Source organism: Pontibacter diazotrophicus, from assembly GCF_003367245.1.
GTDB classification, from domain to species: Bacteria; Bacteroidota; Bacteroidia; order Cytophagales; family Hymenobacteraceae; genus Pontibacter; species Pontibacter diazotrophicus.
This window is the reverse complement of sequence record NZ_QRGR01000001.1, coordinates 230,685-288,355: the sequence shown is the minus strand read 5'-3', so window position 1 is coordinate 288,355 and position 57,671 is coordinate 230,685. Positions and strand designations below refer to the sequence as shown.

Sequence of the window (57,671 nt, the reverse complement as noted above, 5' to 3'; positions counted from 1 at the left end):
CAGTGCCATCGGGACGCCCTGCAGGGAAATCCCAGAAGAGCTTGCCCAGCAGCCGTTGAAACGTGTGTAGCCTAGGGTGTCGAGCGTCTCTCCAGTCCGGCCTCGCCAGTGCAGGGGGAAAAGCATTGCGTTTCCTTTTTTGGAGACGCCAGGCTGGGCCGTAATGAATCCCCCCTGAAACAGCACCACATACAGGTCTGCCCAACATGTTTGGTGAGCAGCTAAAACCTGGAATTGCAATGTTTTACTGGAGACTTTTTTCAGGCAGCCACAGCTTGGCTGTACAACTGGTTTTCATATTGGCAAGGAGTCAGGTAACCCAGGGCTGAATGCCTTCTTTTCAGGTTGTAGAAACTCTCGATGTATTCAAAGACAGCCAGCCGGGCCTGCTGTCTGGTGGCAAACTTGTGGTGGTAGACCATTTCGGTCTTCATTGTCTTAAAGAAGCTCTCCGCCACCGCGTTGTCCCAACAGTTGCCCTTGCGGCTCATACTCTGCTGCACCGGCATCCCCTCCAATTGCTCCTGGAAGGCACTGCAGGCGTACTGCACGCCTCGGTCAGAGTGAAACAAAAGGGAGTGGAACAGGGGCCTGTTTTTGATGGCCATCTGCCAAGCCGCCACGGTGGTCGCTTCCGCCTCCATAGTCTCGCTCAGCGCCCAGCCCACTACTTTCCTGTCGGCCAGGTCCAGCACCACCGTCAGGTACAGCCACCCTTCACCGGTTCTGATATAGGTTAAATCGGACACCCATTTCTCTGCCGGTCCCGCCGCATGGAAGTCCCTGTTCAGGTAGTTCTCAGCCACTGTATAGGCATGGCTGGAGTCAGTGGTCTGCACCCGGTGCTTCTTCCGTACAATGCTCTGAATATGATGTTTCTGCATCACTCTGGCTACACGAGGACGGGACACGTTAATACCCCGTTCTTTGATTTCCATGGCAATCCTGGGGGAGCCATAGCGGCACTTGCTCTGCTCATAGACTTGTTGAATCTGCACCACGAGCTCCTGCTCTTTCCTCTCCCGCAGGCTTATAGGGTGTTTGAGCCAAAAGTAGTACCCGCTGACGCTCACCTTGAGCACACTGCACATCTTCTCGACGGGGAATTGGTTCCTGTGCTCCTTTATGAATCCGTATACCGCCCGTCTCCCCTGGAGAAGATGCTCACCGCCTTTTTTAGTATATCGCGCTCTAGCTGCGCCTCCTTCAGCTCCTTCTGCAGCCGCTTTATCTCCCTTTGCTCGTCTGTCAGCCCTTCCGTGGGCCGGACTGGTGAGCTGTCCTTCTGCCGCCATTTGCTCAACCGGCTGGGATCTATGCCCAGCTCATCGGCCACCTCTTTTACTGATCCCCTCGCGTAGGAGAGGTCAACGGCCATCCGTTTGAAGGAGGCGTCAAATACTCGTCTTTCCATAATAGTCAAATTTAATACTTTTATAAATCTGCCTATCGAAAGCCTCCAGTCAAATGTAGCAAGTTCATTACAGCAAAGGTAGAGCACTCCGACAGGCGGGGTGTAGTCTACCTTAACGCTGGAGGCAGGGACTTGTGGCCGCATGAACAGATAAAGAAAGCCAGAGAAGAGGAAGGCAAACCCGTAGAAGACGCTGAGTATCTCGACAAGGGTCTTAAACACCAGGATTCCGGTACCCATCGGGCCCATCTTATCAATGGGGTAAGCTCCTAATACGAACAATACATAGCTTGCTATAAACAGCATTGAACAGGAGAGGATAGCCAGCACGGGCAGCTGTTTATTTCTGTTGCTGGTCGAAATGGGGTGATAAAGTTTGGCTTTTGCAGTCGTGCTCATATATTGATTGAAGTTTTCTATATAACAACGGCTGAATATATGTATAGACATAAAACAAAAAAAGCAAACAGCTTTATTTTAGGTGATTAAAAATAAATTTATTAGATTATTTATATATACAAAGAGTTAAAGCATCATTCCACATGTTTAAAAAACATGTTCGGGCTTTGCTTCGGTTTTAGAGTATAAAAAAACAGAAGGGGCTTCCTGTTATGAGGCGCTCCTTCTGCTAAGGCAGGAGAAACTTTCACCTGTTCATCTTCCACTCCTACAGAACATAGGATGAGCAGTTTGCATGTTAACAGTAACAAAGGTGTCACTCCTGTTAAATTTAGCTTACCAGCTGATAATAAGCGTTATGCAAAGCAGCATGTAATTCAAGCAATCGGTCTTCCAAATATTCTGTTGAACATAAAAGCATTATAGAACAGAGAAGGCTCCCCGTGATGAGGAGCCTTCTCTGTTTGCGGCCGATAAGCCGCTTTATGAACTGTGTCAAAAAACAAGTGTTTTCGTCTGTTTTTTAGCAGTTACATTCAACTATTTGCACAGTAAACCTCCCCTGAATTTACGATACCAAACACCTGCTTAAGTAGTTTATTTATCACCGCTACCAAAGCCACTTTTTTTGCTTTCCCTGCCGCGACCATCCGCTCATATAGCTCTCGGCAACCTCTATTGTAAACCTTTGCTGCCATGGAACACATGTAGAGCGTGGCTCTTATATTTTTGTCACCTATCCGGCTAATCCCCCTGTAACCTCGGATTGATGTTCCTGACTCATTGATGCAGGGGCAGATCCCGATAAAAGCGCTGAACTGTTTGGCGGAGGTAAAGTTTTTGAACCCGCCGGAGACAATGATAAGCTCCATGGCTGATTTGCTGCTGATGCCGGGTATAGTTTGCAGCAGGGAAAACAGGTCCCGACAGTGTTCCTCAGCCGTTTGCTGCATCTGCTCCTCTAGTCTCTCAAGTTGCTTTTCTATGCTTGCCAAGACCGCTTTACAGGCCTTCACAGCGGCTTTATCAGCGCCAGGGCGTGTAATTGGTTCAGGAAGGAGCGCTTGCTCTTGACCAGCAGCTTTAGGGACATGCGCTGCTGCTGCAGCTTCCGCATGAAGGGGGCCGGTGGTTCGTAGAGCTTGGGTTGCATGCGTTCCCCGTACTCAGCGATCAGCGCTGCATCCACCTTATCTGTTTTCGTCCTCTTGAGCTTGGTCTGGGCAAAGCGCTTGATCTGCAAGGGATTTACCACGGATACCTTGATTCCCTTCTCATACAGAGCGATGGCCAGCTGCAAGCTGTAAACTCCTGTTGCTTCCATGATGCACCAGCTATGGCTGGATAGGCTCTTGAGGAAGCTGTTGATGCCTTTCCTGTCGTTGCTGTGCAAGGAAGTGGTGACCTTGCCTGCTAGCTTGGTAGCGGCCACAAAGCTGTCTTTGGCCACATCGATACCGGTGTAAGTTTGCTCCATCATACAATGTTTAGAGGTTATTCATGTGACAGAAAGGTAGCTTCTCTTGCGCTCAACATCCTGATGCAGGCTCCGGGCCTAATGAACTGTTCAAGGTAAAGAAGCCGGGTAGGGGGATTGTCATAAAGCGCGGGCTTATAGAACCCATGTTAAGCAGGAATCTTATTCCCTACCCAGTCTTTTTGTCTAAAGCTTATATACTCATTTCTTATGTTTCAGATAACGTCTACAAAAGGGGAAAAAGAATAGCTAAGTCACTGAGAACAAACATAGGATGTAAAGCAGTCAAGTGTCGGTTGGGCATCTTTAGGAGCAGGCATCTTCCAATCCTTTATTTCCAGTGCTAATGCTGCCAGTCCACCCATTTATCACATTCTGCCCCCTGTTTATGTCTTCTCAGTAAAAGAAATACCTTCCACACTTAAAGGTGCAGTGCTGTATCTTTGCAGAACCTAAGCCGGGAAAGCCGGAAAGGAGAACCATACAACTTGCTACAGATATGCTCTCACACAAGCACTTGATATTCATGGAAGTGGCCAGGGTGCTAAGCTTCACGAAGGCCAGTGAGACGCTTTTCATTAGCCAGTCGGCCATCAGCAAGCAGGTAAAGGGCCTGGAGGAGTTCTACAAGATCGGCCTTTTTGAGCGGAGCGGCAACAGCATCAGCCTGACAGCGGCCGGGAAGCTGCTGTACCAAAAGCTGCTGGAGGCAAAACAGCTGCAGCAAGAGCTCCATCAGGCACTCAGCGAGCTCAATGAGCAATTCTCGCCACAGGTGAGTATGGTAATCGGTGCGAGCACTACCATCTCCCTTTACATCCTGCCCCCTGTTTTGTCTGCTTTCCTTCAGCAGAACCCCAACACGCAGCTTACCCTGAAAAACCGAAACAGCGAGAACATCCTCAGAGCCCTTCTTGACCATGAAATAGACCTGGGCATTGTAGAAGGCGTAAACAAGCTGAGCAACGTGACCTACACGCCCTTCCTCACAGACGATGTGATAGCAGTCTGCTCCTCCAGAAACCCACTCAAAAAGCAACAACTGGAACTGAAGGATCTTTACAATATTCCGCTTGCCCTGCGCGAACCCGGCTCGGGCACGCTGGCCGTGCTCACGGAGGCACTCGAGAATAAAAAGATAAAACTGCTTGACCTGCCCGTCAAAATCAGGCTGGGCGGCACCGAGGCGCTGAAGAACTTTGTGCGGGTAGACACCTGCCTTGCCTTTCTACCGCGGCAGGCTGTTATAAAGGAGCTGCAGTCAGGTGAGCTGGTAGAGATGCCAATAGAGGGCCTCTCCGTAAGGAGGAACTTTAACTTTATTCAGCGCAAGGGCACCGAGAACAATGCTCCCTATAGGGACTTTATACAGTTCATGAAGCGCAGGTATTCCAAAGAAGAATAGCCTATTCCTTTTTACCCTGCTGTTGCATCATAGCAAATGCACTACTTGCCAAGGCAAAAGCGTATCTGCTAAACATGAATACCACACTCAATAGTACTACTACTAAGAGCCTAATCAGCTTTTTAGAATGCTCTTCCTGCGGCAAACACTACACTGCCTTTGAGTTTCAGAGGCTATCTGCATGCTGTCAGATGCCACTGCTGGCCGGCTATGACCTTGGAGAGTCACTCAACAAAGAAATACTGCATAATCGCCCTGGCACGATGTGGCGCTACCGGGAACTGCTGCCTGTGCTGCAGAAAGAAAACATCGTGAGCTTGGGCGAGGGGTTCACCCCTATTCTCTCACTCCATGCACTCGCCGGCAGGTACAATTTTAAGGAGGTGCTCTTAAAGGACGAAGGCCAGAACCCCACAGGCTCCTTCAAGGCGCGTGGTCTGAGCATGGCTATTTCCAAGGCTAGGGAATTTGGGGTGGAGGGTTGCATCATTCCCACTGCCGGTAACGCGGGCGTGGCACTGGCAGCCTACTGCGCGCGGGCAGGAATGAGGGCAGTGGTCGTGATGCCACGGCACACGCCGGAGGCCTTCCGGGAGGAGTGTTACTGGTACGGTGCCGAAGTACACTTAGTAGACGGGTTGATAAACGATTGTGCCGCCAAAGCAGGAGAGCTTAACGCTGACGGCTCTTTGCTGGACGTGTCCACGCTAAAGGAGCCTTACAGGCTGGAGGGCAAGAAAACCATGGGCTACGAAATTGCGGAGCAGCTTGACTGGCAGCTGCCCGATGTTATCCTTTACCCTGCAGGCGGCGGCACGGGCCTTATCGGTATATGGAAAGCCTTCCATGAATTGAAGGCCATTGGCTGGCTCCCACCGGAGGTCAGGCTCCCGAGGATGGTTGCGGTGCAGGCGGAGAACTGCATGCCCTTAGTTGAGACTTTCTTTGGGAGGCAGCAAAACGCACGGCACTACGTGGGCAAGCCCACCATCGCCAACGGGCTTGCCGTACCCCGGCCACTGGGTGAGAAGCTCATGCTGAAGACACTCTCCGAGTCAGGGGGAACAGCCACTAGTGTGACGGAGGAGGAAATGGTGCTCGGCATGCAGGAGTTGGGCAGGTCAGAGGGACTGTTTGTTGCCCCGGAGGGAGCGGCTCTTTGGATGGCCGCACGTAAGTTGCTGGCCTCTGGCTACATTCTCCCGGAAGAGCAGGTGCTGCTGCTCAACACGGGATCGGGGCAGAAGTACATGGAGAATGTTAAAGGCAAATACAAGGTCAAAAATGAGTAGCTATTAAATTATGCTGGAATACAGTAATACAAAATGAAGCGACACCTCTTTTCCTAATCTAAATTCAAGCCTATAGAAGCTGTTTCTCCCATAACAGTTGTTATAATAACCAAGCAACAAATACTACTGATGAAAAGTGGTTTACCACTCCTCTCCCACCTAAAGTACTTACTAACGGCCACTAAATCAATGTTGATAGAGTTCCATAATTCACTTCTTTGGTCTAAAGTCAGGGCCAATGGGTTCAACCTATACCCCATAAGCAAGAAAAGGGAATTAAAACAATATCCACTATATTGACAGCGAGAATGCTCAGGTAGCCACCTTGCTGATAAGCAGACAGAATATAAGTGGCTCGCAATTAAAGAAGAGTAGAATGCCCGATAGTACAAAGCAGAAAAACAGAACATCATTTTTTTATAGATCCGTTTATAGCCAGGAAAATGAAAGGTAGACGAGAATTTCTAAAAAGCTCAGGACTGGCAACCATTCCTTTGCTACTACCAGTTGGCTTAACGCCCCCTGCTGCTTTTGCCAATTATACAGGTAAAGAAGAAAACATTAACTTCTATACGGATGGTGCTTTGACCTCCCCATTAGAGTATGTAAAAGAGCTTCAGGAAATCATTGAGAAGAACAATGACACGCAGGACACTTATGCCAAGGGTGGCGCAGTTACAAAGCTGGAGCAAAAGTTCGCAGAAATAACGGGAAAGGAAAAGGCCATATATATGCCTTCAGGCACTATGGCAAATAACCTTGCATTAAAAGTATTGAGCGAAGGGAACACAAAGATTTTTGTGCAGGAAGTGAGTCACCTGTATCGGGATGAAGGAGATGCGGCACAATCTGTACACAGCAAAAGACTAATCCCCCTCGCACCAGGCAGGGCATCGTTTAGTTTTGAGGAGCTGAAAGAGGCGGTTTCGTACCTTGATAAAGGGGAAGTGTTTAAGAGTGGCATAGGCGCCGTGTCTATTGAGAACCCCGTTCGAAGAGCCGACGGGCAGGTTTTTCCGATAGAGGAAATCAGGAGAATTTCTTCTTATTGCAGAGAGCATAACATTAAACTGCACCTTGATGGCGCAAGGCTGCACCTTGCTTCCGCTTATACTGGTATACCCATCCAAGAGTATGCTTCTTACTTCGACACGGTATACATCTCCCTCTACAAATACCTTGGAAGTAAAGGAGGCGCTGTGTTATCAGGTGATGCGAAAGTAATTGACCAGATGCCGCACCTGATAAAGATTTATGGCGGGAATATGTACCAGAACTGGCCTTATGCCGCCATGGCCTTAGATAAAATCACGCATATCGAAGATACCCTCCATAAAGCGAAAACAAAAGGAGAGCAGCTCATCAGCCTGATAAACCAGTCCCCGAACATGGAAATCAGCAGGGTACCGAACGGAAGCAACGTCTTTAACCTCAAAGTTTCCGCTCCTGTAAACTATGAGAAGCTGATTGCTCACCTGAAAGACAAAGAGCGCATGCAGATAAGGACGCCCGATAGTCAGGGCATAATTAAGTTCTTCATCAACGAGACAGTTCTCAAAAGAAGCAACGACTCTATTGTTAATGCTTTGAATAAAGCTATTAGTTCTTCACTTGCCTGAGTGGCAGCTTTAAAGGAACACTCTTGATTCAACCGTACCTTATAAACACACCTCATGAACAAATCGCCTCAGCATGAAGAAAAGAGCAGTTCGCGCCGCGGATTTCTGAAAAAAACAGCCAAAGGTGGGCTTGCTGCACTTTCGTTAACCAGCGTAGCCGCCGGTGCCACCAACCTCGCTGGTATAGCAGCTAAGGAAGAATCGCAAACTGTTGGCGCTCCACGCATAAAACCGGACCATGTCATCAGGTCGGTGCCTGTGAATATGGTATGGGGATATTTTGGAGCTGATGTTCCCCCTGTCTCCCGTGTAAAGGACGGAGACGTAGTCGAGATTCACACCGTGAGCACGGCGGGTATCAGTAGCAAAGAACCTGAAGCTTTCTTTAAAGAAAATAACCTGCCTGTCGATCAGCATGCACAGGAGATTATTGACATCCTGAAAAATGTAAAGCCAGAACCGTCCGGCATCAGGGGGCATATGCTCACAGGGCCACTTTATATAGAAGGCGCTGAACCAGGAGATAGCCTTGAAATCCGCATCCTGGACCTGCCCCTGCGCAGCAGCTATGGCGTGAATAGCGTATGGCCTGGAGGAGGAGGTATACCAGATGCTGTTAAAACACGGGAGACATTCGTATACCGCTACGATAAGAAGAAAAAAACTGCCTCTTTCATAGAAGGAGTAGAAATACCACTAAGACCCTTTATGGGAGTAATGGCCTTGTCCCCTCCCCCTGAAGTAGGCCGTGTCTCTTCTATTCCGCCCGACTTCTTCGGGGGCAATTTAGACATAAAGCATTTGGTAAAAGGCACCACGCTTTATTTGCCTGTTTCGGTGCCCGGAGGCCTTTTCACTACCGGAGACTGCCACTCAGCACAGGGTAATGGCGAAGTAAGCGGTGTTGCCATAGAGGCTTCTCTTGCCTTGGTTGCAAAGTTCATTGTGCACAAAGGCAAAACCATTAAGCAGCCACGCGCCGAAACGCCTACGCACTTTATTGCCGTTGGCCTGGATCCTGACCTGGACAAAGCAATGCAAAATGCACTGACAGAAACAGTAAACTTCATCAAAGAAGAGATGGGTTTTACCTTTAACCAGGCGCTGTCAATAGCAAGTACAGGAGTTGATTTTGAAGTCAGCCAGGTAGTGGATAGAACGCTAGGCGTACATGCCATGATACCGAAGTCTATCTTCACCAAGAAGAAGTTTCCCTACTGGACTTAAAGTGGAAAACAAACGACATCGCGTATTGGCATACACTTTCTCAAAATCTAACCATCACAATAATTGTAGTTCTATGAGATTCTTTTTTACGTTGTTCATCTTCACAATATCCGTCCTGTCGGCCACTGCACAACAGACGCAAAAGCCTGTGCTGCATGGCAAGAACTGGATGGCCATTACCGGGAAACCATTGGCTGCTACAGCCGGTGCCATGACATTTCAGAGAGGCGGGAATGCCGTGGATGCGGCCTGTGCTATGCTGGCAGCTACCTGCACCATGTGGGACGTGCTGAGTTGGGGAGGGGAAACACAGGCGCTCATCTACAATCCAAAAACTAAAAAAGTAATCGCCATCAATGCCCTGGGCGTGGCTCCAACCGGTGCCACCGTAGATTTCTTTAAAAGCAAAGGATACGACTTTCCGCCAGAAAACGGCCCTTTGGCCGCCACCACCCCCGGTACACCTGGCGGCCTGCTTTACATGCTGGCCAACTATGGCACACTGAGCCTGGAGCAGGTGCTGGCACCCGCTATGGAGATGGCTGCCGGATACCCCATGGAGGCTCAAACAGCCAACAGCATAGAACGGAACAAAGAACTCATAAAGCAGTGGCCATACAGCAAAAAAGTATTTCTCACCCATCCCGGTCAGGAAAGAGAAGCACCCGAAGCAGGAGAGATCTTTGTGCAGAAAGACCTACTGCAAACACTCACGAAAATGGTAGAAGCAGAAAAGGCTGCTTTGAAAAAAGGCAAAAGTCGCAAAGATGCCATTATGGCTGCTTATGACCGCTTTTACAAAGGTGATATTGCAAAGGAGTTTGTGCGCGGCAGCCAGGAGCAAGGAGGACTCATCACAATGCAGGACCTGGCAAAATGGAAGCCTCTTGAGGAAGAGCCGCTAATGATGAACTACAAAGGGATTGATGTCTATAAATTGCAGCAGTGGACACAGGGTCCTGTTTTGCTGCAGGCGCTGAACATACTGGAAAACTTTGATCTGAAGAGCATGGGCTATAACAGCACAAAGTATATTCATACCCTTTACCAGACAATGAACCTCACTTTTGCAGATCGTGATTTCTACTATGGCGATCCCTACTTTCCTCCGCATGAACCCATTAAAGGTTTGTTGAGCAAGGAGTATGCGAAACAAAGGGCTGGCCTTATTCAGTACCAAAAGAACAACCCCACAATTGGTCCTGGCAATCCTTATCCGTTCGAAGGAAGGAAAAACCCTTACTTAAACCTCCTGAAAGAAAGAGGGTATGAACTGGATACAACCAAACGAAACTTCGCTCCTACCCATGACATCCGCAATGGTTCTTCCATGGCAGAGTATCAGGACAGGTTATGGAGGGGCACTACTACTGTTGAAGCAGCCGATAAAGAGGGTTGGGTGGTGTCCATCACGCCGAGTGGTGGCTGGATACCTGCCTGCATTGCCGGCAACACTGGTGTGGGAATGAGCCAGCGCATGCAGAGTTTTGTTCTGGACTCTGCACTGAATCCTTATAATGTGGTAGAACCGGGCAAAAGACCACGGGTAACACTTACGCCCTCTATGGCTTTAAAGGACGGCAAACCGTTTGTATCCTTTGCCGTGCAGGGCGGCGACACACAGGACCAAAACCTTTTGCAGTTCTTTCTGAACGTAGTAGAATTTGGCATGACGGTGCAGCAGGCTTCTGAAGCTGCTAACTTTAACACAAATCAACTCTGGCTATCGTTGGGCGGCACCAAAACAGATGACCGCAAGCCCAAACCAGGACACATCCTGTTGCATGAAAGCACACCGGAAGAAGTACGCAACGAACTGAAAAAGATGGGCTACACGTTGAGCTTCGACGACCGTACCAGCGGTCCCATCAACGCTATCTATTTTGACTGGAAACACGGAAGCTTCTGGGGTGGCTCGAGTAACCATGGGGAGGATTATGGGATAGGCTGGTGATGTTCCTGAAACACCGGGGGCATATTAAACTTCTCTTTATCAGGTCGTTGAAAGCTTGAACTGACTGATGAGTTTAGAAGCAAGAAGGCGCTTCCCGTGCGGAGAAGCACCTTCTTAGTTGACTGAGTTCTGAGAAATGTTACTCAGGCAGTTCTACTGTGCCTACATCCTTGATCTGGTTCTGCGTTACGCTCACGTTTTCTAAAGTCCTGTTGTGTGCGTCACCCTCTGTGTAGAACTTAACAGTGTAGATGCCTGCTGGTACGCCTTTTACCAGGAAATCGCCGTTCTCATTGGCAAAACCGCCAATAGTGTCGTTCGCAGCAGAAATCACATAGATACCCGGCATATACTCAGCTGGTGCAACACTTCCCCTGATGCCTCCGGCCACAGCATTCGTAATGGTGCGAACCACTGGTTTCAGGTTGTACTGTCCATTTCCTCTTGGCACGATGGACTTGGCTGCGTCAAAATCCAGCAGCAGGACATAGGTCACATCACTTTCCAAATCAGCATTAATCTGCAGCTTCACCCCAGACTGCTGTCCGCTCGGTGTTACAAGTGGCGTAACAGTACCGTCCTTCAGCTTTAAGGAGTTGTTCTGACCAAGGATAAGCCTGATCTGGGAAATTCTGCTAGCAGGCAGCGTGGAGCTGGCCAGAAGTGTGTCTTTGCCGTTAGCAAAGTCTAAAAGATTGTAAATACCCGGGTTTATTTCGTCCAGTGTAATCCATCCGGATTCGTCTCCGTCAGCCTCCTTGTGCACCTGCACCGACTGCACATCTACGTTAACTTCCTCGTAGTCACCTGGCGAGTCTGTCATGCGCACTTCCATTGTAGCCTCACCAGTGTTTTCACTGTCGCAGGCGCTAAACCATACAAGGCAACCCAGCATAAGGGGAATAAGATGTTTTCTTTTCATAATATTCAATTGTTTAAGTTATAAGACAAATATCTGCCGGGAAGATGGAGAATAGATGAATAAACGCTATATTTAAATATTTCAATAAAACTTCTGTACTGCCCCTGCCGTGTGAAGACCAGCAAGCGATTTTTCGCCATTGGAATACAATAATTCAACAGCTATTACTGCTCCTCTTTTTCAAGCTTCTGTACACTGGACTTACTACCTTTGACTGGAGGCTTTTACAAGATACTGGCCAATCATTCCAACGCCGTGCAGGACTTCGAACTGGTAAAAGAGCTGGTAAAGAAGATTCTGGCAGAGGTAAAGAAAAGCGCCTCCCAATCCGACTGGTACAAAAAAGACGACACCAAAGCTCAGCTGCAACTGGCCGTAAAAAAGGTGCTGCGCTTCAAAGTAAATGCTGAACTGCAGGAAATCCTGGATGAGGTAATGGAGCAGGCAGAGGCTAGGTATAAAGACTATAATATGAGTGTGGCGTAAACAGCTAAGAGCACCATCGCCACTTTATTTCAACGGTATCCAGCATGTCGCCCTTTCCAAATGACTTGCTGTTGGTGCTACTACCTCACAACAACAAATTTATCTCTTAAGCTTCTCCTTTCTCGTAAGCCCTGTTAAGAACAGCTCAAAAGACGAACTTATGAAATTCTCTATCGCCACCTTCAATGTCGAAAACCTCATTACCGCAGAGAAACCAATTTATAAGGATACCAGGCCTCGTTATACGCAGGAACAGTATACCTTAAAAGTTGCCTGGGTCAGGGAACAGTTATTAAAAATGGATGCTGAAGTTATTGGTTTTCAGGAAGTATTTGAAGAGCAGGCTTTATTAGATTGTATTGCAGGGACCCGCTATGAAAACGCGCATATTTTTGTAGCGAAGCCCAACGGCATTAGACCTGTAAATGCTATCCTAAGTACCTTCCCGATTGTGAATGCCCGGTTAGTGGAAGAAATCCCCTCTGAGTTTCTGTTTTTCGATGAAGAAAAAATAGAGCAGGTGCTGGAGAGCACGCGCATTCCTATTCCTATCAAACGATTTTCAAGGGGTGTACTAAGAGCGGAACTGCAAGTGAGTAATACGCTTTCGGTGCTGGTTTATGTCCTCCACCTAAAATCAAAGCGCCCCATCCTTCCGGAAGACCTCGACCGCGACGAGGCAACCTATACCGATATAGCCAAAGGGAGCATCCGCTCCCTGCTGCGCAGAGGGGTTGAAGCGTGCGGCGTCAGGCAGCTGCTCTCCGACGACATCAGCCTGAATGAGGACAGGCCCATTTTTGTGCTTGGTGATTTAAATGATAGCGATACTGCCGTTACCAACCAGGCTATTACCGGTGAGCCTCCATACCATAGGCTACCGGATGACGTCAGGTTTGATAAGTGGAAGTATGTATTTCATAATTGTAAATACATACAAGCAAGAAAAAGCATCGAAAATTATCATTACACCTACATTCATAACGGCCACTACGAAAGTCTCGATAACATCTTTGTAAGCAACCACTTTGCTGATTTAAACAAAAGTAAAACAGGCCGCATTATGGATGTACGCCTGTACAACGATCATATTATTGACAAAACCATTTCGATGGATAAAAAACCTTTTCATGTTTCGGACCATGGGCAGGTTGTCGCAAACATTCACCTGTTCGATAATAACATGACACCCTATTAATTTCAATATAGATTACAACCTGGTTCAGATGAACTGACTGAATTTATAGCACCAGCAGTACCCCGCTGGTGCGAGCTTGCAGCCTTCTCCTGTTTCATAATTTTTCTGTAAAGCGAGTTTATACCCTTAACAAAGCTTATCGAAAACAAACTATCCTTTCCAAATGGTCTTTTCACCGGGCAAAGGTTGTTTCTTAGAAGGAACATAACCTGCAAGGGAGGCTATAGCAATAAGCGCTTGCCTATGAGTGGGAACTCTTAGCCCCGCTTGTTTTTGCAAAACCTCCACCTGCAGTGGCTCCAAAACTTCTTCGGCAGCCGCTTACGGGTGCTGACAAGCCAGGTGCTTGCGGCAAAGTAACTGCCAAGCCACAACCGAAACCAGCGCAATGGCATTGGACAGGCGCAGGAAGCAGTGAAACTGCAACCATCGGCCTCACCGAAGAGGAAGAAGCCTTCTACGAAATACTGTCCAAGCACCCCAACGCCGTGCAGGACTTCGAACCCAAAAAAGGGCTGGTAAAAAAGTTATTGGCGGAAGTAAAGAAAAGTACCTCCAATGACTTGTACAAAAAAAGATAACACCAAAGCCCAGCTGCAACTGGCCGTAAAAAAGGTGCTTCGCTTTAAAGTAAAAGCCGAGCTGCAGGAAATTCTGGATGAGGTGATGGAGCAGGCCGAGGCGCAGTATAAGGAGTATGATTTGAGCGTGGCGTAATAGCCTGCACCCTTCCCCTACCAGCTTTCGTGACAGTAACGCAAAACAACATATGTAGTTGATGACTACATATGTTGTTTTGCAGCAGCCCAGCACAACCCCATGCCCTGCAGACCCTTTGCCTCTACCTCATTTTGCTTCTCTAAGGAGAAGTTTTTCTCCGGAACACACTTCCTATAGGCAAGCTTTGCTAACAACTTCCTTTAATTTGCTAATTCCGGCTACTCCAGTATGTTCGGTTCTCCCCCAGTTGTCAGCTCCAGAAAACGGTAGCACTGGCCTAGCCTATCGAGCATCGGCTGTATCTGCTGATTCTAGCTCCTGGGTGAAGCCATTGAGGCTTTCGCCCAAGAAGCCCTACAGTTGCAGCTGCAGCGACTTCTAGTGTAGGTGCGCTTGTCCACCAGTAAGACGTGAAAGGAGAAATCCAACTTCTGCAGCTCCGTTTGAATATCTTAATAGATCTACTTTTATAAATTTCTTGTTGCTCACCTTTGGCTATATCTTGAACTTGTCTTTAAGCAACTGCATGTCCTCGCTCACTTTCTGGTCCAGGATTTTGGCGTAGTGCTGGGTGGTCTTGATGTTGGTGTGGCCCAGCATCCGGCTCACTGACTCAATAGGCACACCATTTGAAAGTGTGACCGTAGTAGCAAAAGTATGCCTGGCAATGTGGAAGGTGAGCGGCTTGCTGATGCCGCACAAATCGGCTATCTCCTTGAGGTAAGCGTTCATCTTCTGGTTACTCAGCACCGGGAGCACCCTATCCTGGTTGAGGCACTGCGGGTGCTCGCTATACCTCTCCAGGATGGTCAGGGCCGTAGGCAGCAGGGGAATCCTGGAGACAGTGTCTGTTTTCTGGCGGCTGGTGTAAATCCACTTCCCCCCGTCCGGTCCGGTAACGATTTCAGAGCGTTTCAGCTTCTGTACATCGGCATAGGCAAGACCTGTGAAGCAGCTGAAAAGGAAGATGTCCCGCACCTGGTCCAGCCGCTCTATTTCAAATTCCCTTGCCGCCATTTTCTGCAGCTCTTCCTTCGTGAGGAAGCTCCGCACCACCTCCTTTTTGCTCATCTTGAAGCCCAGGAAAGGGTCGCGCTGCAGCCAGCCGTTCTTCAGGCAGATGTGGATTACCTTCTTGAAGTTTCCCAGGTACTTCATGGTGGTGTTGTGGGCACAGCCTCTGACGCTCTTGAGCCAGAACTCATAGTCAGAGATAAACCCGAAGTCGAGCTTCTTAACATCTATGTCCTCTGCCTTGTACTTCCACTTAATGAAATTGCAGGTATGCAAAAGGGATGTCCGGTAGCGCTCCAGCGTACCCGGCGCAAAGTCTTTCCCCACCAGCTGCTCAACCTGCTCATTGTGCTTCCGGAACACCTCCAGGAGCATGACAGGCTTCTCCTCCACGCCCAGCCACTTGTCTTTGATTGCCTCCATGGTTATCGGCTTCCCCTCCTGCAGAAGCTCCTGTTGGTAAGCATATACTTTAGACCTGAGCAGGTCCAGGTACGCGTTTACTCTCCTGGCCTCTTCAGTATTGCCCTTCACGCGGCCTGCCTCTACGGACCACTTGCCCGGGGCGATATAGCGGTGCGTGCTTGCTTCGAACCGCTTGCCGCTGACGGTGACGCGCAGGTAGATAGGCAGCAGGTTATCGGTGGTGGTCTTGGCTTTCTTGCCGTAGAACAGGATGCTGATTTTAGTGTCCATTTCGTTTCCTCCTTTTACTGTTTAAGTTAACATTCATTTGCTGGCTCCACAAGATGTACAAACCCTGTACATCTTATTGAAAAACAATTAGTTGCAGCAAATTCGGGTACCCGAGACATAGCTGGCTTTGGGTACCCGAATTGTACCCCTAAGGATGGAGAAAAACTGAATGATTTAGCTAGGGTGCGGAAACGAAAAAGCCCGTAAATCGTTGATTTACGGGCTTTTTGCTCTTTTTGGTATCGCTACCGGCAGAGAGTGAGGGATTCGAACCCCCGGACCTGTTACAGTCAACGGTTTTCAAGACCGCCGCGTTCGACCACTCCGCCAACTCTCTTTCTTAATTCGTGTACAAAAGTAGGGGCTTGCACTGAATTTTCAAAACTATACGATGAAATTTTTCAGCAGTTCCAGCACTTAAAATGTAAGCTCCTGACTGTAAAGCTGGAACACATGCCTCTTTGGGGCAAAATATCACATCTGCTGCAACAATAGAAGACTAAGATAGCTATGGCTAAATCAGGCTTTAGCTGTATGGCCCACGGAGGTAGTTCTTTTCCGGACGAGGCGCTTTGTAACAGTATCAATGCTCACGTTTATCTCAAAGCCAAGTATGAGAATCATAGACACGAAATCGAGCCAGATCATCAAACCGATAAGGGCCCCGATTGAGCCGTAGAATTTATTGTAGCTGTCGAAGGCGCTGATGTAAAAGGAGAAGATCATCGAGACCAGGAAAATTAGCCCTGTGGCCACTACCGCACCAGCAGAGAAGAAAGGCCACTTATCTTCAATAGCAGGCACAAAATAGTAAATAAGCGAGGTTGCCAGCAGGAAAAGCAGCACGATGGCAATGTACTTGAGTATCACCAGCAACGTATAGGTGTAGCTTTCTGTCACCACCTCATAGAAAACCAGCACATCCAGTATCCATTGTCCAAAGAAAATAGTAGCTACCGCCAGAAAAAGAATTAAAGCCAGCACCACTGTCAGCGCTGTAGCAATCAGCCGCTTCTTCATATACCTGCGCTTATAAAAAGTATGGTACTTCTTATCGAAGGCGTCCATCAAAGACATGATGCCATTGGTAGAGAGTATCAGCGCAAACAGGAAACCAAAAGAGAGCAGGCCACCGCGTGGCTTGTTAACAATATCCTCGATGGTGGTGTAGGCAACGGCATACATCTCCTCCGGCATTAAATCTCCAATAAAGTTGAGGATGCTCTCGCTCAGGTCTAGCGACAGCACGCTGGGGATATAAGGGATGAGCGTGAAAAGGAAGATAATGCTCGGGAAGATGGCCAGCGTAAAGTTGAACGCCATGTACGACGCCCGCTTCGTAATAGAATCCAGGCGAAGCTCTCCCAAGAGCACGTCTGCCACGTCATACACCGAAGAGCGGCCGTTGTTAAAACGCCAGCGCTTCAGGAAAACGATAAACTTGCGGTACGCCCTGCGGCGCTTCAGATATTGCTGGTTTAACCTCATTCACTAAAGTAAACGTCCATTTTCTGGTGTATTAGGTCAGGCACCGCTGTGGGCCTGCCAGTTTTCATGTCTACGAAAACCATAGTGGTTTCACCCACATTCAACATGGCTCCCTCCTCATTATACACTTCATACTCAAAAAGTATACGCGACCCGGAGGGCTTATTCTTCAACAGAAGCTTAATAGTGAGCATATCATCATACTTAGCCGGGCGAATGTACTTACACTTCAACTCCAGCACCGGCATCATCGTGCCGGTCGCTTCCATCTCCTTGTACTCAATGCCCAGCCTTCTGAAAACCTCCGTACGCGCCACCTCATAATAGGCGGCATAGTTACCATAGTAGACATAGCCCATTTGGTCGGTTTCGGCATATCGCACCCGTATCTGCACTTCTGATTCAAACATTCTTTTTAAATTGTTGAATGGTTAAATTGTTGGACTGCTGAATTACAATTCCTGAATAGTTGAGATAAATTATTTGATGTATACCTGCTTCATGTTGGCGTTTATCTTCCCGGTATAGTGCAACCAAACCAAAATCAAAAGAAGTACTACACGTATAGCAATTTAACTATTCAACAATTTAAACCATTAAGTCAAAAAATTACTTCAGGATATTGCGCTCGTTCAGGGCGCGGTGAAAACGGCGTGCATTGGCCTGATGCTCAGCCACTGTAGTGGCGAAGGCGTGGTATCCGGAGAAATCCTCCTTTGCACAGAAATAAAGGTAATCATGCTGTTCCGGGTTGAGTACTGCATCTATGCTGGAGATGTTCGGCACGTTGATAGGCCCCGGCGGCAAACCTTTGTATTTATAGGTGTTGTAGGGCGAGTCGTGGGCCAGGTGCACGTTCAACACGCGGCGGATGGTGAAGTCACGCACGGCAAACACCACGGTTGGGTCAGCTTGCAGCAGCATTCCCTTGTCCAGGCGGTTCAGGTAAACACCCGCCACTCGTGGCTTTTCATCGCTCTTCAGTGTTTCAGCCTGTACGATAGAGGCCAATGTAGACACCTCCTGCTGCGACAGCCCCAGCTTTTCTGCTTTTGCCTTGCGCTCCGGTGTCCAGAACTTTTCGTACTCTGTTTTCATGCGCTCCAGTAGTGCGGGCGCTGTGGTGGTCCAGTATACTTCGTAAGTGTTCGGAATAAACATACTGACGATGTTCGTGGTGTCGAAGCCAAGCGAGGCAAGATATGCCTCATCGTTCAGCAGGCTGTCTACCTCCTCCTCGCTTGCCTCCACGTTAGCGGCCAGCTTTTCAGCAAGCTGGTTACGCAGCCGGATGTTGGCAAAAGTCAGGTTGAGCGGTGTCTGCTGACCGAGGCGCAAAACGCCAATCAACTGGCGGTTGCTCCAGCCATGCTCGAGCTCGTAACGGCCTGGCTTCACCAGCTCATCATAATCCATGAGCTTCGACATGAAGCGCAGCGACAGCTTATCAATAATGACGCCGGTAGCCTCTATTGAGTCCATTGCCTCCTCGTAAGTGGCTCCGGTTGGGATGAGGACATAGGCCTCCCGGTTCTTCGTGTCTACGTTTGCGGTGTACACAATCTGGTAAGCGTAATATGAGAAGCTCACGAACAGGAACAGGATCAGCACAATCAGGCCGGGCACCAGCATGCTCTTCTGTTTTTTCTTTCTTCTTGCTATTGGTTTATTCACTTCTTGTCTCTTCTTGCTATTGTTTTATTCATTTACTGGCCTATAATTATGGTAAAAGGCCTAAAACAGAAGTTAAGGTTCCGCATCTGTTCATATTCAAAGGCAAAATTACTACTAATCTTGCTTAACCTGATAATTTTAGGCTAATGATTTAGTAAGTGATGTGCCATGCCGGCTGTTGCTCCTTACCACCCATCTGCAGGCGCCTCAGCAGCAAACCATGAAACGCTGACAGGAATAAATAAGTATGTTAAGTAGACCTGTTAAACTTCTCAACAGGAAATATCCATCTACAATTCACCAACCATACTATGAGCAACGCATCTTTCCTACAGATACACCCCGAAACGCCCCAGCAGCGCAAGGTTTTAGAAGCTGTTGAGATACTTCGGAACGGCGGGGTTATCATTTATCCTACGGATACCATCTATGGCCTGGGCTGCGACATACACAATGCCCGTGCTGTGGAGCGTGTCTGCCTGATAAAGGGCATAAAACCGGATAAAGCAAATCTTTCCTTCATTTGCTCCGACCTCACACATATTTCAGATTATGCCAAAATTGATACGCCTACCTACAAGGTAATGAAGAAAGCCTTACCGGGGCCGTTCACGTTTGTGTTAGATGCCAGCAGCCGTGTTCCAAAGTATGCAGGCACAAAGAAGACGGTTGGTATTCGGGTGCCCGACAATAAGATAGCGCTGCAGCTAGTAAGGGAACTAGGCAATCCCGTTCTCTCCACCTCTATCCGGGATGACGATGAAGTACTCGAGTACAGTACTGATCCGGAGCTTATTTATGAGAAATATAAGAATTTAGTAGATGCCGTAATAGATGGTGGCCCTGGCAAAAACATGGCCTCTACCGTAGTGGACGTTACTAATAACTTCGAAGTTCTGAGAGAAGGAGCAGGCGATATAGAACAGTTTTTATGAGTTTGGGAGGTAGAGAGTTTAGGAGTTAGAGAGTTATTGCTATCGGCAGAACATAGCATCCTGCCGATAGCAATAACGCATCGATTCAGCACCGTCACTTTCTAACTCTTTAACCTTTTAACTTTCTACCTCTCAAACTCTCTACCTCCCAAACTCTCTAACTCTCTACCTCGCGCCCTCCGGGCGCTTATGTTTCCAACGCTTGTGGGTCCAGAGGTAGTCGGCGGGGCTGCGGCGGATGGTGGCTTCCAGCTTTTTTGCGAATAGTTCAGTTATTGGGTATTGATCTTCCGCAGCTGGTTTTGCCTGCGTACCATCCGTTATGGTTTCAAAAGTAAGGGTATAGTGGCCGCGGCTGGTTCGTTGCACATCCAGGTAAAGCACGGGGTAACTGAACATGTTGGAGAGTTTTTCTGCGCCCACATAAAAAGGAGTGTCCTGGTGCAGGAAAGTCGTCCAATACTGGATCTCGTTTATCATAGGTGTCTGGTCCGACAGCATGGCAACGACACGGGGTACCTTCCTGTTCCTGACAAAATCGCGGCTGGTCTCTTTCATCTCTACCAGGCGAGCACCCATCTGGCTACGCGTATGCAACATATACGCTTCAAAAAAAGGGTTATTCAGCGACTTGTAGATGCCGTTGGTAGGGAAACTAAATTGCACCGCGCCTGCCGGAAGCACCCACTCCCAGTTAGCCGCGTGAGATCCCATTGTGATGACGGGTGTTCCCTGCTTTACAAAGTCATCCAGTAACTGCTGGTTTGTGAAGGTTATCCGCCGCCTCATCTCCTCCGCACGCATCGACCTTAGTTTCAGAATCTCCACCACCACATCCGCAAACTGCCTGTAAAAGTCCTTCGCAATCTGCTGTATCTCTTGCTCGCCTTTCTCCGGAAAGGCACTGCGCAGGTTTTGAAGTACCACCTTTTTACGGTAGCCGATAAGGTAGTATACCACGAAATACAAAAAATCAGCCAGCACGTACAGCACAGACAAGGGCAGCAAAGACAGGCCCTTCAGCAAAACCCAGAGCGGATAATACTGCGGGGGTATGTTAATTTTTTTATTCATAACCAGTAAGCCGCCATAAAGGTACAACCTGCTTCCTGATTATGAAATTACATTTTTAGTGCTACTTTAGCAGCAAAGCAAACACACTTTAGGTAGCACGGCTTACGTATCAGGTATCACGATTCATGTATCATGATATGAGCAAAAAGAACAACAGTTTATGTAGGTACCTCAGCAGCAAAAGCCTAACTCTTTAACTTTCTAACTCCCAAACTTTCTAACTCAAATTGGTCCTCCTTACTGAAGCACAATACAACCCACCGTTGTCCTATTTCTGGCACGCCATTCGCGCAGAAAGCCTGATGGTGGAGCGGCATGAAAATTATATAAAACAAAGTTACCGTAACCGCTGCCATGTGCTCACGGCGCAAGGGGTACAGCCGCTGAGCATACCTGTGCTACGGGGCAATAGCAAAGATAAAACCCTGATAACAGACATTGAGATAGACTACAGCCAGAAATGGTACAACGTGCATTGGCGTACCATACAGGCGGCGTATGGCCGGGCACCTTATTTTGAATTCTACAGCGATTATCTAAAAGAGGTATATGAGCGGCAGCCAAAATATTTATTTCAGCTTAATGTGGATTTGTTGCGCCTTTATCTTAAATTACTAAAACTGAACAAGTCACTAATTTTTACGGAGTCTTACCAAGCGGAACACGCTAATAACGTATTGGATTTAAGAAATAGGCTACATCCTAAAATCTATCCTGACAATTTGCACGTAAAACCCTATACACAAGTATTTGGCAAACAATTTGCATCAGAGCTTAGTATAATTGACTTGTTGTTTACACAGGGGCCCACGTCTCTTACTTACCTACAGTAAAAGGGGCCAACAAACTGAACATTTGCATTGCACGGCTTGTTTGAAATAGTAGGCTTTCCCTGTTAGCCTCAATCAGTTACAATTATTCAGATTTTAAAGATTACACGGAGTATAGTATACATGGAAGCAAAATTCTCAAACCGAGTAAAAGAGGTCATCTCGCTCAGCCGTGAGGAAGCGATTCGGCTCGGTCATGACTATATCGGGACTGAACACCTGGTATTGGGCATGATTCGGGAAGGAGAAGGCACTGCCATTGCCCTGCTTAAGAAGCTTGGCGTTTCGATAGATGAATTAAAGTACGCTTTAGAGCAGGCTACACGAAATACAGCAACCCAGAGCAGCAACATTACCGGCAGTATCCCGCTCACAAAGCAGACCGAGAAGGTGCTTAAAATTACTTACCTGGAGGCGAAGATCTTCAAGAGTGATATTATTGGCACAGAGCACCTCTTATTATCCATCCTTCGGGATGAAGACAATATATCTTCTCAAATTTTAGCGAAATTCAACGTGAACTACGAAGCGATAAGAGATTCCCTGGATTATCATAGCAATAATCCGCTTGCGTCGTCAGACACTGACGATTCTGATGATTCTGACAAGTTATTTGGCAGCTCGTCTTCACGCTCAGGCAGCACAAGCAAGAAAGCCGGCGAAAAATCGCGCACACCTGTGCTCGACAACTTTGGCCGTGACCTTACTAAGCTGGCAGAGGATGACAAGCTGGACCCGATAGTTGGTCGTGAAAAAGAAATTGAGCGCGTGGCACAGGTACTGAGCCGCCGCAAGAAAAATAACCCGATCCTGATTGGTGAGCCTGGTGTTGGTAAAACTGCTATTGCAGAAGGCCTGGCCCTGCGAATCATCCAGAAAAAGGTAAGCCGCGTGCTGTTTAACAAGCGTGTGGTTACTTTGGACCTTGCCTCACTTGTTGCCGGCACAAAATACCGTGGCCAGTTTGAGGAGCGTATGAAGGCGGTAATGAACGAGTTGGAGAAGTCTCCGGACGTTATCCTGTTCATTGATGAGCTGCATACAATTGTGGGTGCCGGTGGTGCGTCTGGTTCGCTGGATGCCTCCAACATGTTCAAGCCTGCACTTGCACGTGGCGAGATTCAATGCATCGGTGCTACTACCCTGGATGAGTACCGCCAGTACATCGAGAAAGATGGCGCTTTGGCCCGTCGTTTCCAGATTGTGATGGTAGACCCTACCACACCAGAGGAAACCATCGAGATCCTGAACAACATCAAGGACAAGTACCAGGATCACCACCACGTTAACTATACAGATAAGGCAATTGAGGCTTGTGTGAAGCTGAGTGACCGCTATATGAGCGACCGCTTCCTTCCGGACAAGGCCATCGATATTCTGGATGAGGCTGGTGCGCGCGTGCACATCAACAACATTATTGTGCCGGATGATATCCTGAAGCTTGAAGAGCAGATTGAGAACATCAAGGTAGAGAAAAACCGCGTGGTGAAGAGCCAGAAGTATGAAGAGGCTGCCCAACTACGTGATAAAGAGAAGAAGCTCATCGACCAGCTGGAGTCTGCAAAGAAAAGCTGGGAAGAAGAGACTAAGAAAAGACGCTACACAGTAAAAGAGGAAAATGTGGCAGAAGTTATTGCCATGATGACAGGCATTCCTGTGAAGCGTATCGCGCAGAAAGAAGGCATCAAGCTTCTGAACATGGGCGAAGAGCTGAAAGGCAAAGTGATTGGCCAGGACAAAGCGATTGGCCAGTTGGTGAAAGCCATCCAGCGTACGCGTGTGGGTCTGAAAGATCCGAAGAAGCCAATCGGTTCCTTTGTATTCTTAGGTCCGACAGGTGTTGGTAAAACAGAACTTGCCAAAGTGCTGGCTACTTACCTGTTCGATAAAGAAGATTCGCTGGTGCGTATCGACATGAGTGAGTACATGGAGAAATTCAGTGTATCTCGCTTAGTGGGAGCACCTCCGGGATATGTGGGCTACGAAGAAGGTGGTCAGCTGACGGAGAAAATCCGCCGCAAGCCATACTCTGTGGTATTGCTGGATGAGATTGAGAAAGCGCACCCGGATGTGTACAACCTGCTGTTACAGGTACTGGACGATGGTATTCTGACAGACGGACTGGGCCGTAAGGTTGACTTCCGTAACACGATCATCATCATGACATCGAACATCGGTGCCCGCGACTTACAGGACTTTGGTGCCGGTATCGGTTTCATGTCCAAGAGCAAGCAGGAGAACGTGGACGACATCATGCAAAGCACTATTGCCAGCGCATTGAAGAAAACGTTCTCTCCGGAGTTCCTGAACCGCCTGGACGATGTAATTGTGTTTAACTCGCTTAACCGCCAGGATATGCACAAAATCATTGAGCTGTCGCTTAGCAAATTGTTCACCCGTGTGGAAGCCTTAGGGTATACCATTGAACTGACTCAGGAGGCAAAAGACTTTGTGGCCGAGAAAGGGTATGATCCGAAGTATGGTGCCCGCCCATTGAACCGCGCTATTCAGAAGTACATCGAAGATCCGATTGCAGAAGAGATTCTGAAGGCTGAGGTAAACCAGGGCGATGTTATCATGGTAGACCACAAGGAAGGCGAAGAGAAGCTGACCTTCGTTTCAAAGAAGAGCACCGGCAAAAAAGCCAAAATGGCTAATGACGGGGAAGAGGAAACTGAGCCAACAGAGCCTAACAAGTCTTCTGACTCAGATAAAACAAAAGACAAAGAGTAATTCAACTTAAATATCTTTGATAAGGGCTGCCTGTATAGGCAGCCCTTATTTTTTTCATTAACACATTCTTAATATTCAAAATAGTATATATTTAAAAAATGATACAACTGTACAGGATTTAGCCGTAGAGTTTTTAAATTTGAATGATAATGATTTAGTAATACATCCGAGTTATAACACACATACATGGCAGGAGAAATCAGGCAAAGTCAAATAGAGACGCTGGAGCGCAAAAATGCCGAGGCACAGCTTGGCGGCGGACAAGACCGAATAGATGCACAGCATAAAAAAGGGAAACTGACAGCACGTGAGCGCATTCACCTGCTCCTTGACGAGAACTCGTTTGAAGAGATTGGCAAGTTTGTGATGCACCGCTCCAAAGATTTTGGACTGGATAAGCAGTACTACCTTGGCGATGGTGTGGTAACAGGATATGGCACCATCAATGGTCGCCCGGTTTATGTTTTCTCCCAGGATTTCACTGTGCTGGGCGGCTCCCTCTCGGAGACACACGCTGAGAAAATCGTCAAAATCATGGAGCTTGCCATGAACAACGGCGCCCCTGTTATCGGCCTGAACGACTCCGGCGGAGCCCGTATACAGGAAGGTGTGGTATCGCTGGGTGGTTATGCAGACATCTTCTACCGCAATACGCTGGCTTCCGGCGTAATTCCGCAAATATCTGCCATCATGGGGCCTTGTGCGGGTGGTGCTGTTTATTCTCCTGCCATCACCGACTTTATTATGATGGTGCAGGACACGTCGTATATGTTCGTGACCGGCCCGAATGTGGTGAAAACGGTAACGCATGAAGAAGTAACTTCTGAGGAGCTTGGCGGTGCCAGCACCCACAGCACGAAGAGTGGCGTCACGCATTTTTCCTGTGCCAACGAAGCAGAGTGTATTCAGTATATCAAGAAGTTGCTTAGCTATATTCCGCAAAACTGCGAGGACCTCCCGCCTTCCCTGCCTTACGAATCGCCTGGCGACGAGACAAGAGAAATACTCAATACCATTATCCCGGAGAACCCAAACCAGCCGTACGACATCCGTGAAGTAATAGAAGGCATTATTGATGCTGATACTTTCTTTGAAGTACACAAAAACTTTGGTGAGAACATAGTAGTTGGTTTTGCGCGTTTAGCTGGCCGCAGCATTGGTATTGTGGGCAATCAACCCGCCGTGTTGGCTGGCGTGCTGGACATAAACGCCAGCACCAAGGCAGCGCGCTTCGTGCGCTTCTGCGATAGCTTTAATGTACCCCTGCTGGTGCTGGAAGATGTACCAGGCTTTTTGCCGGGCACGGACCAGGAGTGGCGCGGAATCATCACCAACGGAGCAAAGCTGCTTTATGCCTTCTGCGAGGCTACTGTTCCGCGCATCACGGTTATCACGCGTAAAGCCTATGGCGGTGCTTATGATGTAATGAACTCGAAGCACATTGGCGCCGATATGAACTTTGCCTGGCCAACGGCTGAGATTGCCGTGATGGGTGCACAGGGTGCAGCCGAGATTATTTTTAAACGCGAGATTGCCGCAGCCGAAGACCCGAAGGCAAAGCTGGCTGAGAAAGTAGAGGAGTATAAAGAGAAGTTCGCAACGCCTTATCGTGCCGCCCACCGTGGCTTTATAGATGAAGTGATCATGCCTGCAGATACGCGCACTAAGTTAATTAAGGCTTTCAAAATGCTCGAGAACAAAGCAGTTACCCTGCCTAGAAAGAAGCACGGTAACATTCCGCTTTAAAATTCCTGATTTTACAGGAAAAATCAGAAAATGTACGTACATATATGTTTATTTTTCTGTTTACTGACAACCTAAACTGCTAACCGACACCTATGCGACAAGAATCATTCGACTTTTTAGAGAAGTACCTGAACAACTCCTCTCCTACCGGCTTTGAGGCGGAGGGGCAGAAACTGTGGCTGGAGTATGTAAAACCATACATCGACAGTTACTTTACAGACACCTACGGCACTGTGGTGGGCGTCATTAATCCGGAGGCGGAATACAAAGTTGTTATCGAGGCGCATGCCGATGAGATTTCCTGGTTCGTGAACTACATTACGGCAGAGGGCTATATTTACCTGAAGCGTAACGGTGGCTCTGATGCTCTGATAGCGCCATCGAAACGCGTGAACATCTATACCTCCAAAGGAATTGTAAAAGCAGTTTTTGGTTGGCCCGCTATTCATGTGCGCAAGGTGGAAAACGATAAAGCCCCAACCCTTGAAACGGTGTTCCTGGACTGTGGCGCTAAAAACCGTGAGGAAGTAGAAGAGATGGGCATTCATGTGGGCTGCGTTGCCACCTTCGAGGATGAGTTCATGGTAATGAATGACCGCTACTACGTGGGCCGCGCCCTGGATAACCGCATCGGTGGCTTTATGATTGCAGAGGTAGCGCGCATGCTGAAGGAAAATAACAACCAACTGCCGTTTGGTTTGTACGTTGTGAATGCGGTGCAGGAAGAAATCGGTTTACGTGGCGCTGAAATGATTGCACACCGCATTAAGCCGGATGTAGCCATCATCACTGACGTAACGCACGACACGCAATCGCCGATGTACGAAAAGAAAACCAGCGGCGACATTCATTGCGGTAAGGGCCCGGTGATTGCCTACGGGCCAGCCGTGCAGAACAACGTGCGTGACCTGATTATTAACACAGCCAAAGAGAAGGATATTCCGTTCCAGCGTTCAGCTGTTTCACGTGCCACCGGCACCGATACGGATGCCTTTGCCTACTCTAACGCAGGGGTGGCCTCGGCACTTATCTCACTTCCGCTGAAGTACATGCACACCACCGTAGAAACCGTGCATAAAGATGATGTGGACAACGTAATCAAAATGATTTATGAGACGGTACTAAAAATTCAGGATAAGCAGGATTTCCGCTACCTGAGTTAAGCCTTATAGATATATTCAAAACCTCCGGAGCCTTAAAAGTCCGGAGGTTTTTATATGTAGTAAAACTGACTTTTTGCAGCGAATGTAATTAGACTATATGCACCGATACATGTTTTGGACTTTGATGATTCTGCCGTGGATCGTGCTTGCCATCTACCTGAGCAGGCCAAAAGATGACCCTCGCGTTACAGCCTTTATACTTGTATCGCTGGTCATACACCTGGGCATCGTGATCAATATCCGTCGAAAGTCTGTTGGCATGTCGGTAAGCGAAACATTCAAGGCCTTTGTACCTCTATGGGGTACAAAGGAATACAAACGCCTGTACTTTCAGGAAGTGTAGCCTTATAGTATTCAAACGTTCATAGTTCCTCTGATATACTTCGGAATAGGTTCTCTATATAATTTCAGAATTCGCCTACATTCATAATCCATAATTCACATTTACCAGGTGATTTTTAATGACCAGATGGGCCACGTGATTTCGCTGCCGGACTTACCGCAGCGGATTATTTCGATGGTCCCTTCCCAGACAGAACTACTATTCGATTTAGGCTTAGAAGACCGCATCGTTGGCCTTACAAAGTTCTGTGCCCATCCAAAGCCACAGGTAAAGCAGAAAGCCATTATTGGCGGCACCAAAAACTTTCGGTTCGATGCTATTGATGAGCTGAAGCCAGACCTGATTATCGGCAACAAAGAAGAGAACTATAAAGAAGGCATCGAGCAACTACAGCAGAAGTATCCGGTTTGGATGAGCGACATTTATACCCTGGATGATGCTCTGCAGATGATGCAGCAGGTTGGGCAGTTAACAGGCACAGAGGCCAAAGCCAGGGAACTAACGCAAGGAATAAGCACAGGCTTCAAAAGCCTGCAGCCTGCTCAGCCCCCTATCACCACCGCCTACTTCATCTGGCGTAAACCCTATATGACCGTAGGCAGCCACAACATTATAGACCACATGCTGCAGCGCTGCGGCTTCCAAAATGCTTTCGCTGATTTGGCGCGTTACCCGGAAATTACACAAGAACAACTGCAACAGGCCAACCCGCAGTTGATACTGTTATCCTCAGAACCATACCCGTTCAAGAAAAAGCATGTAGCGGAGTTTCAGGAGATTTGCCCACAGGCAATGATAAAGATTGTAGACGGGGAAATGTTCAGCTGGTACGGCAGCAGGTTGTTGCATGCGTCTGCCTATCTGCGGCAGGTAATTGAAGAAGTAAAGCAGGAGCCATAAGAGCTCTTCCTTTCTCTTCCTGTCGCAAGTTTAGCGCAGCTTAAATGCAACTTGTACCGAATTACATCAAACCTAGTTTAGTACCTTCATTTTTTCTGATGTACCGGGTCAAACCACCCCTACCCCTCCTTGTCCAAGGATGGGAGTCTGCTTCTTCAGTTCGCTTTAGACCTTTTTTTATTGTAATTCTTGAAAGCAAATCCAGTCAGCACGAAGTAAATATGTTTCCAGTCTTTGGGTTGAGCGCCTTGTATTTGATGCGGTGCTGAGCGATAGCGAGGCAGCCCGCAGCGGAGCGAGGGCAGCTTCAAATGCACAGCGCGATGCCCGAAGACGAGGCCGCTCGGCCTAGAGAGCACAGGCAGTATCTATGAAAAGAGTTATCAATGAGTCGCTGGATAAGCTGTTGCTATGGTAGCTTGGACAAACTCCATGATAGGTATACGTTGCAGCAGGAGCTTCAAGAGAAATGTAATTGCGCTATGCCAAACCTGCGACAGCCTTTTACTCTAGCCTACTGCAACTGCGCTAACAGCCGCTGTGCTCTCTCTGCAATATCCTTAAAATAAGCTGCATCCTGCTGCACTTCGGCGGCACTTTTATGCAGCACTTCCCGCTTGTTATCCGGCTCATTTAAACCAGACAGTGTAATGACCCGCTCGATGCATTTCTGCTGCTCTAAGATAAGGTCTGGCAAAGGCAGCCGTTCCAAAGTTTCCACCAACTGCAGCCTGAAATCTTTCTTCTCAATCTTCTCCTCGTCCAGCAACCGGAACACAGCAGCTACAGCCTCATCTTCGTAGGGCGAATGCACAGCTAACTTTATAAGCTCGGCCGTGGTGGGCAAGGGTAGTTTTATCAAAATAAGGTAGCCCCCACCCTCTGCGGCGGCAGTAGCATAGCACTTCATCCAGAAGGCGCCGGAGTCTTTGTGCTTGTAAACGGCAGCCCAACCACCGGCAGCTTCTTCCATTAGCTGCATCTGGCTGAGCTGCTCTTCAATCAGCCTTGCATCTCCATATAAGCGCCTGCTATTCTTCATGCGCTATCGTAAAGCCTACCTTCTCCAGGTCTTCCCAGAAACGAGGGTACGACTTGCGGACCACGCTTGGCTCCTGTATCTGCACAGGCTCCAGAAGTGCCAGCGGTGCGAAGGCCATGGCCATGCGGTGGTCCTGGTAGGTGCGGAAACTGAGTTCGTCTTTGGTAATAATGCCTGGCTCCAGGCGGAAAACACCCGGCGATATTTCCTGCAGCGAAGAGTTCATACTTAGCACCTCAATCTGCAGCGCCTGAATACGGTCTGTTTCCTTTATCCGGAGACTCTCCAGCCCAGTCATCTCCACAGTCACACCCAGGCCTGCGCAAAGTGCCACAACTGTCTGCGCCAAATCCGGGCAGTCGGAGAAATCATAAGACACCTGGCGTTCAGGATTCTTTTTGGACAGCTTTACCCCTTCCTCCACGAAAGCAGTATAAACTCCCAGCCGATCCATAATATCCACAATGGCACGGTCGCCCTGAAAGGACTTTTCTCTCAGGCCGAGCAGCGTAATGTCTGCCTCCCTGGCCAATGCCACCAAGCTATACCAATAACTAGCCGCTGACCAGTCTGACTCTACATGAAAAGTAGCCGCTTTATACTGCTGGTGCGGCACTGTAATCGTGTTCTCTTCAAACGTAGCGGACACACCAAAATGCTGCATCAGCGAGAGCGTCATTTCAATGTAGGGCCGGGAACCAATCTTGCCCTCCAATTCCAGTTCCAACCCATCCGGCAGGAGTGGCCCCACCATCAGCAGCGCTGATATATACTGACTGCTGATATCGCTGCGCACCTTTAAATTGCGCTTGCCATTCCCGCTAAAGCCGTTCATTTTTAAAGGCGGATATCCTTCCTCCCCCATATACTCGATGCTGGCACCTAATTCTTTCAGCGCCTCTACCAGCACTTTGATGGGGCGCTGGCACATACGTTCGGTACCGGTTAATATCTTCTGCTGACCAGTAACAGCATAGTAAGCTGTCAGGAAGCGCATGACCGTGCCTGCATCTTCCGCATCAATTATTTCAGCGTCGCTTCTCAGCAGGCGCTGCAGCAATTGGGTGTCATTTGCTTCTGAGAGGTTGTGCAGTTCCGACTCCTGGCCTGACAGGGCCGCAATGATTAGGGCACGGTTTGCCTCGCTCTTTGACGCAGGCAGTTTTATACTTCCTTTAAGCGTGCCCGTTGGGTGAGACAGCATAACAGAAGTTAAGTTCTTTGATGATATCATAATGATTCGTAATAGCGTAATGATTCCTCGATGTCGTGCAGCGTAATAGGCTGGTTGTATACGGCATGGCCAATGCCCCGCAACAAGGTGCAATTGATGGAGAAGCCGGAATTCTTTTTATCCTGAAGCGCCAGTACCGCTATCTGCTCTATGTCTTCCCTTTTCAATACCACCTTCTCATACACCATCTCCAGGAATAGCTCTATCTTACCCAGGTCTTCTTCCGACAGCAGTTCCTTCTTCACCGACAGGAAAGCTTCGCATACCATGCCAACGGCAATGGCCTCTCCGTGCAATATTGCCCGGTTTGGCTGGCTCATCAGGTACGTTTCCACGGCATGGCCCACGGTGTGGCCAAAATTTAATATTTTCCTCAATCCGCCTTCTAGCGGGTCAGATTCTACTACTTTGGATTTGATGGCAACAGAATGGCGGATCAGCTCCTCCCAGTTATCCATCATCATACCGATAAGCCGCTGTTCCTCGAACTTTTCCTTATCCGCAATCAGCCAGTGCTTGATGATTTCGGCATAACCGGACTTCAACTGACGCTGCGGCAGGGTCTGCAGAAAAGCAGGATCAATGAAGACAGCCTGCGGCTCCTGGTACACGCCAATGTGGTTCTTCAAGCCATGAAAGTCGATGCCTGTTTTGCCGCCTACACTGGCATCTACCTGTGCCAGCAGTGTAGTAGGCACCTGCACAAAGTATATTCCGCGCTTGAACACAGCCGCACAGAAACCGCCCATATCCCCTATCACGCCACCGCCCAAGTTAACCAGCACCGACCAGCGGTCCAGGTGCAGCTCCGTCATGCGCTGCCAAATAATCTCGCAGGTTTGCAGGGTCTTGTGCTCTTCCCCACTCTGTATCTGGATAAGCTCATGCGCAGGCAGGTGCGGTTTCAGCTGCGGATAGCAGTGCGCTAAGGTATGCTCATCTACCAATACCACCACTTTGTTGAAAGCGCGGTTCTGAAGCAACTTTGTAAGCTCCTCCAGCGCATTATTCCCGATGTGAATCGTTTCTGTCACAGTATAATTGTGCTTTGTGTATACAACATTCAAAAGCAGCCTGCCTTTCTCAGTACATCTTTCCCCAATCAAACGGGCTGCAACCGCAATATAGTAGCTAAGCCCGAACTTTCAGTCCGAAACAACAGAATAAGTACCAGAAACAAGCCTGGCAGAGTGTTACTGATTCGCTTAGGCAGTGTGCTTCTCTCTTCTATACCATCACTTCTCATAACCTTTTCAGCAAATGGCAGAATGGTTTGAAACACTATGATCATAACGCAATGTCATAAGCCACCGTTTGGAGGCTGAAGGCAGACTGGCGGCATATTTTTTGATTGTCAACTACCGCTTGAAATGATTGTTTGTATAGCTGAACCGCTATCTTTGCAGCACTAATACTATGTACATGAACCCTAGTACCAAAGTGTCGTTTGACGACACAGCCGTTGCGTTTTCATCAAAATCAGACGCAGAGCTATACAAGTTATACCTGCTGTTTAAAATGATGAATAGCAATTTTCTTGTGAAGACAGGAGGCAGTCTATTAAACACAGCCTTAAACCTCCATCTTCCTGTAAAGTTTATTGTGAAAAAGACTGTCTTCAATCACTTCTGCGGCGGTGAAACCATTCAAGAGTCGGAGCGTGCTATCCAGGAGCTTAGCCAGTACAATATCGGCACCATTCTCGACTATTCTGTAGAGGGCGAAGGTGACGAGAAAAGCTTTAACGCGACACGCGATGAATTGCTGCGCACCGTGGAGAAAGCGCGGGGCCATAAACTCATTCCTTTTTCTGTTTTTAAAGTAACGGGGCTGGTAGACATTAGGCTGTTGGAAAAAGTGCAGGCCAGGCAGGAACTTACGGCAGAGGAACGTGCCGCCTTCGAACGTGGCCGCGACCGTATGAATGATATCTGCCAGCGCTGTTACGAAGCAAATGTACCAGTGTTTGTGGATGCTGAGGAAAGCTGGATCCAGGAAACCATTGATAACCTGACCTATGAGATGATGACCCTTTACAATAAAGAGCGGGCTATTGTGTACAATACCTATCAAATGTACCGCCACGACCGGCTGGGTGTAATACAGCGGGATTATGCCAATGCCGTGAAGGAGGGCTATTACCTAGGCGCGAAGCTTGTGCGTGGGGCATACATGGAGAAGGAGCGCAGGCGTGCACAGGCAGCAGGCTACCCGGACCCGATTAACCCGACAAAAGAAGCCTCTGACAAACTGTTTGATGATGCCCTGCACTTCTGCATAGAACATATTGACAGAATCTACTTCTGTGCCGGTACGCACAACGAACAGAGTTCTTACCTTTTGATGGAGTTGATGGCGGCACACGGCATCGCGCCGGATGATGAGCGTGTATACTTTTCACAGCTGTATGGTATGAGCGATAACCTCTCTTATAACCTGGCCAAAGCAGGCTACAATGTAGCAAAGTATGTTCCCTACGGACCTGTGGAAGCCGTGATGCCTTACCTGCTACGCCGGGCGAACGAAAACACCGCCATAGCCGGGCAGAGCAGCCGCGAGTTTAACCTCATCAGAAAAGAAATGGAACGCCGCAAACTAGCGAAGCAGCATTAAGATGATTAGCTATAGTTTCAGAAAGAGGTGGGTAATGTGTTACCATCCTTTTTGAAACTAAGGGTATAAAAGGCGCTTGCAGATATTCAGATAAAACAGAAGGGCCCCACGCTGTTGCATGGGGCCCTTCTGTGTGTTTTAGAACTATATGCTAATCGCGCTGTAGTTCCTGCTTAAATTAGTGAGCAGCTGGAGCTTCAGTAGCTGGAACATCAGTAGCAGGAGCCTCTTCAACAACAGTTGAGTCAACTACAACTTCTTCAGTAGCTGGAGCTACTTCTTCAGTAACTACTTCTTCCTCTGTTACTACTTCAGTCTCAACAGCTTCAGACTCAGTTGTTGCAGCTTCTTCGTTGCAAGCAGTGAAAGCAGTAAGGGCAAGAGCTACGAAAGCGAATTTGAATAAATTTTTCATTTTTGTGTTTGTGATTAAGTGATTTTGGCTTCGATTTTAACTTCATACTGAAACTGGATTTAGGTAACCCGGCTTTTAGAAAAAAATTAAAAATATTTTATAAAGGGCCAGATACAGAATCATGGCCATACATAAAACTCAATAAACCAATTGGTTATAGCAATAAATAAATTATCGCGGGAGGTAAAAATACTTACTGCAACAGGGGTTACTTTGTTTTTAACCTTAGCCTTCCCTTATTTTATGCAGCTGTTAATACGGCAGTTAAGTAAGGCTTCTGAAGCCATGCAGTTCCTTGCGATAAAGTTGTAGAAGGAGAACGTATGGAGGCAGAAAGGAGGCACTTCAGCAAGGGGAGAAAATACAGAGAGGCCCCACGCTGTTGCATGGGGCCTCTCTGTATGCTTTAGAACTATAAGCTATACGCTGTAGTTCTTGCTTAGATTACTGAGCAGCTGGAGTCTCAGTAGCTGGAGTTTCTTCAACTACAGTAGCAGTAGTATCTTCAACTACAGTTTCTTCAGTAACTGGAGCTACTTCTTCTTCTGTAACAACTTCAGTTTCTACAGCTTCAGTTTCAGTTGTTGCAGCTTCTTCGTTGCAAGCAGTGAAAGCAGTAAGGGCAAGAGCTACGAAAGCGAATTTAAATAGATTTTTCATTTTGTGTTTGTGATTAAGTGTTTTGGTTTCGATTTTAACTTCATACCGAAACAGGCCACAGGTAACCCGCCTTTTTAAAAAAATTAAAAAATATTTTTTCAGAGGGTTACATTGCGCCCCTAAACGTATTAAAATTGATTGGAATGAAGAAGAGTTTGTATGAGACGGATGAGGCGATTCTGGAGGGCATTCGGCGCGACGACGAAAGAGCGTTGGCTTACCTATACAAACTTTATTTCCCGATGATTTCCCATTTTATTCTGAGTAACAGCGGAACTGACGACGAGGCGAAAGACATTTACCAGGAAGGCGTCATCGTGTTCTATGAGAAAATAAAGGGGAATACACTGGAGTTGAGCTGCCAGATAAAAACTTACCTGTACTCGGTATGTCGCAGGCTATGGCTGAAACGGCTGGCAGAAAAAGGACGATACGCCGTAAAGATGGAGGATTCGGAGTCTTTTTTACCTGTAGAGGAAGACACGCAACACCACGAAGAGCAGGAAAGGCAGTTTGGCATCATGGGTGAGTCTCTTGAGCAACTGGGAGAACCCTGCCGCTCTTTACTGGAGGACTATTACATCAGGATGCAGAACATGCAGGTGATTACGGAGAAGTTTGGCTATACCAACTCCGATACAGCCAAAAACCAGAAGTATAAATGCCTGCAACGCCTGAAGAAACTATTTTTTGCCACCTATAAACCCGAGGTATAAAAGGGTTAGCTTTAAAAGGCCTGCACAAGGCCACAGAAAAAACAACAATGTTAGAGTACCGCGCTTACGAGCAAATTGAGAGCTACCTGAACAATGAGATGGCTGCCGATGAAAGGGCAGCTTTTGAAGTGCTGCTGCGTACGGATCCGCGCCTGGCAGAGCAGGTGCGTGAGCACAGGAAACTGCTGCACACCATGCGCAGCTTTGGCCAGCGCCAGTCACTAAAGCAGCAACTGAACCTCATTCATTCAGAAATGGAAGACGAAACCGCTGTGGCCACGCCGGCTCCATGGAAAGTCTTCTGGAACCGCCATGTGCAAACAGTTGCTGTTGCCGCCAGCGTATCTTTGCTTTCTGTGTTCGGCACGCTCTGGAGTGTACAACAACTGAAAGCCCCGGTGCGGCAGCAAACCGCCCATTACGTAGAACTTCGCCGCGAAGTAGAGCTCCTGAAGAAAACACAAACGGCCATCATCAACGGCATCAACGATGCCACGAAACCGGCCCCGCGTCCTGCTGCCTTCAGCGGCACAGGCTTTGCCATTAACGCGGACGGGTATCTCGTTACCAGCTCTCACGTAGTAGAAGGTGCTGATTCTGTGCTGATCGAGAACGAGGCCGGGCAGAAGTATAAAGTAGTAGAAGTGTACCGCGACCAGATTCACGACCTTTCCATCCTGAAAGTTTCTGACCCTGCGTTCACAACCTTTGGTAAGCTGCCTTACACTTTTAAAACAGCAGAATCTGACTTAGGAGAGAAAGTATATACCTTAGGTTACCCACGCGAAGACATCGTGTTTGGAGAAGGTTCGTTAAGCTCCGCCAGCGGTTTTGAGGGCGATACAACGGCTTACCAGATATCTATACCGCTTAACCCGGGCAATAGCGGAGGACCTTTGCTCGACGACAAGGGCAACCTGATAGGCGTTATCAGTGGCAAGCAAGCCGGGCAGGAAGGGGCTGCCTTCGCCATTAAATCAGCTTATCTACTGCAGATGATCAATGAGTTACCGCAAACAGATACCTCGGCGGCTATCGCATTAACTCTACCACAAAAAAATGCACTTTCAGGCCAGAACAGACCACAGCAACTTAAAAAGCTTAAAGACTACGTTTTTGTAGTGAAGGTGTATAATTAATTCGTAAAACCCTGTAACCCTTTAGCATAACTCAAAAACAAGGTGCTACAGGTGACTAAATTCAACCCCCAAGGCTTAACATTTTCTTTTAAAATCAGTTATAATAATAAGTTAATATAGATGAACGATCAATGAAGATTGTATATCTCTGAACTTAAAAACCTGATAACTATGAAAAAGAAAACGATAATACCTATGGCATTTGCCGCAGTAATGATGTTCGGTTGCGCTGGTTCTGACACGACTACTATGGATGATACCACCGCTATGGACACATCAGCAACCATGAGCGAAACGCAGTCTATGGCAGGAACCGCTGCTGACACAGAAGAAAACGCTATGCGCTCTCTGGTGATAGAAAGAGAAATAGTAGCTCCGGTCGCGACAATAGAAGTTGCCACTCTCCCTTTAGAAAACCCTGTTTCGGTTGGCGACATGTTTGATGACATCGACGATACTGAGCAGTATCAGCTTATGGACTTAGCCAGAAGAAGCCCTAACCTTACTACTTTTGTAACACTGATTGAGCAAGCTGGTATGGTACAGGATATAGAGCGTCTGGATCAAGCAACCCTTTTTGCGCCTACAAATGAAGCCTTTGCCAACATGGACAGACAACAGTTGGAAATGCTGATAGGTCCTGATAACAGAGCCAATTTAATGCGGGTATTACAGGCACATGTGCTGCCAAGCAAAGTGAGTTCAGCGCAGTTTAACACTACGCAGCGAATTCAGTTTACTGAAGACCGTTATATCCCGATAGACGTGACCATGAATGGTACTAACGTTGCTATTGGTGGTGCTAACATTGTAAAAAACAATATAGAAGCCTCTAACGGTTATATCCATGTAGTGGATAGTGTTATTTTACCAGACCAGGTTGCTGTTGAAGACACTCGTATGGGATACTAATCCTTAACAAATTGAAATTGACAGACTAAAAAGAAAAGCTCTTCCTACACAGGAAGAGCTTTTCTTTTTTACCCTCTATGTGTTTTGATTCCGGAGACGAAGCGAAACTGTAACCGTGAGAAAGCCTTTTACAAGCCACATATAACTTGTACATATTCCTTTTGCAGCTCCCTCTTCACAGCACTAAATCCAGCGGCAGAAACGGAATGAAGACAGATATGTTTGGTCATTTTATAAAACCACAATACAACAAGCTCTATGAAAATAACAGTCCAACATTCAATATTGATAGCTGCAACAGCTGTCTTTAGCTATGGTTGTGCCGGCTCAGAAACTGGCACAACCATCACAGGCACAGCAGTAGAAACCCAGGTCACAGAAGACGCGTCTGGCTCGCAGGACCCAATGGATCCGGATACAGACATGTCGGCGGAGCGCACGGGTAACAATACTGTGTCGGCTGATAACACGATTGGCCGCAATATGAACATTGTGGCGCTGGTGCAGCAAAACCCCAATCTATCTACTTTTCTGGAGCTGATACGTGCCTCCGACTTAGTTACAATCTTAGAAAGCCCTGCCCCTTATACTGTTTTTGCACCGACAAATGAGGCTTTTGACGCTCTTCCGGCAGGTACTATCGAAAGCTTGAAAGACCCTGCCAGTAAGATGGAGTTAACGCGGATAATACAGGCACACGTGCTCCCCAACAGGATAAGCTCAGCAGAGATGCAGGATAACATGCCTATGGTAACAGCACAAGGTGATGAAGTGGTTGTAACCAAAAATGGCTCTGCTATAACGGTGGGCGGTGCGAAAGTGATCACTCCCGATGTACAGGCTTCCAACGGAATCGTGCACGTGGTGGACAGAGTGCTTATTCCACCTCAGAACAGCAACGACTAGCGCAAGGCTAAACTCCAGAATGTAACCCATAGTTGTCTGGCACCGTTAAGACTAGGGGCAGGGAAAACTTATAAATAAGCCTTTGCTGCCTTACGAACTATTAAATGAACTATAAAGAAAAAGACTATGAACAGAACAGATGATGCAGGTATGATGACCGCAATGTTTCCTGACAGAGCAAGCGCGGAAACTGCCTATGAAGAATTGAGAGCACGTGGGTATGATAAAGATGATATAAATGTAGTGATGTCGGATGACGCTCGTAAGCGCCATTTCAGTGACGAAGACAGAGAAGATACCACAGAGCTTGGCAACAAGTCTCTTGAAGGTACGGGTGCTGGTTCAGCAATTGGTGGTACATTAGGTGCTATCGTAGGAGCCGTGGCCGCTATTGGTACTTCTGTGGCAATTCCAGGCTTAGGACTGGTAGTTGCTGGCCCGCTGGCAGCAGGTCTTGCCGGTGCGGGTGCGGGTGGTCTTACAGGTGGCTTGATTGGTGCCTTAGTAGGTGCTGGTATACCTGAAGAGCGTGCTAAAGTGTACGAATCGGGTGTTAAAGAAGGTAACATCGTGCTTGGTTTCAGACCTCACAACGCTGAAGATGCACGTTACTTCGAGACACACTTCCAGAAAAACAGAGGTGAACACATCTATTATTAGTAGATAAAATAAATGAAAGAAAAGCCTGCCTGTAGAAGGGCAGGCTTTTTTTATAAACCTGCGCCACCGAACGCATTGTAATTTAACTGCTAAAAGTCTTTGGGTTACAGCCCTAAATACAATCTTCGATCATCCAACTATCTGGCAGGCATAATGCAATCTAGAACAAGCGGCCAAAAAAAGAGGCACAGCATTAAGACATACGAATAGTTACTACATCAATTTTCGGTTTACTGTAGAACTTATAGCCCTAACATAAGAAAATGCATGACTTTGCTTCCTTATGTATATGTAAGGGGATATTTTATGTAAAAGTTTTCCTTTGCGCCCATTCAAGGCACCTGCCCTCTTTCATGCTATGTTGCTATGCAGAAAACAAATTTCGGTAGTTTCGTATGCAAAAGGTATATACATGTAATTCTACTTAAAGAAACGATACACTATGAAAAAGATGATACTTGCCGTCGCTTTTCTGGGAGGGGTACTCACCTTCGCCTCCTGCGACTCTGGAACAAATGATCAGCAAAATACCGCAGCCACCGGAACACCAGTAGTAGCCCCTGACACTGCGATAACCGAAGAAAAACAGGAACTGATGGTATATGCTGCCCGAAACAACATGCTACAGATGGAACTGGGCCGCCTGGCTACCGAGCATGGCAACACCGAAGGCGTGCGGGTGTACGGACAACGGCTGATGGACTGGTACAGCGACAAACAGGCACAGCTACGGGAAATGGCGCAGCAGTATAATGTTACATTGCCGCTGGAACTGAATGACGAACAGGCGGAACACGTAGAGGAATTACAGAACACTGCAGTCACTGAGTTTGATGAAAAATACTGGGAAGAACTGGCGGATGCGCAGCAGAAAGCGATAAATGAGTTTGACAATACACTGAAAGATGTCGAAGAATCAGATGCAACGGCGTTCAGCATCTGGGCGCGCGATACCCGCAAAGAACTTCAGGCACAAATGGAACAGGCAAAATCTCAGGATTTTATGCAGGGCTACGACACACCGACCGGTGTCAGAGACAGAGAGGAAGAGGGCTCCGGGGCTCGAATTGGTAACTAACAGAAACCATAATAAGAACAGCAATGGCGAGCGTAGTCTCGCCATTGCTGTTCTTAAAATACATGTTAAAGCAGATCTTTCAGCACCTTCCAGGTATGCTGTGCCAGCACCTTCTGTCCCTCTGCGTTCGGGTGTACCCCATCCGGCAGGTTCAGGTAACGGTTGCCTACCACGCCCTCCAGCAAGAAGGGAATAAAGGAAACATTCTCCTTCAGCGCCAGTTCCCGGAACAGCTTCCGGAACTCAGCCGCATACCTGCCGGGCACAATGTCCGGTATTTCCATACCTGAAAGAATAATTTTCACCTCAGGGTATTTCAGCCGCACTTTACGTATAATCTCGTGCAGGTTCTTCGTTGTTTCGCGGGTGGGAATCCCACGCAGGCCATCATTTGCTCCCAGGGCCAGCACCAGAATATCAACCGGCTCGTTCAGCCAGCGGTCTATCCGGTATACTCCCCCTGAGGAGGTATCACCACTCAAACCCGCGTTTATTACTTTATAATTATATCCTTCTTCAGTTAGCTTTGCCTGTATCAGGCTGGGGTAAGCCTGCGCAGCAGGCAGTCCATAGCCAGCTGTGAGGCTATTCCCAAAAAACAAAATATTCTTCATCTCTTTCAGTGTCTATTCATGTTAAGGCAGAGCTGCTTTCACACTGCCTGCTAAATAAAAAGGGTTACCATAGCTGGCAACCCTTTTCAACTTTATGATTAGTCTCTTAGTCTACTGTTTCTTTCATCTGACGGAGTTTCTCACAAGTAGCCAAAGAAGACTGCTTCTGCTTCTCCACCATCTGGACGATGTTCTCTGGGAGTTCGCCTTTCTGATCCAGGGCATCATTATAGGCCTTCTGCGCCCATTCTTCACCATACAGGTTAGATTCGATTATTGCCTCTTCATCACTACCTGTCACAGTTGCCTTCACATCCATCCAGCCCCTGAAGATTTTACCCTTCGTTGTAGTACTCTCTTGTCTTTCGCCACCGTATTTGCTGATGGTTCTGTTTATCTGGTTAGAGAACTGATTGCTCTCATTAATTAAATCATTATAGAAAGACTGATGCGCCGGGTTCTTTGTAGCTTCAGAGGCATGCTTGTAACCTTCGATTCTATCGTTCACAAACTGGTTAAGTTCCTGCAGTACATCTATCGTCTTTTCATTGTTGTTTTGCATAGCTTTTCTGTTTTAGTTCATCTATCCGAAACGAAAATAGGCCTTTATGAGTTATAATAACTAACGGCAGAAGCCGTATACTCTTAAAGTAAGCGCTAGTGTAAGTGGCATGTACCGGATGCGTAATGTGAACACCTGGTTTATGAAATAAAAAGTTTTCACTACATTACCATTCAAAGCTTCGCCTCTGGGCCGTTCATTATCTTCGGCATCACTTTTGCGTAACATAAATAGTACTTTCAATTTAATTAGATGCTATCATTGACAACTCGTTTCAAAATCATATTGTCTGTATTTGCAGTAATCCTGCTGACAGCTTCCTTTATCCTTTACAAAAGCGACGAGACGCCTGAAGGGAAAAATCAGATCCTGATTAAAGCCTTGATGCAAGGCTTAAATAGCGGACACTATCAACCAGAAAAAGTAGACGACGCTTTCTCTCAGAAGGTATTTGACCTTTATGTACAGCGCCTCGACTTTAACAAGAAATTTTTACTTGCCTCAGATGTGCAGAACTTGCGCAAGTATAGAACAGCCATAGACGACCAGCTCCGCGAGGGCTCGTTGGAGTTTTTTGATGTGTCTGCCGATCTCATCGCGCAGCGTACAAAAGAATCTCAGGCTTTCTACAAAGAGATTCTTTCCCAGCCTTTCGATTTTTCTGTAAATGAGACAATCGAAACGGACGGAGAGAAACTTACTTATGCAAAAGACAGAGCGGCTCTGAAAGAAGCATGGCGCAAGCAGCTGAAATACCAGACGCTGGTTCGCCTCTCTGAAATCAAAAAAGAGCAGGAAAAAGCCTTAGAAAAAGGCGATAAAACAGATACAAAGACTCCTGAGCAAATGGAGAAAGAGGCTCGTGAGAAGGTTAGAAAATCTTACGAAGGCCTGTATGAGCGTATGGAAAGAATCAATGCCGACGATCGCCGTACAACGTTTATCAATGCCATCACCAATGTATATGACCCGCATACAGGCTATTTCCCTCCTAAGGACAAGCGTAATTTCGATATTGAATTTACAGGTCGATTAGAAGGTATTGGTGCCTCCTTACAGGAGCAAGACAACCAGATTAAGGTGATGGACATTGTGCCAGGCAGCCCTTCTTATATGCAAGGCGACTTGAAGCCCGGTGATGTAATTCAGAAAGTGGCACAAGGAGATAATGACCCTGTTTTGGTTGAAGGCATGCGTCTCGACGACGCAATTCAGCTTATCCGTGGTAAAAAGGGAACAGAAGTACGCCTGACGGTGAAAAAGCCGGACGGTTCTACACAGGTTATTCCGATTGTGCGTGATATCATTGTATTAGAAGAAGGATATGCCCAGTCTGCCATCATTGATGATCAGGAGAAAATTGGCTATATTAAGTTGCCGGGCTTCTACGCTGATTTCCAGAACAAAGACGGTCGCTTTAGTGGTGCCGATGTGAAGAAGGAAGTAGAGAAGCTGAAAGCAGCAGGTATGGAAGGTCTTATTCTTGACCTGCGCAACAACGGTGGAGGTTCTCTTTCAGACGCCATAGAAATGGCTGGCCTGTTTGTAGACCAGGGACCAATCGTACAGGTAAAAACAGCTGAAGGCAAAGCCGTGGTCCTAAACGACCGCGACCCGCAGGTGCAGTATGATGGCCCGCTCGTAATTATGGTGAACGCTAACAGCGCATCAGCTTCTGAGATTCTAGCAGCAGCTATGCAGGACTATAAGCGTGCCGTGATTGTTGGTAGCCCTACATATGGCAAAGGTACTGTACAGCAGTTTTTTGAACTGGACGAAGCGCTGCCATCGCAGTTTGATGCTTTCAAGCCGTTTGGTGCGCTAAAGCTGACAACGCAAAAGTTCTACCGCATTAACGGTGGTACTACGCAGCTGCGCGGTGTGACACCTGATATCATTCTTCCGGATGCTTACCATTACATCGAATTTGGAGAAAAAGAGCAGGAGTATCCATTGCCGTTTGATGAAATTGCCCCAGCCAAATACAAGCCATGGTCTAAAGGCAATTTAAATCTTGCCAAGGTGCAGACTAACAGCAAAAACAGGATAGCCACAAACGCCAGCTTTACCCTGATTGAAGAAAGCGCGGGCCGCCTGAAAAAGCAATCTGACAATACAGAACGCTCACTTCAATTAGAGAAGTACCTGGCCGAGGAGGCTAAAGCAGAGGCAGCATCCAAGCGCTTTGAGGCAGCTCAGGAATCTGCGCCGGCACTTAATGTTAACCGCCTGCAGCAAGACCTTCAGGCGCTAGGAAGCGACACTTCTAAAGTGGCTCGTAGCAGAGAATTTGTAAAGAACCTGAAGCAGGATGTATATGTGGAAGAGGCTGTAGCCATTATTCAGAGTGATCTGAAGCCAATGTCTATCACGGGGAAACAGCAGAAGAAATAAGCTTCATTAAAATACTTTGAAAACGCCGGCTATGAATCATAGCCGGCGTTTTTTATATTACCCCTTCAAGCTATCAATACCATACATGCTAAACCAACAACTCTACCTCTCGGCTTATCTTCTAAAAGGATATACAAAAGCAAACCTAAGATCCTGGCTGCTGCTTCTCATATTATTTACCTCTTTGCTGAGTAGCTGTGCCACAGGTTCAAACCCCGAAAGCGCAGTACAGGAAAGAGGGCTGGTTACAAACAAAGCCATGGTGGTTTCAGCACACCCTGAAGCCTCCCGCGTAGGAGTAGAAATTCTGAAGAAAGGGGGCAATGCGTATGATGCCGCCATAGCCACGCAGTTTGCACTGGCCGTAGTACATCCTGCAGCAGGCAACATAGGCGGAGGCGGCTTTGTGGTTTACCGGCAAAGCAACGGCGAAACAGGCGCATTGGATTACAGGGAGAAAGCTCCAGGTGCTGCAACAGAAACAATGTACCAAGACACGGCAGGCAATGTGGTAGAAGGCCTGAGCACAGACGGGCACTTAGCAGCCGGCGTTCCGGGTACCGTAGATGGAATGGTGCAACTGCATAAAAGATTAGGCTCACTGCCCTGGGCAGAGTTGGTACAGCCTGCTATTAACCTGGCCACAAGAGGCGTAGCACTAACAGAGAAAGAAGCAAATGGGTTGAACAGGTCGAAAGAAAGCTTTCTGAGGCTTAACAAGCATATGCCTTACCTCGTGCAGGATGAGGCGTGGCAGAAGGGTGATACCTTACGCCACCCGGACCTGGCACGCACCTTAACCCGTATCCGCGACAATGGCCGCGACGGCTTTTACACCGGCGAAACCGCTGACCTGATTTTGCAGGAAATGCAGCGTGGCAACGGCATCATCTCACACCAGGATCTGGCAAACTATGCTGCCCAATGGCGGCAACCTATCATAGGAGAATATCGGAACTTTAAAGTTATCTCCATGGGGCCACCTTCCAGCGGAGGCATTGCCCTGCTGCAGTTGTTACAGATGGTAGAGTCTTACAAACTAAACCAGTATGGCTGGCAAAGCACCGAAGCCGTGCAACTGATGACAGAGGCTGAGCGCAGGGTGTATGCCGACCGTGCCACCTACCTCGGCGATCCTGACTTTGTAGAAGTACCTGTGCAGGAGCTTCTGGACCCAATTTACCTGAAAGAGCGCATGGCAAACGTAAGTCTTGCTCAGGCCACTCCTTCCGCTACTGTAAAAGCCGGAGAACTATCGGTTTATGAATCAGAGCAGACCACGCACTTTAGTATTGTTGATGAAGCCGGCAACGCCGCATCTGTCACCACCACCCTCAACGGCAGCTATGGCTCCAGGGTAGTAGTAGAAGGCGCAGGCTTTCTGCTGAACAACGAAATGGATGATTTCAGCGCAAAGCCGGGCGTGCCGAATATGTTTGGCCTGATAGGAGGCAAAGCAAACGCTATTGCTCCAGGCAAGCGCATGCTCAGCGCCATGACGCCTACCATCCTGGAGAAGGATGGAAAGCTTTATATGGTAGTAGGCACACCGGGAGGATCTACCATCATCACCTCTGTTTTCCAGGCTATCCTGAATGTAACCGCACATGATATGACGATGCAGCAGGCCGTGGCGGCTCCACGCTTCCATCACCAATGGCTGCCAGATGAGATACAACACGAGCCTGAGGCGCTTTCTACGGAGGTTAGAGACCAACTTACCAACAAGGGCTATAAACTGCGTGAGAGGGGCTATTATGGCCGCATGGACGCTATTTTAGTGCTACCTGATGGCAAGCTGGAAGGAGGAGCTGATCCGCGCGGTGACGACAAGGCAGCGGGCTATTGATCTGTTAGGGCCTGCTGCTGCTTCCTTTTCTGAATAAAGCCAGCTACATACACACTCACTGCAGCAATACCCGTGGCTGTCATCAGCCCGAAGACGGTGGCCCTGCGGTTAAGTACTTCCGGGGTGAATATTCTTTTAACTTCTCTGGATGGTGCTACCGCTTTGGCAAACATTCTTCCTGTCATGAGCGTGAGCACCGTGGTTAGCCCCACCGCTGCATGCGCCACTGTTCTGTTACCGGCCCTTACTCCTGAGCTCAGCGTAAGCAAGGCCCCTCCTACTGCCGGTGGTATCAGTGCGGTTTTTGGTCGGCTCTCGTTCAGAAAGTAACTGGTTAGCCCTGCTCCTATCAAAGTAGCAGCATGTGCGTTATTCGCGATATCTGGTCTGTCAACTATATTCATCTCTGTTTATTTTTTATCTTTTTACCAGCTGCAGCCTGCTAGGGTTATACTTAATTTTAAGTTCCAGGCAAGAATGCAAGGCTAGAGAGAGGTACCTTAAGTATAACAGCCCGCTCAAGCCTTACGTGAAGCAGCTTTGCTACATTTTATCCAGCGCCTGTTCTAAGTCTTTGATAAGGTATTCCGGCTCTTCCAGCCCTACGTAAAACCGCACCATATTAAAAGGCAGGTCCGACTTCATTTCTTCGGAGGCATAAGTGGCCGACACCGGGAAAATAAGCGACTCATGCCCGCCCCAGGATGCCGCCATCAGGAAGTGCTTAAGACTGTCGCAGAATTTATCTACCTGTTCCATACGCGCTGCTTTGAGATACAGGGAAAACTGACCGGAGTTGTCCCGCATCTGGCGCTGCGCTAGCTCATACTGCGGGTGCGTGGGCAGGAAAGGAAACAGTACCTGCTCTACCTTTGGATGCTGGGTTAAATAGCTCACTACCTTGTGAGTGGAGGCTGCTACCCGCTCCATCCGTACCGGCAGGGTGCGAAGCCCCCTGATAAACAGCCAGGCATCGTGCGGGGAAAGCACTGCCCCAAGTGTTAAGAACTCCCCTTTAAAAATCTGGTTTATATGCTCCCGCGAGCCGCATACAACACCACCCATCACATCGGAATGCCCGCCGATGTACTTGGTGCAGGAATGCACGACCAGGTCTATCCCAAAAGCAATCGGGTTTTGATGCAGGGGACTGGCAAAGCTGTTGTCGATGATGGTAACACAGTTATTCTCTTTTGCAAAGGCCGCCACTGCAGAAAGATCCTGCAGCTCAAATGTAAAGGAGGTAGGGCTCTCGAGGTACAGCAACTTTGTGTTTGGCCTCATGGCTTCTTTGAAGTTGACTATGTCTTTGCCGTCTACCATCGTGACCTCTACACCGAAGCGGGGCAGGAACTTACGCATCAGATTCTTAGCCCAGGTATAGGGCCGTTTTACACACACCACATGGTCTCCGGCTTTTACCTGCGAAAGTACGGCCGCTGCTATAGCTCCCATGCCACTACCAAAGGCGACGGCATGTTCCGCCCCTTCCAGTGCTGCCATTTTCTTCTCAAATATGGTTACCGTAGGGTTATTGCCCCGGCTATACATATACTCGTCCTCCTCATGCTTCATTTTATATCGCATGTCGGCTACGGTCTTACTCGCAAAGTTGCTGCTCTGTATAATGGGTGGCGCTACTGCCTCAAAATACTGCTCCCGCTCCTCTCCCAGTTCATTTATAATGTATGCTAAGTCCATGGTTTCAATGTGATTTTAACTCCTTTTACTCCTTCGCGGCGCTTTGCGTTCAGCAGCTACCAAACGTATCTCATGGCAAATACTAATATTATTAGCTTTTACCGCTCAATATCTAAATTATGTGCCTCTGAGGTTCAGAAACACATAATTAAATTTCACATTCGCGCGTAAAATCTTGATTATGAGCACTAATATTTTTATCTTGTGCTACAAATATTAGCATTTATTGCAACTGTTCCTGGTCCACAGATGTTGTTTATTTATGAAAGAGAAAGAAGAAGAAAATGTTGTTTCGCTGTATCCGGAGGAACAGAAAATGACGGAAAAAGAGTGGCAGAAATCCATTCCGGCCCAGGTGTTTCTAAACTACTTTTTTGCGATAAATTATCATATCCAGCACTTCAACGATAATGGCTTAGCGCATCTTACTTTTTTCAAAGAGGCAAAACCAGAATTGAACGAACAGGATATAGAGGCTGTAAAACGCTTGTTGCTGAACTGCTGGAGCACCGAGTATGCTTTGCGTGCCACTGCAGAGTTGGGAGACGAGGCTTATATGCGTAACGCGCTCCACTGGACTTTCCCGCAGGCTTACTACACAGTTTTTGCCGGGCTACAGGCTTTCCTGCGTACGCGCGGTGTCAGTTCAAATCATGAAGCGCTGATACTCCGCGAAGCAGGGCGACTGGTAGTGAAGAACGCCTATTCAAGAGCAATAGGATTCTATGCTTCCGGCCACTACGAAGACTTTAACATTAACCGGCTGCCACTGGCACACTATAAGCCGGGCCTACAGATAGCAGGAAAGGAACTGGAGGCACAGGCACAGATTGGGCAGTTTCTGCGCACCACACGCCGGCAGAAGGCGAAAACGGTAAGGCAACAGGTACAGGCAAACCCTGCTACTGCCATCCGTAGCAGCCGCACCAATGAGGTACTGCAGAAGTTCGGGCCACAGCACTGGCAGCAGCTTACCTGGCGCGTGGGCTATACCACTATCTTTGACCTGATGGCCCGCCTGCGCATCTCCTCATCGCACCGCGAAATTGAGCGCTTTGTGCAGGCAGACATAGACTTCAAGCTGTTCCATGAATCGCTGCTGGAAATCGTGAGTTACCTGAATGGCATACATGAAAGTTATGTGGCACAGGCTATGGGTATGCAGCAATATGAGGCTTTTGTACAGGAACTGCCAAAGCACCTGCAAAACTCTTTTGCAGCAGCCAGGATGCAGGAGCGAATCAAGCCGCTCTTCACAGAAGACGATTACCAACTGGGGCAGGCAGCTTAAGCTGTTTTACCCATCTATATACTTCAGGCTCCCGTGGGTTTATACCTGCGGGAGCCTTTTTTTATTTTTGAATAACTGAATTTTGAATGACTGAATAACAAAGAGGATGTGTGCAAAAGTCCCAGCGGGACGACCTGTTGATAGCCTGATGTTCCATAGGCACCTTAAGCTCCAGAGGAGCGGTCTGTTTGAGATGCATCAACAGGTCGCTCCTCTGGAGCTTAAGAAGTGCCAAGAATGATTTTCTATCAACAGGTCGTCCCGCTGGGACTATTTCTAGGTCAGTTAATGAATCACATAGCAACGCCTCTTAAAAAGTTTGCCTCTCATACTTGCGCATATTTGATAAAAGCAGCATAAAGCTTCACATACCCAACTCGCTTCCCCTTCTCTACCAGCACCAACCATTTAACAATCAAGCCATTTAACAATTAGCAGATTAACCTTTAAAAGCTGCCATTTATTTACGAATTTTGCAGATTATTTAAAACGACCACCATTACTAAAAACGCATGCAACTGAGCGAACAGGAACTACGCAGACGCCATGAGCGCGAAGAGCTGGAGAAAATGGGGATTAACCCCTATCCATCTGAGACCTTTGAAGTTACTGCCACTGCCAAAGAAATAAAACAAAATTTCGATAAGGAAAAGAACAACTACCAGGAGGTTAGCCTGGCTGGCCGCTTAATGAGTCGCCGCATCATGGGCAAAGCCTCTTTTGCGGAACTCATGGACAGCACTGGTCGCATCCAGATTTATGTATCACGCGATGATATTGCACCGGACGAAGACAAGGCCATGTACAATACCGTGTTCAAGAAGATGCTTGATATCGGCGACTTTATCGGTATAAAGGGTTATACTTTCGTGACGCAGGTGGGTGAGATTTCGGTACATGTTACCGAATTGAAAGTGCTTACAAAATCTCTGAAGCCGCTCCCCATTGTGAAGCGCGAGGTAGATGAGAACGGCGTAGAGCACGTGTACGATGCGTTCAGCGACCCGGAACTGCGTTACCGCCAGCGTTACGTTGACCTTGTGGTAAACCCTGAGGTGCGCGAAACTTTTAAAAAGCGTACGCAACTGGTAAACTCCATGCGCAGCTTCCTGACCGATAAAGGGTACCTGGAGGTGGAAACACCTGTCCTGCAGCCCTTATACGGTGGTGCGGCGGCTCGTCCGTTTAAAACACACCACAATACCCTGGACATGACGCTGTACCTGCGCATTGCCAATGAGTTGTACCTGAAGCGCCTGATTGTAGGTGGTTTCGATGGCGTGTTTGAGTTTGCGAAAGACTTCCGTAACGAAGGCATGAGCCGTTTCCATAACCCGGAATTTACGCAGGTAGAACTTTACGTTGCGTACAAAGACTATAACTGGATGATGGACCTGGTGGAGGCGATGGTAGAGAAAGTAGCCATGGATCTGCACGGTACTACGGAGGTGAAAGTGGGCGAAAACATGATTAATTTCCAGCGCCCTTGGAAGCGCTTCACCATGTTTGAGGCCATCGAGCACTTCACAAAGATTGACATTTCTGAAATGGATGAGCCGGCCCTGCGCCAGACAGCAGAAGGCTTAGGCATCAGAATTGAGCCAACACTGGGCAAAGGCAAAATTATTGATGAGATTTTCGGCGAAACTTGCGAGCCATACCTGATTCAGCCGACTTTCATTACCGACTACCCGGTAGAGATGAGCCCGCTGGCCAAGAAGCACCGCAGCAAGCCAGGATTGGTAGAACGTTTTGAGGCAATCTGTAACGGTAAAGAAATCTGTAACGCCTTCTCTGAGCTGAACGACCCGATTGACCAGCGTGCCCGCTTTGAGGAGCAACTGGAATTGGGCAAGCGTGGCGATACGGAAGCCATGGTGCTGGACGAAGATTTCCTGCGTGCCCTGGAATACGGTATGCCGCCAACAGCAGGCCTGGGTATCGGCATCGACCGCCTGAGCATGATCATGACAAACTCCCACTCTATTCAGGATGTCTTGTTCTTCCCGCAGATGAAGCCGGAAAAACAGGAGAAGAAAGAAGAAGAAAAGTAATATATACACCAGATTGATACAAAAAGAAAGCGCCTGCTACAATGTAGCAGGCGCTTTCTTTTTGACTGTATTATCGTACCCCTTATGGTCTCGGTGGAGTAGTTGGCGTTGTTGGGCCACCTGTAGTACCCGGGCCTGTAGTTCCTGTGGTTCCAGGGCCTGTGTTGCCTGTACTTCCCGGATTTCGTGGGTCGTTTATCATATTCTTCACATCCTTGTCGCTACGCTTATCGGTATCAGTGTACGGGCTGTTCTTTGTGGTGCCAGTAGTAGTCGTGCTGGTAGCCACTCTACCGGTAGTTGCAGTAGGAGGTAGATCAGGAGCTTCGTTTACATGCGCATCTGTCTGGCCTCCGCCTTTGTTCACCTTGTTCATCAGGTCATTTACCTGGCTGCTTACCTGGTCAGTGTATTTTTTAGCTGAATCTGTTACTTTTCTACGTATAGCTGTACCTCTTTCAGGAGCTAAAAGCAGCCCGGCAAGAACTCCTACACCAGCACCTGCTAACAAGCCTGCGGTAAACCCGCCAGCACCAACAGCAGCAGCTTTCTTTTTCTTCGATTTTGAAGAGGTATCTTTCTGCTTCATCTGGTGTAGTGAAGAAGAAGATGACTCCGTATTATAGTTTGATCCGCGTTCTCCTAATGATCTGCAATCCATGTCTGTTCTCATAGTTCGTATTTGTTTTAATTGGGGTATATCATTTACATAAAGTCCGTATAAAGACTTTATTTTCTACTAATAACGAGATAGGCAGTAATAGGTTAGCAAAGCTCCTAAAAAACAAGCTGCGCCTGCTCTACATCAAGAACAGGCGCACCTGAAGGTAACATTAGCTCCGTTCATGAGCATGACTCATGCGGCCTGTGCTACAGAATAATCTTATTCTGTATACCATCTATTTCACTATATCAGGTGGTTAAGCGTTACCGCCAGTAGTGCCTGTTGCGTTGCCGCCTGTTGTACCTGTGTTAGAACCGCCTTTATTAGTTTCTTCGGATTTGCCGAACGTATCACCGCTCATATTTTTGATTTCGTCTAAACCAATTTGCAGGTTCTTTTCTAAGTCTTTGCTTACTTTGCCAGCCCATTTCTTAACGCTGGTACGGGTAACTTCACCAGTATCCGGTGCCATCAGCAAACCTGCAATTACACCGGCGCTAGCGCCAGCCAACATAGCTAATAATATCTTTCCGCTATTATCTTTCATAGTCTTTGATTGGTTATTATTAAATTTAGTTATTCTGTTTTTACAATGTTCTTTGAATAACGTTCAAGTATAGCATTAAGTTATATCTATACAAAAGAATTCTATTATTGAACATTTATAGCCATAGCCAAACCTGGTTTCACAGCCACACCAAAGTGCTATTGCCCAATCTGAGAAATAAGGCGAACTACCTCATCCTTTGTCTTTCCGAGCTTACGCTGCAAGCGGTCAAGCAGCTCTCTTTCGCTTCCTTCCTGATAGTCCAGATCCTCTTCTGTTAAATCATCATAGTTATTTCTCAGTTGTCTCTTCACATCAGTCCAGGACCCCTGCATTACCAGTTGATCGTCATCACTGCCTTGTCCCTGGTTTGACATAGCCTTCACTTTGGCTGTCCAACGCTTCAACGTATTGTTAACTTCATCTCCTGCCTCATTAAGGCTTTGCATCACACTCTGGCGAGCAGCACGGCCATCTTCAGGCGCTAGCAACAAACCTGCTACTACACCAGCACCTAATCCTGCCAGGGAAGCTAAAAGTATTTTTCCGTTGTCTTTGTTCTTGTTGTTCATGGTTTTAATTTAATTAAGTAATATTCTGTACGCTTCTCGCCCTTCAGATAGGAACAGATAACAGCAGTAAAAAGCTGTTCTCCGTTTTTATTTCCATAGTTTTGCGCATCGAAAATACATACGGTTTCAGCCATATTTAGTTAATATAGGCACAACAAGTGTAACGACTGCGTATAAAATTATAAATCATCCGAAGCATAATTTATGAAAAGTATAAACACTGCTTTCCTTGCTATGATGCTGAGCAGCGTATTTTCCTGCGCAGGCACCGAAACTGCTCAGACGGCCTGCATTGATCCTGACAAAATAAACCCTGACGGTATTTGTACCATGCAGTATGACCCTGTGTGCGGCTGTGATGGCAAGACTTACAGTAATGCCTGTATGGCCGACAACGCAGGCGTTACTTCTTATACCAAGGGCACCTGCAGTGGTGATGGAGATTAGAGCATGTTTAAATTTTATTTTTGAAAGCGAAAATGGGTGACTTTAGGTTCTGACAAGGCTCGTTTTGAGGGTAATAGCAGCGCTATTGCACGAAAAACAGCCGTAGTCAGGTTCTGAAAGCGCACATTTGCAGCTCAAAGAATAAATTTTAAACATGCTCTTAACAGGCACATCCGCTTTTTACCTATAAAAACAAACTGAAATGAGCGATAAAAAATACTTTAAACAAACAAAACCTTTTCGGGTACCTACCCACGACGGGAAATTTATAGAAGAGCACTTTGGCCACGCCTCCACCCAGACCGGCGGCTTCAGCGTGGCACACATGGTAGCTCCGCCCCACTGGGGTGAACCTCATCAGAAGCCGGAATTTGATGAGATTACAATTATTACCCGGGGCCGTCAGTTAATGGAAATAGACGGAGAAGAAGTAGAAGTAAAGGCCGGAGAGTCCATCCTGATAAAAGCGGGTGCGCGTATCCGCTATTCAAATCCTTACGACGAAGAAACAGAATACTGGTCCATCTGTATTCCCGCCTTCGATATCAGCACCGTTCACCGGGAAGATGATTAGTGCCTCCGGTACTTCTTAAAAGTTGAAGCATAGTGAATGACGTGTGAATGCTTTATCTGATTATCCTATATGAAGAAGATACACTTATACCTGTTTGCCGCTGCGGTAGCCGCCACAGCCTGTACTCAGACTTCATCAGGTTCTGCAACCAGCGCTGTTGCGCCAGGCCAGCCAGCCCTTTCAGCTATCAGTACAGAAGAATTACGCGAGGACCTCTTTACCCTGGCCAGTGACGAGATGCGGGGGAAAAGAGCCGGAACAGTAGATGAACTCAGAGCAGCTGCCTGGGTAGCAGAGCAGGCACGCGAAGCCGGTTTGGAACCTGCAGGAGACGACGGTACCTATTTCCAGTTTTTCCCCATCAGCCGGACACGCGTAGCGGATAACAGCACCATTGCTATCAGCGGAAAGCCCGCCACCCTATGGCAGCAAGTGTGGCTTACATCACCCACAGAAGCACGCATAGAGGCACCTGTCGTGTGGCTAAACGCGCTGGCGGATACTGCCCGACAGAATTTGGAAGGGAAAGTAGTGGCCATGACGCTTCAGCCACCAACACGCATGCCTGCAGCGGGAATGAGCCTGTGGAACTACCGCTATGTTGCCTCGGCGCTACGCCAGCAAACCAATGCCCTGAAAAATCAGAAGGCTGCCGCCATACTGTTGGTGACGGACTCCACAGCGGAAGCGGACTTTGGTTTTATAGCCCATGTTTTTGAGGAGGGCACCTACCTGCTGGAAGGCGATGCCAACCAGCAAAACAGTGCTGCGCCTGTCATGCTGGTTCAATCTGCTTTGGCGCCCAATCTTAAACAGCCTGAGGCAAAACTGACAGCTAACATCAAAGTGGACAAGTATACTTACCCGTCGATGAACGTGGTGGCCAGGGCTCCCGGCTCAGACCCTGAACTGCGGAGGGAGCATGTGCTTTTTAGCGGCCACCACGACCATGATGGCATAGGGGCAACTGTAGACGGAGACTCTATTTATAACGGTGCCGACGACAATGCCTCTGTTACGGTGGCGCTCTTAGCCATCGGCAGGGCCTGGACCCAAAATCCCGGAAAGCGCTCCGCCCTGTTTGTATGGCATGGCGCAGAAGAGCGCGGTTTGCTTGGCTCCCGTTATTATGTAGAGCACCCTACGGTGGAAAAAGAATCGATAGTGGCAGTGCTGAACGGAGACATGATCGGGCGCAATGCACCTGACTCTGCCGCCCTGCTGGGTGCCATACCACCACATCGCAATTCCACCGCACTAGTAGAAATGGCCATGCAGGCGAATCAGCAGTTTACAAATTTCACCATTGATACATCCTGGGATGAAGCGAGCCATCCGGAGGGCTGGTACTTCCGCAGCGACCACTTGCCTTACGCCCGCGCCGGAATCCCCGCCATCTTTTTCACCACGCTCCTGCACCCGGACTACCACACCCCACGGGATGAAGCAGAACGCATTGACTTGGAGAAGCTAACAAAGATGACGCGCTGGATGTATGCAACCGGCTGGGCCGTTTCAGAAGCTCTGCAACGCCCAACCACAGATCCGGACGCAAAGTTGGAGCGCTAAGTAAAGTACAGCCAAAAAGGTACGGTAGCAGGTTGATTTATTTTTCCTCCGCCTCCGAAAGAGCCTGCTTTGCCCATGGCCACCCATCGGCAACAGGCCGTGGCGTTACCCATTCTTTTGCACCCCATGTATAAGGCACTGAAGCCAGATCAACGGAAGGATCTACAATCGGGTGCAGCGGATATCCGTTGAGGCTAAGCTTGGAGATGGCGTATACCTCCGGATTTTTCATTCCCTGCTTTTTATACTCTTCTTTTATGATCTGTGCCACCTGCCAGATAATATCAGGGTGCTTCGGGAGCTCCTTTAGCTGCTCCGTTGCCAGGTAAGTGGAAGGGCTCACAATTTCTGTTCTTTGCGTGGCTGCATCCTGCACGGTGTAATATACGGCTCCACTTTTGGTGCGCAACATCATCCGCCACGAGAACCGATGCCCTTCTTCAGTCCAGTTCACGTCGCCGGGTATAAAGAAGTGCCGCAGCGGGAACACCAGCTGCCAACTCAGGTAGATTATAAAGAACTGAATACCTAGGCGCTGCTGCCATTTCGGCTGCTTCAGAGGCATAGTTTGCAGGGCTGCAGGAGAAACTTCTTTCCTGAAAAACCAACGGGCAATCTGATCCGGGCGAAAGAAAAGCACATTGGCTGCAATCATGAAATACGGAAACACGCCTACATGAAATACTGCAGAGTTGAAGATATGGAATACAAAGGCCACCCAGAAAGCAGCCATACGTGTGCGGGGCCACAGCAAGGCAAAGCCTATCAGAAAGTCAAAAACCACACCTCCCCAGGCAACAAGCCAAATCATGGCAGGCGTGTTCAGGTAAGGGCCGATGACGTAAAAATGTGTTTTATACGACATCCAGATGCTCACCGACTTAGCCGCCAGCCAGTCAGGCTGTATTTTAGCAACGCCAGCATAAAAGTAAACGAACAGCAACTGAATCCTGAAAAGCCATAGTGTCCACTGTGGTGCCACATCGCTTTCCAGCTCTGGCTGCCGCCGCACATCCAGGGATAATTTACGGTGTGCAGGCAGTAGCACCATTAACCCGCTCATTAGAAAAATGAGGTAGTGGTGGTTAAGGTAGTGCGTCTTTTCACTGAAGAAACTATAACCAAACAGCAGAAAGAACAAAAAGGAGGTGATTTTGTAGCGCCAGCCCAGCATTATCTGGAGGCCTAGCAGCGCCATCAGCAGGTAAACATACACCATCCCATACCCTGGCAGTGGCTTTATCCACTCTAAGCCAATATAGCCAATGTGGTAAGTAGGCTCCACATAATGCTCCTGCACCCAGTTAATCAGTACCGCGCCAATTCCTTCGCAGAACATCAATAACCCAAACAGGATCCGGAAATAAACAAGCGGATAAATGGATATCGGCTTGAGAAGCTGTTGCATGACTCCTAAATTAAAGTGATTAGACCTCCTAAATATAAAGGCTGCTTTTTTAGAAAAGTAATATCACAAAAAAAGCAGAGAAGAACCTTACTTCTTTAAAAATACGTGACAAGATAAAGCCTGCAGCGGGTACGTATACATCCATCGTATCAAGGAACCCGCTGTATAACAGAATGGCCTCTGGAGCAGCTGCTCCAGAGGCCATTCTGTTATATCAAAGGAGAATCATTTTCAAATCTCCCATTTTTGAATTTACTTCTGTATCATGTTCACGATATCTTCAGAGATACCCATGTTGCTGAAGCCACCGTCGTGCATCAGGTTCTGCATGGTGACCATTTTAGTCAGGTCAGAGAACAGGGTGATGGTGTAATCTGCGCAGGCTTCGGCAGACGCGTTGCCAAGCGGTGACATCTTATCAGCATATTCGTAGAACGCATCGAAGCCGCCTACGCCTGTACCGGCAGTAGTTTTGGTCGGAGACTGCGAAATCGTGTTTACGCGCACGTTCTTGAGCTTGCCTAAGCGGTAGCCGTAGTTACGGGCAATGGACTCCAGCACTGCCTTCGCCTGCGACATGTCTGTATAGTCAGGGAACACACGCTGTGCCGCGACATAAGACAAGGCCACAATAGAAGCCCACTCATTCAGCGCGTCCTGCTTTTCTGCCACGTGCATTACCTTATGGAAAGAAAGAGCCGAAATATCCAGCGTTTTCTGAAACCAGTCGTAGTTCAGGTCGCCGTAAGATTTGCTCTTACGGATGTTCGGGCTCATACCAATAGAGTGCAGCACGAAGTCCAGTTTGCCACCCAAAATCTCCTGCGATCTGGTGAACAGGTTCTCCAGGTCTTCTACTGAAGTAGCATCAGCAGGCACAATCTCTGCGTTGCATTCCTCCGCCAGCTTCTTTATTTCTCCCATGCGCATGGCAAGTGGCGCATTCGTCAGCACGAACTCGGCACCTTCTTCGTGGGCACGCTTTGCTACCTTCCAGGCAATAGACTTCTCGTCCAGGGCTCCGAAAATAATTCCTTTCTTTCCTTTTAGCAGATTATAGGACATGTCTTTTTATGTTGTTGTTTGTGTATGACCGCGTTTAAGGCAGCAATATAAGCATAACTCTTTATAGTGAAAGCAACTCTTTCGCACTTTGATAGGCATTGGCGCTTGGGTTGGCCCCTGCAATCATATGTGCGATTTCATTCACGCGCTCCTCCTCATCCAGTTTCCGCACGCGGCTGATGGTTCGTTCTTCGGTGTCTTCTTTATACACAAAGTAATGGGAGTTGCCCTGTGCTGCAATTTGCGGGAGGTGCGAAATAGCAATAATCTGGTGCT

At 47.9% G+C, this 57,671-nt stretch carries 54 protein-coding genes and 1 tRNA gene (1 of these 55 only partly in view); 30 read left to right on the top strand and 25 right to left on the bottom strand.

What is annotated here, in order from left to right; all coding sequences use genetic code 11:
- Positions 1 to 260: 260 nt before the first annotated feature.
- From DXT99_RS01255 to DXT99_RS01245, 3 genes are all read right to left on the bottom strand, one after another.
- Positions 261 to 1,438, bottom strand: a protein-coding gene (locus DXT99_RS01255; RefSeq protein WP_115563795.1) for an IS3 family transposase whose coding sequence is annotated in 2 segments (ribosomal slippage) — positions 261 to 1,180 and positions 1,180 to 1,438 — 1,179 coding nt in all. Because the reading frame shifts where the segments join, the coding sequence is not laid out codon by codon here.
- Positions 1,439 to 2,349: 911 nt separating this feature from the next.
- A complete protein-coding gene (locus tag DXT99_RS01250) occupies positions 2,350 to 2,808 on the bottom strand; it encodes a transposase (RefSeq protein ID WP_147294152.1) in 459 nt (152 codons plus the stop codon).
- Between the two features lie 17 nt (positions 2,809 to 2,825).
- Positions 2,826 to 3,293: an IS110 family transposase gene (locus tag DXT99_RS01245; protein WP_115563686.1), complete on the bottom strand. Its 468-nt coding sequence runs from the start codon at positions 3,291 to 3,293 to the stop codon at positions 2,826 to 2,828.
- 496 nt (positions 3,294 to 3,789) lie between these two features.
- Here DXT99_RS01245 and DXT99_RS01240 point away from each other — a divergent pair, with 496 nt between their 5' ends.
- The 5 genes from DXT99_RS01240 to DXT99_RS01220 all read left to right on the top strand — a co-directional run bounded on the left by DXT99_RS01240 (position 3,790) and on the right by DXT99_RS01220 (position 10,787).
- Positions 3,790 to 4,695 carry a LysR family transcriptional regulator gene (locus DXT99_RS01240; protein ID WP_115563685.1) on the top strand — a complete coding sequence of 302 codons (906 nt, stop codon included), beginning with the start codon at positions 3,790 to 3,792 and terminating at the stop codon, positions 4,693 to 4,695.
- A gap of 74 nt (positions 4,696 to 4,769) precedes the next feature.
- Positions 4,770 to 5,987 (top strand): threonine synthase, encoded by a 1,218-nt coding sequence (locus tag DXT99_RS01235; protein ID WP_115563684.1) that lies wholly within the window; start codon positions 4,770 to 4,772, stop codon positions 5,985 to 5,987.
- Between the two features lie 443 nt (positions 5,988 to 6,430).
- Entirely contained in the window at positions 6,431 to 7,606 is a 1,176-nt protein-coding gene (locus tag DXT99_RS01230; protein ID WP_115563683.1) for a threonine aldolase family protein, read from the top strand.
- A gap of 54 nt (positions 7,607 to 7,660) precedes the next feature.
- Positions 7,661 to 8,833 carry an acetamidase/formamidase family protein gene (locus DXT99_RS01225; protein WP_115563682.1) on the top strand — a complete coding sequence of 391 codons (1,173 nt, stop codon included), beginning with the start codon at positions 7,661 to 7,663 and terminating at the stop codon, positions 8,831 to 8,833.
- 73 nt (positions 8,834 to 8,906) lie between these two features.
- Positions 8,907 to 10,787 (top strand): gamma-glutamyltransferase family protein, encoded by a 1,881-nt coding sequence (locus DXT99_RS01220; RefSeq protein ID WP_115563681.1) that lies wholly within the window; start codon positions 8,907 to 8,909, stop codon positions 10,785 to 10,787.
- A gap of 139 nt (positions 10,788 to 10,926) precedes the next feature.
- Here DXT99_RS01220 and DXT99_RS01215 read toward each other — a convergent pair whose 3' ends face one another.
- Complete coding sequence (locus DXT99_RS01215; protein WP_246000385.1) at positions 10,927 to 11,709, bottom strand: DUF4382 domain-containing protein; 783 nt, start codon at positions 11,707 to 11,709, stop codon at positions 10,927 to 10,929.
- 210 nt (positions 11,710 to 11,919) lie between these two features.
- Between DXT99_RS01215 and DXT99_RS01210 the strand changes: the two genes are divergently transcribed.
- The 4 genes from DXT99_RS01210 (at position 11,920) to DXT99_RS26800 (ending at position 14,110) form a co-directional block, all read left to right on the top strand.
- A complete protein-coding gene (locus DXT99_RS01210; protein WP_246000384.1) occupies positions 11,920 to 12,195 on the top strand; it encodes a type I restriction enzyme endonuclease domain-containing protein in 276 nt (91 codons plus the stop codon).
- A 160-nt stretch (positions 12,196 to 12,355) separates the two neighbouring features.
- Positions 12,356 to 13,393 carry an endonuclease/exonuclease/phosphatase family protein gene (locus tag DXT99_RS01205; RefSeq protein WP_115563679.1) on the top strand — a complete coding sequence of 346 codons (1,038 nt, stop codon included), beginning with the start codon at positions 12,356 to 12,358 and terminating at the stop codon, positions 13,391 to 13,393.
- A gap of 293 nt (positions 13,394 to 13,686) precedes the next feature.
- Positions 13,687 to 13,974 (top strand): hypothetical protein, encoded by a 288-nt coding sequence (locus DXT99_RS01200; protein ID WP_115563678.1) that lies wholly within the window; start codon positions 13,687 to 13,689, stop codon positions 13,972 to 13,974.
- A complete protein-coding gene (locus DXT99_RS26800; protein ID WP_147294151.1) occupies positions 13,952 to 14,110 on the top strand; it encodes a DUF3387 domain-containing protein in 159 nt (52 codons plus the stop codon). The genes DXT99_RS01200 and DXT99_RS26800 overlap by 23 nt, the downstream gene beginning before the upstream one ends.
- 498 nt (positions 14,111 to 14,608) lie before the next feature.
- On the opposite strand, the gene DXT99_RS01195 is transcribed toward DXT99_RS26800, so the two are convergent.
- From DXT99_RS01195 to mltG, 5 genes are all read right to left on the bottom strand, one after another.
- The gene (locus DXT99_RS01195) at positions 14,609 to 15,823 is read right to left on the bottom strand and encodes a site-specific integrase (RefSeq protein WP_115563677.1); all 1,215 of its coding nucleotides are present in this window, start codon (positions 15,821 to 15,823) and stop codon (positions 14,609 to 14,611) included.
- Positions 15,824 to 16,075: 252 nt separating this feature from the next.
- A tRNA-Ser gene (locus DXT99_RS01190) sits at positions 16,076 to 16,160 on the bottom strand.
- Positions 16,161 to 16,342: 182 nt separating this feature from the next.
- A complete protein-coding gene (locus DXT99_RS01185) occupies positions 16,343 to 17,311 on the bottom strand; it encodes a YihY/virulence factor BrkB family protein (protein WP_115563676.1) in 969 nt (322 codons plus the stop codon).
- On the bottom strand, positions 17,308 to 17,721 hold the full coding sequence (locus tag DXT99_RS01180) for an acyl-CoA thioesterase (protein ID WP_115563675.1): 414 nt from the start codon (positions 17,719 to 17,721) through the stop codon (positions 17,308 to 17,310). Before DXT99_RS01180 ends, DXT99_RS01185 begins: the two co-directional genes overlap by 4 nt.
- Positions 17,722 to 17,920: 199 nt before the next feature.
- Entirely contained in the window at positions 17,921 to 18,943 is a 1,023-nt protein-coding gene (mltG, locus tag DXT99_RS01175; protein ID WP_115563674.1) for an endolytic transglycosylase MltG, read from the bottom strand.
- 353 nt (positions 18,944 to 19,296) lie between these two features.
- On the opposite strand from mltG, the gene DXT99_RS01170 reads away from it, so the two are divergent.
- Positions 19,297 to 19,920 (top strand): L-threonylcarbamoyladenylate synthase, encoded by a 624-nt coding sequence (locus DXT99_RS01170; RefSeq protein WP_115563673.1) that lies wholly within the window; start codon positions 19,297 to 19,299, stop codon positions 19,918 to 19,920.
- 165 nt (positions 19,921 to 20,085) lie between these two features.
- Here DXT99_RS01170 and DXT99_RS01165 read toward each other — a convergent pair whose 3' ends face one another.
- Complete coding sequence (locus DXT99_RS01165; RefSeq protein ID WP_115563793.1) at positions 20,086 to 20,994, bottom strand: lysophospholipid acyltransferase family protein; 909 nt, start codon at positions 20,992 to 20,994, stop codon at positions 20,086 to 20,088.
- A gap of 227 nt (positions 20,995 to 21,221) precedes the next feature.
- On the opposite strand from DXT99_RS01165, the gene DXT99_RS01160 reads away from it, so the two are divergent.
- From DXT99_RS01160 to DXT99_RS01135, 6 genes are all read left to right on the top strand, one after another.
- Complete coding sequence (locus DXT99_RS01160) at positions 21,222 to 21,827, top strand: WbqC family protein (RefSeq protein ID WP_115563672.1); 606 nt, start codon at positions 21,222 to 21,224, stop codon at positions 21,825 to 21,827.
- 120 nt (positions 21,828 to 21,947) lie between these two features.
- Complete coding sequence (locus tag DXT99_RS01155; RefSeq protein WP_115563671.1) at positions 21,948 to 24,557, top strand: ATP-dependent Clp protease ATP-binding subunit; 2,610 nt, start codon at positions 21,948 to 21,950, stop codon at positions 24,555 to 24,557.
- Between the two features lie 186 nt (positions 24,558 to 24,743).
- Positions 24,744 to 26,303, top strand: coding sequence for an acyl-CoA carboxylase subunit beta (locus DXT99_RS01150; protein ID WP_115563670.1), 1,560 nt, complete (start codon positions 24,744 to 24,746; stop codon positions 26,301 to 26,303).
- Between the two features lie 92 nt (positions 26,304 to 26,395).
- A complete protein-coding gene (locus DXT99_RS01145) occupies positions 26,396 to 27,466 on the top strand; it encodes a M42 family metallopeptidase (RefSeq protein WP_115563669.1) in 1,071 nt (356 codons plus the stop codon).
- 109 nt (positions 27,467 to 27,575) lie between these two features.
- Entirely contained in the window at positions 27,576 to 27,809 is a 234-nt protein-coding gene (locus DXT99_RS01140; protein WP_115563668.1) for a hypothetical protein, read from the top strand.
- A gap of 126 nt (positions 27,810 to 27,935) precedes the next feature.
- Positions 27,936 to 28,709, top strand: coding sequence for an ABC transporter substrate-binding protein (locus DXT99_RS01135; RefSeq protein WP_115563667.1), 774 nt, complete (start codon positions 27,936 to 27,938; stop codon positions 28,707 to 28,709).
- 514 nt (positions 28,710 to 29,223) lie between these two features.
- On the opposite strand, the gene DXT99_RS01130 is transcribed toward DXT99_RS01135, so the two are convergent.
- From DXT99_RS01130 to aroB, 3 genes are read right to left on the bottom strand one after another with little or no spacing between them, the layout of a single operon-like run.
- Complete coding sequence (locus DXT99_RS01130; RefSeq protein ID WP_115563666.1) at positions 29,224 to 29,751, bottom strand: hypothetical protein; 528 nt, start codon at positions 29,749 to 29,751, stop codon at positions 29,224 to 29,226.
- The gene (locus tag DXT99_RS01125; RefSeq protein WP_115563665.1) at positions 29,741 to 30,985 is read right to left on the bottom strand and encodes a 3-phosphoshikimate 1-carboxyvinyltransferase; all 1,245 of its coding nucleotides are present in this window, start codon (positions 30,983 to 30,985) and stop codon (positions 29,741 to 29,743) included. Before DXT99_RS01125 ends, DXT99_RS01130 begins: the two co-directional genes overlap by 11 nt.
- Entirely contained in the window at positions 30,982 to 32,019 is a 1,038-nt protein-coding gene (gene aroB, locus DXT99_RS01120) for a 3-dehydroquinate synthase (RefSeq protein ID WP_115563792.1), read from the bottom strand. Before aroB ends, DXT99_RS01125 begins: the two co-directional genes overlap by 4 nt.
- 388 nt (positions 32,020 to 32,407) lie before the next feature.
- Between aroB and DXT99_RS01110 the strand changes: the two genes are divergently transcribed.
- On the top strand, positions 32,408 to 33,598 hold the full coding sequence (locus DXT99_RS01110; protein ID WP_115563791.1) for a proline dehydrogenase family protein: 1,191 nt from the start codon (positions 32,408 to 32,410) through the stop codon (positions 33,596 to 33,598).
- 178 nt (positions 33,599 to 33,776) lie between these two features.
- Here the strand turns inward: DXT99_RS01110 and DXT99_RS01105 are convergent, their stop codons facing one another.
- Entirely contained in the window at positions 33,777 to 34,013 is a 237-nt protein-coding gene (locus tag DXT99_RS01105; protein WP_115563663.1) for a hypothetical protein, read from the bottom strand.
- A gap of 444 nt (positions 34,014 to 34,457) precedes the next feature.
- Entirely contained in the window at positions 34,458 to 34,673 is a 216-nt protein-coding gene (locus DXT99_RS01100; RefSeq protein ID WP_115563662.1) for a hypothetical protein, read from the bottom strand.
- A gap of 143 nt (positions 34,674 to 34,816) precedes the next feature.
- Here DXT99_RS01100 and DXT99_RS01095 point away from each other — a divergent pair, with 143 nt between their 5' ends.
- From DXT99_RS01095 to DXT99_RS01070, 6 genes are all read left to right on the top strand, one after another.
- Positions 34,817 to 35,389, top strand: a complete 573-nt coding sequence (locus tag DXT99_RS01095; RefSeq protein ID WP_115563661.1) for an RNA polymerase sigma factor — start codon at positions 34,817 to 34,819, stop codon at positions 35,387 to 35,389.
- 47 nt (positions 35,390 to 35,436) lie between these two features.
- Positions 35,437 to 36,528 (top strand): S1 family peptidase, encoded by a 1,092-nt coding sequence (locus DXT99_RS01090; RefSeq protein WP_115563660.1) that lies wholly within the window; start codon positions 35,437 to 35,439, stop codon positions 36,526 to 36,528.
- Between the two features lie 171 nt (positions 36,529 to 36,699).
- Entirely contained in the window at positions 36,700 to 37,440 is a 741-nt protein-coding gene (locus DXT99_RS01085; RefSeq protein WP_147294150.1) for a fasciclin domain-containing protein, read from the top strand.
- Between the two features lie 258 nt (positions 37,441 to 37,698).
- Positions 37,699 to 38,346, top strand: coding sequence for a fasciclin domain-containing protein (locus DXT99_RS01080; RefSeq protein WP_115563658.1), 648 nt, complete (start codon positions 37,699 to 37,701; stop codon positions 38,344 to 38,346).
- 126 nt (positions 38,347 to 38,472) lie between these two features.
- Positions 38,473 to 39,006 (top strand): hypothetical protein, encoded by a 534-nt coding sequence (locus DXT99_RS01075; protein WP_115563657.1) that lies wholly within the window; start codon positions 38,473 to 38,475, stop codon positions 39,004 to 39,006.
- Between the two features lie 442 nt (positions 39,007 to 39,448).
- Complete coding sequence (locus DXT99_RS01070) at positions 39,449 to 40,084, top strand: DUF4142 domain-containing protein (protein WP_115563656.1); 636 nt, start codon at positions 39,449 to 39,451, stop codon at positions 40,082 to 40,084.
- 65 nt (positions 40,085 to 40,149) lie between these two features.
- Here DXT99_RS01070 and DXT99_RS01065 read toward each other — a convergent pair whose 3' ends face one another.
- Positions 40,150 to 40,698: an arylesterase gene (locus DXT99_RS01065; RefSeq protein WP_115563655.1), complete on the bottom strand. Its 549-nt coding sequence runs from the start codon at positions 40,696 to 40,698 to the stop codon at positions 40,150 to 40,152.
- Positions 40,699 to 40,804: 106 nt separating this feature from the next.
- Complete coding sequence (locus tag DXT99_RS01060; RefSeq protein ID WP_115563654.1) at positions 40,805 to 41,260, bottom strand: PA2169 family four-helix-bundle protein; 456 nt, start codon at positions 41,258 to 41,260, stop codon at positions 40,805 to 40,807.
- A gap of 285 nt (positions 41,261 to 41,545) precedes the next feature.
- Here DXT99_RS01060 and DXT99_RS01055 point away from each other — a divergent pair, with 285 nt between their 5' ends.
- Together DXT99_RS01055 and ggt are read left to right on the top strand one after the other, a co-directional pair.
- Positions 41,546 to 43,654: a carboxy terminal-processing peptidase gene (locus DXT99_RS01055; RefSeq protein WP_246000382.1), complete on the top strand. Its 2,109-nt coding sequence runs from the start codon at positions 41,546 to 41,548 to the stop codon at positions 43,652 to 43,654.
- 85 nt (positions 43,655 to 43,739) lie between these two features.
- The gene (gene ggt, locus DXT99_RS01050) at positions 43,740 to 45,503 is read left to right on the top strand and encodes a gamma-glutamyltransferase (RefSeq protein ID WP_220273327.1); all 1,764 of its coding nucleotides are present in this window, start codon (positions 43,740 to 43,742) and stop codon (positions 45,501 to 45,503) included.
- Here ggt and DXT99_RS01045 read toward each other — a convergent pair.
- A complete protein-coding gene (locus DXT99_RS01045) occupies positions 45,497 to 45,907 on the bottom strand; it encodes a hypothetical protein (protein WP_246000381.1) in 411 nt (136 codons plus the stop codon). The genes ggt and DXT99_RS01045 overlap by 7 nt on opposite strands.
- 139 nt (positions 45,908 to 46,046) lie before the next feature.
- Positions 46,047 to 47,204, bottom strand: a complete 1,158-nt coding sequence (locus DXT99_RS01040) for a trans-sulfuration enzyme family protein (protein ID WP_115563652.1) — start codon at positions 47,202 to 47,204, stop codon at positions 46,047 to 46,049.
- A 262-nt stretch (positions 47,205 to 47,466) separates the two neighbouring features.
- Here DXT99_RS01040 and DXT99_RS01035 point away from each other — a divergent pair, with 262 nt between their 5' ends.
- A complete protein-coding gene (locus DXT99_RS01035) occupies positions 47,467 to 48,495 on the top strand; it encodes a hypothetical protein (RefSeq protein ID WP_115563651.1) in 1,029 nt (342 codons plus the stop codon).
- Positions 48,496 to 49,007: 512 nt separating this feature from the next.
- Complete coding sequence (gene lysS, locus DXT99_RS01030) at positions 49,008 to 50,549, top strand: lysine--tRNA ligase (protein ID WP_115563650.1); 1,542 nt, start codon at positions 49,008 to 49,010, stop codon at positions 50,547 to 50,549.
- An 82-nt stretch (positions 50,550 to 50,631) separates the two neighbouring features.
- Here lysS and DXT99_RS01025 read toward each other — a convergent pair whose 3' ends face one another.
- The 3 genes from DXT99_RS01025 to DXT99_RS01015 form a co-directional block, all read right to left on the bottom strand.
- Complete coding sequence (locus DXT99_RS01025) at positions 50,632 to 51,222, bottom strand: YtxH domain-containing protein (RefSeq protein WP_115563649.1); 591 nt, start codon at positions 51,220 to 51,222, stop codon at positions 50,632 to 50,634.
- A gap of 247 nt (positions 51,223 to 51,469) precedes the next feature.
- On the bottom strand, positions 51,470 to 51,760 hold the full coding sequence (locus tag DXT99_RS01020; protein ID WP_115563648.1) for a YtxH domain-containing protein: 291 nt from the start codon (positions 51,758 to 51,760) through the stop codon (positions 51,470 to 51,472).
- Positions 51,761 to 51,918: 158 nt separating this feature from the next.
- Positions 51,919 to 52,332: a YtxH domain-containing protein gene (locus tag DXT99_RS01015; protein ID WP_115563647.1), complete on the bottom strand. Its 414-nt coding sequence runs from the start codon at positions 52,330 to 52,332 to the stop codon at positions 51,919 to 51,921.
- Positions 52,333 to 52,536: 204 nt separating this feature from the next.
- Here DXT99_RS01015 and DXT99_RS01010 point away from each other — a divergent pair, with 204 nt between their 5' ends.
- The 3 genes from DXT99_RS01010 (at position 52,537) to DXT99_RS01000 (ending at position 54,922) form a co-directional block, all read left to right on the top strand.
- Positions 52,537 to 52,779 (top strand): Kazal-type serine protease inhibitor domain-containing protein, encoded by a 243-nt coding sequence (locus tag DXT99_RS01010; protein ID WP_115563646.1) that lies wholly within the window; start codon positions 52,537 to 52,539, stop codon positions 52,777 to 52,779.
- A 202-nt stretch (positions 52,780 to 52,981) separates the two neighbouring features.
- Positions 52,982 to 53,353: a cupin domain-containing protein gene (locus tag DXT99_RS01005; RefSeq protein ID WP_115563645.1), complete on the top strand. Its 372-nt coding sequence runs from the start codon at positions 52,982 to 52,984 to the stop codon at positions 53,351 to 53,353.
- 69 nt (positions 53,354 to 53,422) lie between these two features.
- A complete protein-coding gene (locus tag DXT99_RS01000; RefSeq protein ID WP_115563644.1) occupies positions 53,423 to 54,922 on the top strand; it encodes a M28 family peptidase in 1,500 nt (499 codons plus the stop codon).
- Between the two features lie 37 nt (positions 54,923 to 54,959).
- Here DXT99_RS01000 and DXT99_RS00995 read toward each other — a convergent pair whose 3' ends face one another.
- From DXT99_RS00995 to recN, 3 genes are all read right to left on the bottom strand, one after another.
- A complete protein-coding gene (locus tag DXT99_RS00995; protein ID WP_115563643.1) occupies positions 54,960 to 56,330 on the bottom strand; it encodes an HTTM domain-containing protein in 1,371 nt (456 codons plus the stop codon).
- Between the two features lie 252 nt (positions 56,331 to 56,582).
- Positions 56,583 to 57,395, bottom strand: a complete 813-nt coding sequence (locus DXT99_RS00990) for an enoyl-ACP reductase FabI (RefSeq protein WP_115563642.1) — start codon at positions 57,393 to 57,395, stop codon at positions 56,583 to 56,585.
- 61 nt (positions 57,396 to 57,456) lie between these two features.
- A protein-coding gene (gene recN, locus DXT99_RS00985) for a DNA repair protein RecN (protein ID WP_115563641.1) crosses the window boundary here: on the bottom strand, positions 57,457 to 57,671 show its end. 1,483 nt of this gene lie beyond the right edge of the window; the window shows 215 of its 1,698 coding nt (coding positions 1,484-1,698); the start codon falls outside the window, past its right edge; it ends in the stop codon at positions 57,457 to 57,459.

Bases quoted from the DNA above. Each gene is read 5' to 3' on its own strand.
- DXT99_RS01180 (WP_115563675.1), bottom strand. From the start codon at position 17,721: ATGTTTGAATCAGAAGTGCAGATACGGGTGCGATATGCCGAAACCGAC.
- ggt (WP_220273327.1), top strand. From the start codon at position 43,740: ATGCTAAACCAACAACTCTACCTCTCGGCTTATCTTCTAAAAGGATAT.
- DXT99_RS01100 (WP_115563662.1), bottom strand. From the start codon at position 34,673: ATGAAAAATCTATTTAAATTCGCTTTCGTAGCTCTTGCCCTTACTGCT.
- DXT99_RS01155 (WP_115563671.1), top strand. From the start codon at position 21,948: ATGGAAGCAAAATTCTCAAACCGAGTAAAAGAGGTCATCTCGCTCAGC.
- DXT99_RS01130 (WP_115563666.1), bottom strand. From the start codon at position 29,751: ATGAAGAATAGCAGGCGCTTATATGGAGATGCAAGGCTGATTGAAGAG.
- DXT99_RS01170 (WP_115563673.1), top strand. From the start codon at position 19,297: ATGAGCAACGCATCTTTCCTACAGATACACCCCGAAACGCCCCAGCAG.
- DXT99_RS01045 (WP_246000381.1), bottom strand. From the start codon at position 45,907: ATGAATATAGTTGACAGACCAGATATCGCGAATAACGCACATGCTGCT.
- DXT99_RS01010 (WP_115563646.1), top strand. From the start codon at position 52,537: ATGAAAAGTATAAACACTGCTTTCCTTGCTATGATGCTGAGCAGCGTA.
- DXT99_RS01235 (WP_115563684.1), top strand. From the start codon at position 4,770: ATGAATACCACACTCAATAGTACTACTACTAAGAGCCTAATCAGCTTT.
- DXT99_RS01165 (WP_115563793.1), bottom strand. From the start codon at position 20,994: ATGAATAAAAAAATTAACATACCCCCGCAGTATTATCCGCTCTGGGTT.
- DXT99_RS01215 (WP_246000385.1), bottom strand. From the start codon at position 11,709: ATGAAAAGAAAACATCTTATTCCCCTTATGCTGGGTTGCCTTGTATGG.
- DXT99_RS01135 (WP_115563667.1), top strand. From the start codon at position 27,936: ATGGGCCACGTGATTTCGCTGCCGGACTTACCGCAGCGGATTATTTCG.
- DXT99_RS01185 (WP_115563676.1), bottom strand. From the start codon at position 17,311: ATGAGGTTAAACCAGCAATATCTGAAGCGCCGCAGGGCGTACCGCAAG.
- DXT99_RS01150 (WP_115563670.1), top strand. From the start codon at position 24,744: ATGGCAGGAGAAATCAGGCAAAGTCAAATAGAGACGCTGGAGCGCAAA.
- DXT99_RS01085 (WP_147294150.1), top strand. From the start codon at position 36,700: ATGAAAAAGAAAACGATAATACCTATGGCATTTGCCGCAGTAATGATG.
- DXT99_RS26800 (WP_147294151.1), top strand. From the start codon at position 13,952: ATGACTTGTACAAAAAAAGATAACACCAAAGCCCAGCTGCAACTGGCC.
- DXT99_RS01095 (WP_115563661.1), top strand. From the start codon at position 34,817: ATGAAGAAGAGTTTGTATGAGACGGATGAGGCGATTCTGGAGGGCATT.
- DXT99_RS01005 (WP_115563645.1), top strand. From the start codon at position 52,982: ATGAGCGATAAAAAATACTTTAAACAAACAAAACCTTTTCGGGTACCT.
- DXT99_RS01195 (WP_115563677.1), bottom strand. From the start codon at position 15,823: ATGGACACTAAAATCAGCATCCTGTTCTACGGCAAGAAAGCCAAGACC.
- DXT99_RS01140 (WP_115563668.1), top strand. From the start codon at position 27,576: ATGTTTTGGACTTTGATGATTCTGCCGTGGATCGTGCTTGCCATCTAC.
- DXT99_RS01105 (WP_115563663.1), bottom strand. From the start codon at position 34,013: ATGAAAAATTTATTCAAATTCGCTTTCGTAGCTCTTGCCCTTACTGCT.
- DXT99_RS01035 (WP_115563651.1), top strand. From the start codon at position 47,467: ATGAAAGAGAAAGAAGAAGAAAATGTTGTTTCGCTGTATCCGGAGGAA.
- DXT99_RS01225 (WP_115563682.1), top strand. From the start codon at position 7,661: ATGAACAAATCGCCTCAGCATGAAGAAAAGAGCAGTTCGCGCCGCGGA.
- DXT99_RS01065 (WP_115563655.1), bottom strand. From the start codon at position 40,698: ATGAAGAATATTTTGTTTTTTGGGAATAGCCTCACAGCTGGCTATGGA.
- DXT99_RS01240 (WP_115563685.1), top strand. From the start codon at position 3,790: ATGCTCTCACACAAGCACTTGATATTCATGGAAGTGGCCAGGGTGCTA.
- DXT99_RS01070 (WP_115563656.1), top strand. From the start codon at position 39,449: ATGAAAAAGATGATACTTGCCGTCGCTTTTCTGGGAGGGGTACTCACC.
- DXT99_RS01025 (WP_115563649.1), bottom strand. From the start codon at position 51,222: ATGAGAACAGACATGGATTGCAGATCATTAGGAGAACGCGGATCAAAC.
- DXT99_RS01205 (WP_115563679.1), top strand. From the start codon at position 12,356: ATGAAATTCTCTATCGCCACCTTCAATGTCGAAAACCTCATTACCGCA.
- mltG (WP_115563674.1), bottom strand. From the start codon at position 18,943: ATGCTGGTGCCCGGCCTGATTGTGCTGATCCTGTTCCTGTTCGTGAGC.
- lysS (WP_115563650.1), top strand. From the start codon at position 49,008: ATGCAACTGAGCGAACAGGAACTACGCAGACGCCATGAGCGCGAAGAG.
- DXT99_RS01060 (WP_115563654.1), bottom strand. From the start codon at position 41,260: ATGCAAAACAACAATGAAAAGACGATAGATGTACTGCAGGAACTTAAC.
- DXT99_RS01145 (WP_115563669.1), top strand. From the start codon at position 26,396: ATGCGACAAGAATCATTCGACTTTTTAGAGAAGTACCTGAACAACTCC.
- DXT99_RS01230 (WP_115563683.1), top strand. From the start codon at position 6,431: ATGAAAGGTAGACGAGAATTTCTAAAAAGCTCAGGACTGGCAACCATT.
- DXT99_RS01125 (WP_115563665.1), bottom strand. From the start codon at position 30,985: ATGATATCATCAAAGAACTTAACTTCTGTTATGCTGTCTCACCCAACG.
- DXT99_RS01090 (WP_115563660.1), top strand. From the start codon at position 35,437: ATGTTAGAGTACCGCGCTTACGAGCAAATTGAGAGCTACCTGAACAAT.
- DXT99_RS01245 (WP_115563686.1), bottom strand. From the start codon at position 3,293: ATGATGGAGCAAACTTACACCGGTATCGATGTGGCCAAAGACAGCTTT.
- DXT99_RS01020 (WP_115563648.1), bottom strand. From the start codon at position 51,760: ATGAAAGATAATAGCGGAAAGATATTATTAGCTATGTTGGCTGGCGCT.
- DXT99_RS01080 (WP_115563658.1), top strand. From the start codon at position 37,699: ATGAAAATAACAGTCCAACATTCAATATTGATAGCTGCAACAGCTGTC.
- DXT99_RS01220 (WP_115563681.1), top strand. From the start codon at position 8,907: ATGAGATTCTTTTTTACGTTGTTCATCTTCACAATATCCGTCCTGTCG.
- DXT99_RS00990 (WP_115563642.1), bottom strand. From the start codon at position 57,395: ATGTCCTATAATCTGCTAAAAGGAAAGAAAGGAATTATTTTCGGAGCC.
- DXT99_RS00995 (WP_115563643.1), bottom strand. From the start codon at position 56,330: ATGCAACAGCTTCTCAAGCCGATATCCATTTATCCGCTTGTTTATTTC.
- DXT99_RS01015 (WP_115563647.1), bottom strand. From the start codon at position 52,332: ATGAACAACAAGAACAAAGACAACGGAAAAATACTTTTAGCTTCCCTG.
- DXT99_RS01075 (WP_115563657.1), top strand. From the start codon at position 38,473: ATGAACAGAACAGATGATGCAGGTATGATGACCGCAATGTTTCCTGAC.
- DXT99_RS01040 (WP_115563652.1), bottom strand. From the start codon at position 47,204: ATGGACTTAGCATACATTATAAATGAACTGGGAGAGGAGCGGGAGCAG.
- DXT99_RS01110 (WP_115563791.1), top strand. From the start codon at position 32,408: ATGAACCCTAGTACCAAAGTGTCGTTTGACGACACAGCCGTTGCGTTT.
- DXT99_RS01000 (WP_115563644.1), top strand. From the start codon at position 53,423: ATGAAGAAGATACACTTATACCTGTTTGCCGCTGCGGTAGCCGCCACA.